This window comes from Actinoplanes sp. NPDC024001 (assembly GCF_040638955.1).
In the GTDB taxonomy this organism is placed as follows: domain Bacteria; phylum Actinomycetota; class Actinomycetes; order Mycobacteriales; family Micromonosporaceae; genus Actinoplanes.
Map to the genome: position 1 here is coordinate 1 of NZ_JBEZZB010000075.1, position 48061 is coordinate 48061.

Consider the following 48061-nt stretch of genomic DNA (forward strand, 5'->3'; position numbering starts at 1 on the left):
GACGGCGACCATCAGCGGGTCGGGTGGCTGCCAGCGCCGGGTCGCGGCGGACTCCAGCGCGGCGCCGGGGTCGGCGGCCTCGGCGATCCGGCGGGCCTCGGCGGCCGGCCAGATCTGCTCCAGCGGAACACGCTGGTCGAGCAGCTCGGAGGCGGGCACACCGAGCACGCCCGGCCCGGTGCCCGCGCCGAATCGAAGCGCGTGGTGACGGCTGCCCGGCGACGGCTCGCCGAGCTGCGCGGAGGTGTCCGGCCCGGCGACGAAGACCGAGCCGTCCTGCCAGATCAGGTCGAGGCACCCGTCCGGCAGGATCCGCCGGACGCCCGCGCCCGGCGGCGTGACGCTGCGCCAGGCGACCACGTGCGGCAGCGAAGAGGGCCATTCGGTGTACATGCCGACACTCAACCATCGGGGTACGACAATTCCCGGCCGAGTTACACCCGTGTATTTCCCGCCGCGCCCGGGCAGAGAATCGGACTATGACGGACCGCCTCGACGAGTACCGGCGCAAGCGGGACGCCCGGCGCACCCCCGAGCCCGTCCCGCCCGGCGCGCCCGCGCCCAGCGACCGGCGCCGCTTCGTCATCCAGCAGCACCACGCCCGCAGCCTGCACTGGGACGTCCGGCTGGAGCGCGACGGCGTGCTGGTCTCGTTCGCCGTGCCGCGCGGCCTGCCCCGCGACCGGGCCCGCAACAACCTGGCCAAGCACACCGAGGACCATCCGCTGGAGTACCTCGACTTCGCCGGCGAGATCCCGGCCGGTGAGTACGGCGGCGGCCGGATGACCATCCACGACCGCGGGACGTACGAGGCCGACAAGTGGCGCGACGACGAGATCGGGGTCACCTTCCACGGCGAGCGCACCAACGGCCGCTACGTCTTCTTCCAGACCGGCGGACGGGACTGGATGGTGCGCCGGATGGACCCGGCCGAACCGGGCTGGGAGGCGATGCCCGAGGCGGTGCCCCCGATGACCCCCACCAGGACCACCGGGCTCCCGGCGGACGACGCGGACTGGGGCTACGAGATGGACTGGGGCGGACGGCGCGTCACCGCGTACGTCTCAGGGGGAAGAGTGCGGCTCGCCGACGCCGACGGCGACGATGTGACCTCGTGGTATCCGGAGATCCGGCCGCTCGGTCCGGCGCTCGCGCCGATCGAGGCCGTGCTGGACGGCGAGATCGTCGCGTTCGACGGCTCCCGGCCGGCGCCGGAACTGCTGGCCCGGCGCAAGGCGCCGAAGGATTCGGCGGCGGCACGCCGCGCCGCCGAGCGCACGCCGGCGCACTTGCTGGTGTACGACCTGCTGTGGTTGGAGGGGCATTCCACGGTGGAGCTGGTCCGCTACGCCGAGCGCCGGGAGCTGCTGGACGGGCTGGCCCTGGCCGGCGATCACTGGCAGACGCCGCCCTATTTCCCCGGCGGCGGCGAGTTCGCCCTGGAGGCCGCCCGCGCGCAGGGGCTCGGCGGCATCGTGGCGAAACGGCTGGACTCGCCCTATCTCCCCGGGCGGCGCAGCCGGCTGTGGTTGTCAGTTCCCGTCGGGTGAGTCCAGCAGCGCCTCGGCCACCCGGGTCAGCTGGCGCATCTGGGCGGGGCTCAACCGGTCGAAGATCAGCTGCTGGACGGCCTCGACGTGCCCGGGCGCCGTCGCGACCACCTTGTCCCAGCCGGCGTCGGTCAGGACGGCGATCTGCACCCGCCCGTCCTCCGGATCACGCTCGCGGCGCACCCAGCCCTTCTCCTCGAGACGGGCCACCACATGCGACAGCCGGGACAGTGACGCGCAGGCGCGTTTCGCCAGCCTGCTCATGGACAGGCGGCGGTCCGGGCGCTCGGACAGAGTCATCAGCACGAGGTAACCCATATGGGTCAGGCCGGCGTCACGCTGAAGCTGTGCTTCCAGGGCCGCGGGCACCCTGACCAGCACCTCGATCAGCCGCCGCCAGGCGTGTTGCTGCTCCTCGGTCAACCAGCGCGGCTCGTCCATGCAGGAAGGTTAGTGGCGACCGGCTCTGATCCGAATGTGCCGACTGTCGATCAGTCGTCGATTCGATCGACTTACGTGAACCTGGCCGGGTACTCTGTCCGGGGACTTTCACCCCGAACACGGCGCCGGAACCGGCTGGCTGGGGGGCCTCGGCCGGTTCCGGCGTCGTGTGCCTCAGGACAAAAGTCGTGTGCCTCAGGACAAAAGAGTCGCGTGCCTCAGGACGACGGCGGCTCGTCCTTGCCGGCTTCTTCAAGAGCGTCGGCCTCTTCCTTGGTCTTGTGCACGGCACCGTCGGCGTGCTCCGGCGGGCCGTAAACCGTGTAGAGAACCAGCGGGTTGGGGCCGTCGTTGAGGAAGTTGTGCTTGCGGCCGGCGGGCACGACGACCAGGTCACCCTGCTGGACCTTGCGGGTCTGGCCGGAGACGATCGCCTGGCCGACACCGCTGACGAAGGTGAGGATCTGGTCCACCTCGTGGACCTCCTCGCCGATCTCGCCGCCCGGCGGAATGGTCATGATCACGAGTTGGGTGTGCTTACCGGTCCACAGCACCCGGCGGAAGTCCTTGCTCTGCTCCGCGACGGTGGCAATCGTGAAGTGCTCCATGCACCGCACGTTACCCGGGTCAGGCGCTTCGCAACCGGCCCGGCGGAACAGGTGACGGCCGTCCTATCAGATAGCCCTGGACGTAGTCGACGCCGAGCTCACGCAGCATCCGCAGGGTCGCCTCGTCCTGGACGAATTCGGCCACGGTGTGGATCCCGTACGCCTGGCACACCTGCACCAGCGCCCGCACCAGCACCTGGTCCTGGGGGCTGTCGACGAGATCCACCACGTACTCGCCGTCGATCTTGACCAGGTCGATCGGGAAGAGCCGCAGGTAGCGGAAGGACGCGTAGCCGGAGCCGAAGTCGTCCAGCGCCAGCCCGCAGCCCAGGTCACGGACCCGGTCGGCGAACCGGCGGGCCTCGCTGAGGTTGCCGATCAGCGCGGTCTCGGTGATCTCGAAGGTGAGCTGCGCCGGGTCGACCCCGTAGCGGTCGAGCAGCTTCTCCACCTCGGTGGTCAGCCGCGGGTCGCCGACCGAGCGGCCGGAGAGGTTGACCTGCAGACAGAGGCCGGGCTCCTCGGCGGCGAGCCGCATGGCCCGCTCGACCACCCAGAGGTCGATGTCGAAGACCGCGTCCAGGCGCTCCGCGGCGTCCAGCACCTGGATCGGCGACTGCGGGCCGTCCGCCTCGTCCAGGACCCGCAGCAGCAGCTCGTGCCGGGTGACCTTGTTGGTCTGCAACTCCAGGATCGGCTGCGAGTAGAGGGTGAACCGGTCGGTGCCGAGCGCGTCGGCCACCCGGCTGCGGTACGAGCCCTGCCGGTCCCGTACCGGGACGGGGTTGGCCAGTCGGGTGAGCGGGCGATCCTGCTCGCGCGACTGCCGCCAGGCCTGCTCGGCGTCGATCAGCAGGCCGTGGCTGCCGGCCTCGGCGTCGCGCTCGAAGCGCACCAGCCCGCCCCAGGCCATGGTCTGCTCCCGCAGCGCCGCCATCAGCGCGCGGGCCTCTTCCCGGGCGTCCCGCCAGGACGTCTCGGCATAGAGCACCGCGACCTCGTTGGGCCCGACCCGGCCGAGCAGGTGTTCCGGCCGCACGTGCTCCTCCAGCAGCCGCGCGACGCGGTGCAGCAGGTCGGCGGTGTGCTCCGGGCGCGCGCCCTCGGCGGGGTCCAGGCTCTGCACCCGGGCGACCAGCAGCGCGCCGCCGGAGCCGCGCAGCGCCCGGTCGATCTCGTCGGCGAACCGCGCCCGGATCAGCAGGCCGGTGGCCGGGTCCGGCTCCACCAGCGACGCCTGCACCGTTTCGCCGCGCCGGGTGAGCCGCGCCGACTCCCGGCGGGCCCGCTCGCGCGAGGAGACGTCGCGGACCGTGCCGCGGATGCCGCGAACCGTCCCGTCGGGGCTCATCATCGGTTCGAGGCGGCAGTCCACGTCGAACCAGCCACCATCGGTACGCATCAGCCGCACCGTCGTGTACACGGTGTTGCGGCTGGTCCACGCGTCCGTGATCGAGCCGAGCGCCTTCGCGTGGTCGTCGCGGTGCACGTAACGCGACAGGATCTGCCGGGTCATCTCCTTCTCCGCCGGCGGCCGGCCGATCATCGCGGAGAGCGCCGCGGACCAGACGATCTGATCGCCCGCCGCGGTGTAGGTGAACCAGGCGGCCCGGTCGTCGATGGGCTGGCGGGGCTCGGGCAGCGCGGCTGGTGGCGCCGGCGTCCAACGCTCCCGTTCTTCGGGCACCGTCATACGCCGTCACCTCCCCCCTTGCACACGGCTGCTCCCCCTGCCACTTTTCCCCTCACCTATTACGACCTGTCACCAGGCCGCAGTAACAGTGGATGCAGGCGTCAAAGTTTTGACGTTTTCGCCGGCAAGGCCAGGAGCAGGGAATTATCGCCCATCCAGAGTAACGAAACAACCGAATGGATGACCTCGTTCCCCCGCAATTACGCCGAAATGCCTCCACGCCTCCATGACAGACAGTTACTGCACGTATCGCCTCTGGAACCTTGCGCAGTTTCCTACCCGGAAGCACCCGCGGGCATGCACGCCCCGCAGTCGAAGGCGTGCACGCAGTGATCAGGCCGCGGCGATCTCCAGCTCAGCGATCCGTTGCCAGACCGGTCGCATCGCCGCCTCCGGCTCCCGGGCGAAGACGCTGCCCCGGATCCGGACGAAGACACAGTTGCCCACCCGCTCCAGCACCGACTGCCGGCGCATGTCGCTCTCCCACTGCTCCGGACCGTGGTAGGCGTCCCCGTCGCACTCGATCGCGAGCCGCCGGCCGTCCGGCGCGTTCAGCACGAAGTCGATCCGGTAGCCACCGATCCGGAACTGGGGAATCGGCCGGAAACCCCGGCCCACCAACAGCTTCAGCACATCTTTCTCGAAGTCGCTCTCGCAGCGCGCGGCCAGGTCCGCCGCGGCGGCCTCGGCAGGCAGATCGAGAGCGTACGAAAGAAGCAGTGCTCTCGCGTCGTCGGCGAGCAGCACGGTGGGCCGGACCGAGTGGAAGATCCAGAGCTGGTCCCGGGCCCGGGAGGCGGCCACATTGATCCGACGGTGGTAGTCCCGCTTCGTGAAAGCCGCGATCCGCGGATCGTTCTCGGACACCACGGTCGAGATCAGCACCACGTCCCGCTCGTCGCCCTGGAACGTGTAGGCGTCGCCGACCCGCAGCCGCCGCGCCTGGATCTCGTCCTCTCCGATCGCCTCCCGCAACTGGGTGAGCAGGTAGTTCGCCTGCCCGCTGCTGCTCAGCAGGCTGATCACGCCGAGCGTCTTCCCGTCGTAGCGCGGGTCGGCGACGATCTTCGTGACCCGCTCGACCAGCGCGGTCGCCTCCTCCAGATTGACGTCGCCGAGACCCGGCAGCGGCTGGCGCACACCGGCCGGGGTGTGCACGGTCTGGATCGGCGGCAGCGCCGGCCGGTCCGCCCGCAACGGCATGATCTTGCCGTCGTAGTAGTGCCGCGACGAGAACTCGATGATCTGCGGCACGCAGCGGAAATGCTCGGTGAGCAGGATCCGCTCCGGGGAGCGGCGCACCGCGTGATCGTAGAGAGAGGACTCCGGGTCGAAATGCTCCGCCGACGGCACCCCGTCCAGGTGCCGCTGGATCAGCCCGGAGACCGAGCCGACGAAACCGAGCTGCGGACCGATCTGCTGGTCGTCACCGACCACCACGGCCCGCTCGGCCAGGGCCAGCACCGGCAACGCGAACAGATCGGCCTGGGACGCCTCGTCGACGATCACCACGTCGAACTTCGCCCCGCCGGCGAACTGCTCGATCGCCCGGTCCACCGACATGACCCAGACCGGGACCGCGGTCACCGCCGACTCCATCGCCCGCTGCGCGTGCGCCTGCCAGGCGGCGGCGCCCCGGCCGGTGCCTTTGCCGATCTTGCGCAGCGCGGTGGTCCAGTCGGCCAGCGCCGCCCGCCGCCGGTCGTCCAGCGCCCGGGCCACCTCCAGCCACGCCGAGGTGACCACCAGCTCGCCGGTCAGTCGCCGGATCTTGGCGCGGGCCCGCTCCGCCCGGCGCGACAGCACCGCCGGATCCACCTCGCCGACCACGCCGTCGAACCAGGTCTGCGCCCGCCGCCACTCCCAGGCCTCCAGACAGGCCTGACCGGAGACCACCGGATGATCGCCGGAGGCGATCCGGGCCGCCCACTCCGGCGCCACCGTCGCCAGCCGGTCGTGCGCGGCGTGGAAACGCATCACGTCCGGCTGCAACAGCACCAGCCGGCGCACCTCGCCGATCGCCTCGTCCCAGCCGTCCAGGCTCTTCCAGGCCTCGACCAGATCCGGCCAGAGCGCCAGCCGCTCGGCCACCGCACGCTCGACCGCCTGCGCCTTGTCCAGCGCGAACACCTCGGTGGCGCCGGCCAGCAGCTCGGCGACCTCGGTCAGGCCGGCCGCGTCCGGCGTCAGCTCCCGCTGCGGTACGAGCACCGCGATCCGCTCGGCCAGCGGCGGCCACCGGTGCAGATCGAAGTCGAGCGACTGGGTCGCGTCGGCGAGCAGCGCACCCGCCCACACCTCCGGATCACCCCACCCGCTCGCCGGCGCCGGAATCGACAGCCGCTCCACCCACTCCGCCCAGACGTCCCCGAGCCGGCGCCGGGCCTGCGTGCGCCGCACCCCGGCGATCACCAGGTCCACGTCGTCGACGCTGCGCACCGGCTCGTCGTCGACCCGGATCTCCTCGGCCAGCCGGAACAGCCCGGCCTGCAGCAGCCGGCTCAGCCCCTTGCCCGAGGCGAACCGCTGGCGGATCTCGCCCAGCCGGGTCAGCAGCAGTTTCGGCTCGGCGAGAATCGGGTCCGGCACCACGATCCGGTGCCCGGTGACCTCGCGCGCCAGCCCGGCCAGCTCCCGGTAGAGCGCCTCGGTGACGGCCACGTGATCCGACCAGATGGTGCGCCAGTGCGGGTCGTCGAGCAGGCGGCCGAGACGGTCGGTCCAGGTGCCCTCCCGCCGGCGCAGCCAGGACACCGCCTCCCGCAGGTCACCCACGAGTTCGGCCATCCCGGCGCGGCGCTCCGAGCGTACGGCTGCGAGATCGACGCCCCGGTCCGCCAAGAGTGACAGGCGCGCCTCGATCTCCGCGCTCTTCTGCCGTTGCGCCGCCGTCTCGGCGGCGTCCGGCAGATCCTGGATCTCCGGCAACGGCCGCATCGCGGCCACCCGGTCCTCCGGCGTCAGCCGCGCGGCGAGCTTGAGCAGCGTGCCGAAATCCTCGATGGTCAGCGGCGGCGGCCCGGAAACCGGGTCCGGGATGCCGCCGTGCGCGGCGGCGCGCTCCCGCAGCCACGCGCCGACCTCGGCGGGCAGCAGAGAAACACCACCGATCTGGTACGAAACGGCCTCGCTCTCGGCGATCAACCGCAGGCCGGCGAGCGCGGCGGCGAGTTCCCGCTCAGCCTCCTCGAGGGTACGGGTGAGCCGATCCACCCGGCGCGCCTCGGCCTCGGAGTCCAGCGTCGCCGCCCGGTCGGACAGCTCCCGGGCGGCCAGCTGCAGCTGCACCAGCTGATCCGTGGTCCGGCCCAGCACCGCCAGGCAGAGCGCCTGCACCTCCTCCGGCAGGCCGTCCCGGAGCACACGCAGCGGCTCCTCCTTCTGCGCGACCACCAGAACCCGCTTGCCGTTCGCCATCAGATGGCAGATCAGGTTGCGGATGGTGTGGGTCTTGCCGGTGCCGGGCGGGCCCTGCACGGCCACGTTGCGGTGGTGGGCGAGCCGGCGGGCGATCGACTCCTGCGCCTCGTTCGTGGGCAGCGGCATGAGCAGCCGCTCGCCCACCCGCTGCCAGCGTTCCGGCTGGTCGTCGGGCATCGACAGGCGGCTCGGCTCGTGCGCCACCACGGCCGCGAGCGAACCGACCGCGCCGAGGTCGCCGCTGGTCAGCCGGTCCCGCAGGTTCTCCAGGAAGCCGCGCAGGTGACGCTGGCGGGGCCGGGCGAACAGCACGGCGGTGTCGCGGATCGCGGCCTCGGCGTCGGACTTCTCGGCGGGGTCGAGGATGACCCGGTCGTGGCCGAGCCGGGTGAGGGCCCGTTCGAAGAACTCGCGGCGCTCGAAGTCGTTCCACAGGTCCACCTCGACGACGCCGCCCGGGCCGGCGAGGGCGACCAGCTGATTGAGGTAGCGCTCGTCGAGGCCGCTGAGGACCTCGGCCTGCAGGCGGGAGGGGCCGGCCGGGGAGACGCTGATCAGGGCGCGGTCCGGGTCGTACTCGATCAGCACCGGAGTGGCGATCAAGGGGTAGCGGACACGGTTGCCGCCGATGACGGTCTCCAGGATGCCGTGGCCCCAGACCAGCTCGGTGGTGGCGACGGACATGTCGAGCTGGTGCATCCGGTCGAAGAGCCGGCGGTGCAGATCGCGGGTCTGCTCGGCGGCGGCGGTCGCCTGCGACCAGGGGCGCCAGATCTCTTCGCGCCAGCGTTCGAAATCGTCGGTGGTTCCCTCGCTGCCGGCGTTCCGGCTGGGGCGACTTTCCGCACCGCGTGCGCGGTTGGTGGGCGGACTTTCCTCGGGGCCTGGGCTCTGCTGGGCGGCACTTTCCGCGCTGCCTGCGCTCCTGGCGTCGCTGCTTTCCGCACGGCTGGCGATCTGCCCGGCGTCGCTTCTGTCGCCATCGACGTGCCTGCCGGCACCGCTTCGGTCGCCGTCGATGCGCTTGTCGGCGCCCCCCGTGTCGCCTCTCGCGCCGTCGACAGGCCTGCCGGTGCCGCTTCTCGCGCCGTCGACAGGCCCGCCGGTGCCGCTTCTCGCGCCGTCGACAGGCCCGCCGGTGCCGCTTCTCGCGCCGTCGACAGGCCTGCCGGTGTCGGCGACGGGTTCGTCGGAAGCGGTGATCTCGCCGCGCAGGCGGCGACGCAGCGCGGCCGGCACCGACGCCGGAGGCGGAAGGTCGGGGCGGCCGACGCGAAGCCAGGAGGTGCCGTCGGCTCCCGGACCGGCCTGGCAGTCCGGGTGCTGCGGCAGCGCGTCGAGCCAGTGGGCGTCGGAGGGGACGGTGCGTGCCGGGCGGTCCATCTGCGCCCGCACGGCCAGCAGATAGTCGGCCACCGCCACGGCCCGATCCCGGATCGTCGTGGGCGACTCCCGCTGCTCAGCCATCTCAAGAAGTCTAGGGCGTCCCGTCGATCGCGCGCGTGCGCGAACCGGCCTGTGGTCGCCCCTGTCATGCCTTCGCTGGTCGCGCCCTCCTGCTCTGTCCCGGCCTCCGCCTTGATTAGCCATGACTTCGGCCTGCCTCAGCTTGAGCCACCAGCCTCTTGGCCTGGACCAGCTTGCGCATCACCCGGTACCCGGCTTCGGCTATCCGGGACGGCTCACATGGGTGTGGTGCCTTCCTTGATCGTGGTCGGCGGGGTCAGGCTTCCTCGGGGTCGCGGCCGAGGGCGGCACGGCCGCCGTCCACCGGGATGACGGCGCCGTTGACGAAGCTCGCCGCGCTGGAGAGCAGGAAGGCCACCACCTCGGCGACCTCGTCGGGGCGGCCCATCCGGCCGAGTGGCTGCAAGCGGCGGATCTCCTCGGTGAATCGCTGCCTCCCGTCTTCGGGGAGTCCGGCCAGGTGCGCATCCGAACGTTCCGTGGCGATCGAGCCCAGTGCCAGGGCGTTCACCCGTACCCCGTGGGGTCCGTAGTCGACCGCGAGCGCCCGGGTCAGCCCTTCGACGGCGGCCTTGGCGGTGGAGTAAGGAAGAGCCCCACGCACCGCACGCTGCGCCTGGTGCGAGGAGATGTTGACGATGGCATACCCGGCCGAGGCGCCCTCTCCGTCGGCCAGGAAGTGCCGCAGCGCCACCGCACAGCCGGTCAGGACCGGGTCGAGGTTGCTTCGGATCAGCGCGCCGGCCTCGTCCGGTGCCGCATGCAACCGGGCATCGCGAAAGACCGCGGCGTTGTTGACCCAGCCACGCAACGGCGCGGCCGCCGCGGCTGCCTGGGCGGCCTGCTCAGCGACCTTCTCGTCAGCGGCGTCGCCGGCCACCGGGATGAGACGTGCCGCGGCCGGGTGGTGCTCCAACCAGTCGAGCGCGGCGGGATCGAACTCCAGGACCGCCACAACCGCGCCAGTGGCGGCCAGTCGCTCCACGATGGCTCGGCCGATGCCGCGGCCGCCGCCCGTCACGACGAATGAGGCATGTCCCGCTCCTGCCGAACCGCTGGCAGCCGCGCCCTCGGAGGAGCCGGCCACATTGAGGGTTCGGGCTATATCCCCGCCGGGGACGGCGTTCCCACCCGGCTTCGGGGAGTCCCCGCCATCGGCCCGGTGTGCCGGTGCGTCTCGACGATCACTTGCACCCGGACGCGGTGTGGCGCTAGGTGCAGGGATGTCCGAGCCGAGGCTGGAAGCGCCACCGCCACCGAACCCGGTGGTGACGCTGACGTCGGTCTTGCGGCTACCGGCTGCCCCGATGGGATCGGTCGTCTCGGCAGCTCGGGATGCCTGGCCGTGGGCGACACCGCCGAAGTCCTCGACCTGAGAACCACCCAGGATTCGGCCCTGGCGGCCGACCTGTTCGCCCTCGTCCATGACGGTGTTGACCACGTCGGCACCGCCTGCGGAAGCGCTGACGGCCATGCCGGAAGCCTGGCCGCCTGCGGCTCGATCGAGGGCGACACCCTTGCTCGATCCGAGGAGCCGGTCGGCGCCGGCCCCAGCGGAGGACGTGTTGTCGGTCATTCCGGTCCCCTACCCCGTGCGGTTCGCCGTTGACCATCAACTGTGCCGCAGCAGCGGATGGAGCAACGGGGAGCTGCGGCCGGCACGACACGGCGAGCCGGAACGAGGGGATCTCGGGGCGGGGCGCTCACCCCGTACCGACAGGGAGCTCGGGGCGGGGTGCTCACCCCGTACCGACAGGGAGCTCGGGGCGGGGCGCTCACCCGTACCGACAGGGAGCTCGGGGCGGGGTGCTCGCCCCGTACCGAAAGGGAGCTCGGGGCGGGGCGCTCACCCCGTACCGAAAAGGGAGCGCAAGAGATAAGGAAAGCTTGCGTCAGGGGAACTGCATGCGGCGCGGGCGCGGGATCACCGGCGGCGGCAGCGGCAGGTCGTCCAGGTGGCTCCAGTTGAGCGTGCCGTTGTCGGTCGACTTGACCTCGCCGAGGCAGGCGCGGAGCAGGCCGAGGTTGGGGGCGCCGGCATAGCCGGCGATGACGACCTCGGGTTTCGGTGCGATCTGGGCGATCGCGGCGCAGATCTTGGCGACCTCGCGCTCGTCGACAGCATCCAGCGGCAGCGGGGCCTCGACCGGGGAGCGGCGCCACGGCGGGCCGAAGCGGCGCAGCAGCTCGCGGGCGAGCCGGCCGAAGGAGCGGCCGACCTCGGCATCGCGCATCGAGATCCGGGCGGACTGGCCGTAGCACCACGGCACGACCACATGCCCGTTGATCAGGACCAACTGGTAGACCGAGCGGGGAACGCTGATGATCTCCGCGCCCGGGAGGGTGCCGAGGAACAGGACAAGTTCCTCATACGGCAGGGGCCACCGGGGATTCGCAAGGACACGTTCCATGGTCTGGGTCATGACCGGATGGGCGTGAACCTCGCGATCTATCGCGGTGCTCAAGGCCTCGGGCACCCGGGTCCACAGCTCGTCGGCAACCTTGTCGCCGAACTGCTCGATCAGCCAATCACTCGGACCAACGAGAACGTCTGGGCGCATTCCCTACCACCACCGTCCGTGTTACTGACGTCACTGCTGGCTAGAAGAGTTGCACTTCCAATGATCGACTGGAAGGGGGATGTTCCGAGATCATTAAAAACATCCGTGAATGAAAGTGCGTGCGTCGATCAATGGTTAGCCACGACGACGGAGCCACTGGGCGCAGAGCGACGAAACCTGCAACTTGCGCGGCGAACCGCACGCGCAAGTTGCAGATCGGTTTCGCTTTTCACCCGTACCCGATATTGAAGCCGAGAGTTATTTCCGGGCAGTGACATCGAAGCAAACATCGTTTCACGCAGCTTGATCAAATGAGGCATCACCTGCGCTGCTGGGCCAGCAGTGATCGTTTATACCGAGGCGGCGGTGACGGGTGGCGGTGTTCCGAAGCGGTTGCATGCGCCCGGAAGGCTTGCAGCATGATCAGGGCCATGGGGGCGGAGTTCCGCCGGGGCCATGATCACCACATCCGTACCGACAGGGCAACTGTCGGATAGTTGTCAGTTCCCACCCAGCGGGCCGGTCGTCGCGTGCAAACGCTCTCCGCGCGGGGGACGCCTTGGCTTGATCGAGATGGTTGCGGCGACTGCCTCCGTTGCCGGGCCGCCGCCCGCAGCAATGCGGCCCGCTGCCGGGGGCACGGCGTCCAATCCTCGGCACTGACCCGCAACATTCACCCTCACCGACACGGCCGCTTGCGCTGATCGGCCGGATCCGCCTCACCGGCACCGCTGCCCGCGCTGCTCGGCGGAACCCGCCCGACACCGGCACCGCGACCCCACCCCCGAGCGGCGAGATTCGCCCCATAGCACCGCTACCAGTACTGACCGGCGGAATCCGCCCCACACCGGCACCGCCACCCATCCCGAGCGGCGAGATTCGCCCACCAGCACCGCTACTAGTACTGACTGGCCGGATTCGCCGCACACCGGCGCCGCTGCCTACTTTGACCGGCGATTTCGCCCCGACACCGGCACTGCCGCCCGCGCTGATCAGCGACTTCGCGCACACCGACACCACCGCCCCGCACTGATCGGCCGCCTCGCCTACTCACTGGTCGGCATACCCTTCAAAGACGGCGGCGATGATGCAACGGCTTGCCGTCCACACCTATATAGAGGCGGTGTTCTTATCGTGCGGCCAAACGGCCACTGCGGGCACGGTTCAGCTCCAAAGGTTTCTTCGCCAGAAACAGCTTGGCTACGCATCAATCACCTTGGCGAATAAAGAGCCGCGAGCCTATAGGCCCGGTATTCGATTGCGGGTCGGGTTGGGTCGCGACATCGTTGAAGAATGTCGCGTACTCACGCAGCGCGCACATTAGACATTCGAGCTGATCAGTGATCGATGCGGTCCGGGCAGGCCAGGTCCGCCTCCGCGAGCTCAGGGCCGGCTCGTGTTCGCCGTTTCGGTCGGCAGGGAAACATGAGTGGTCACAGCTCACCGCCCTCGGATTTCCGCCATTGTGTGGATCAGGCCAGATGTGCGGTCAATGGCAGCCAGACGTCACGATCCTCAGCGTAGGGAGTGATGCCTTCCGGCAACCAGATGAGGCCGGTCGACGGGCTGGTGAAGCCGATGAGGAAGTCGTGACCACGCACGAGTGCGGCCGCCACCAGGTTGCTCTCGCTCAAATCGGTGAACAGCTTGCGAGCCTCGGCGATCTGCTGATCCCGGTCGCCGCCGGTGACGCCGACGTCGAGGACCAAGGCGAACGCTCCGGCGAACGAGTCGGGGTCGGCCAGGTCGTTGCGGTGCAATTCGCCGCCGACGTCGCCGGAGCCGTCAGGCAGTGGTCGGCTCAGGAATGTCTCACCGCGTTCACCGTCCACGATCCGCATCTTGATCGTGGACGCCAGTTCGCCGGCCAGCTCCGCGGGCTTGCGCGGCGAGTAGAGGTAGACGTGCTCTTGAGTGGACAACGGTGTTGGCCCTCTCGGTTACGGGAACTCGAGGATCGTTCCATCGCTCAGGATCACACGGACACGCTCCGGCATCGCCGAACCGTGCTCGCGGGCATGCCCGGCTGCCCGGGCATAGCCCTGCCGTGCCGTTTCCTCGCTCAGCCCGGCAGCCCGCCCGTCGATCACCACGTCGCCGCCGCCGTGCGAGGCGACCTGCTTGCCGGCCGCGAGGATGTTCGCGCGGACGCTGCCGCTGCTGGAACTCTCCGGCGTCTTAAACTCGGTCACCGTCCCGGCGTCGTCGGCCGCGATCCGCACCATGGCGTCCGGGTTCGTCAGCCCGCGCACGTCGTCGATGCGCTGCCGCGGATGAACCATCGCTCCGTCGCCGGCCAGGCGGTCGGCGATGGCCCGTTCCTTCGGCTCGAAGCGCTGCTCAGGGTCGTGGACGACACCGGGCTGGAACCCGTCACCCAGCGTCGCCCGGTCCCGGCCGGGGTCAAAGTCGGGGCTGTCCGGAGGCCGGCCCGCGAGACCGGGGCCGGACGGTTCGCCGGATCCGGCATCAGCCGCCATCCCAACGTCACCGCCCACAGCGCGTTCCCCGGCGGCGCGCACATCTGCCGCGCCGGCAGGAGCCGTGCCAGCTGCGGCGTTCTCAGGCGGACCACCGACTGCAGCCGCAGGCGAGCCGTCCGCCGCAGCCACAGGCGAGCCGTCTGCCGCAGCCGCAGGCGAGCCACCAGCCGCAGCCACAGGTGAGCCACCGGCCGCAGCCGCAGGCGCGCCACCGATAGCAGCCGAAGGAGAGCCACCGGCCGCAGCCGCGGGCGAGCCACCGGTAGCCGTCGCGGGCGAGCCGCCGCTAGCAGCCGCAGGCGAAGCACCGGCAGCAGCCGCGGGCGAACTACCGGCCGCAGCGGCGGGCGGGTCGGCGGCAGTTGTCGCGGGCGTGCCGCCGCCGCTGGGCGTCTCGTCGGTGCCGGCCTTGGCCGCCGGGCGCAGGTGGTCACTGAGTGAGCCGACCAGCCCACCGAGGTGCTCGCTCTCGTCGAGCAGCCGCCGCAGGCTGGCAAGCAAACCCCGCAGCCATCCCGCGATCTTGGCCGACCAGGAGGCGCACAGCGCGGCCACCTGCCCGACCACCAGCGGGGTGGCAACGCCCGCCGTGATGATCAGCTCGCCCGCATAGACGATCAGGCGAGCAACCACGGCGGCCACCGCATCGCGCACCATGATCCGGACCGCGCCGATCAGGCCCCCGCTGCCCTCGGTGATCGCGGCCATCGCGCCCGAGCCGGTCCCGAGGGCTCGCAGTGCCTGCTCCTGTCGCCCCGCCCAGAGCCGGTAGGCGTCGCCGGCCGGCCCGCTCCACCCGGAGACGTCTCCGACGGCGGCCCGGCCCAGGCTCTCCGCCTCGGTAACCAGATCAGCGGCCGCGGTCCGCCAGATCTGGGCCTGCGCGGCGATCACGGCAGCGTCACCGGCCAGTTTGTCGAGACTGTCAGCCAGCGGCTCGACATGCTCGATCAGCCAGGCGATCCCGTACTGAAGCAGGCCTCCGACCGGATCCATCGCCAGGGACATCCCGTCGAGGGCGGCGCCGGCGCCGCTGATCGTCCCGTCGATCCAGCTCCGGCTGCTGACCGCGGCCGCGACCGCATCGATCTCCTCCGCGATCCCGATCCCGGCCCAGTCACTGACCGGGGCTGTCATCGCCGGCCCGGGACGGTGTGGAAGGCCGTGGCACGACGGTGGTCGGCCGACTCGTACGCCTCGGCGGTCGCCCGCAACCGGCCGCCGGTGTCGTGCATCGCCGCCGCGGCTGACCGGATACCGCCGACCAGCAGATCCTGCAGCACGCCGAGCGCGGCCGGCACGATCGTGCAGAGCCGCCCGAACGCCTCCGGCCCGGCCCGCACCGCCTGACCGGCCCGGGCCACCGCGGTGATCTGATCGCTGATCCCCTCCACCGCGCCGGCGTGCGCCAGCAGGTCGGTGTGGCGGACCCGGACCTGCTGCTGGTGATCAGCCACGGCTCGCTCCCGGCGCCCGGTAACGCGCGGCGAACGACTCGACGACGGCCCGCCCGGTCGCTGTGCCAGCGCCCAGCGTCGCCTCGGTCTCCGCCGCGACCGCGTCGGTGAGCGCGGCACGGGCGGCGCTCAGCGTGGTCAGGATCTCCCGCGCGGTGGTCGTGGCCGGCCGCTGCCGGATGCCCTCGCCGAGCTCCAGCCCGAGCAGGTCGCCGGTGGCCCCGACGCTCACGGTCACCAGCCCGTCAGGACTCCGCGCGGTCCGCGTCAGCTGCTCCAACCGGGCCGACAGCTCCCGCGCCCGCCCAGCCCGGACCTCGATGGCGTTCTGCCAGTTGTCGATCCAGCGCTCGGCCTCGTCCAGGTCCCGCGCGTCGAACATGACCGCCTCCATTCACCGTCGCGAGTACGCGCGCCTCACGCTAGTGACATCCACAAGATCACGGAGAGGCCTGTGGATAACTCGCTCAGACCGGGCCGACGGCGTCCCAGGAACAGCGGAATCCGGTCGGCGGGAGTCGCCATTCGCGCAGCACAGCGAGGAGTTCGGCCTCGTCAGCGGCTTCCGCGTGGCGCACCCGGACGTGGCCGAGATCGTGGTCGTACCCCTCCAGCCGGTCGGCCTCGAACTCCCAGTGCACCACCCGGAAGCTGCGGCCGGTGTCGCTGTGCACCCGGCCCGCGCGGATCGCCGCCTCGTCGTCGGGACCGACGCTGGGAACGATGTGCACGAACGACCAGCGGTGCGGCTGCGATGCCGGAACGGGGACGCCGAGCCGCCGCCCGAGCCGCAGTGCGGCCAACTCGACGGCCGGCCACATCCATTCCACGTGATCCATGATGGAGGGCAGCCTACCCACTGGACGTGTCGCAAACGTGACGCTGCGTTTCTGTCGGGGGTGGGCGCTACGGTGCCCGGGTGAGTTCGAACGCGCTCGTCAGCCCGGCCGAGGAGGCCGCCTCCGTCATCTCCGCGGTGCTCAGCGATCTCGGCTCCGGCCGGCATCGCGGCGTGGTGGTGGATTCGCCACCCGGGGCCGGCAAGTCGACGCTGGTCGTGCGGGCGGCCGGCGAGGTGGCCGCCTCCGGCGAGCCGTTGATGATCGTGGCGCAGACCAACGAGCAGGTGGACGACCTGATCGACCGGCTCGGCACGCGCTCACCCGAGGTCACGGTGGGCCGGCTGTCAGCGGTCGACTACGAGCCGTCCGCCCGGGTCCGGGCGCATCCGGCCTGCCGGGTGGCGGCCAAGGTCGCCGATCTCGGCTCCCCCGCGGTCACGATCGGCACGGCCGCCAAGTGGGCCACGGTCAGCGAGGGCACCTGGCCGTGGGCGATCGTCGACGAGGCGTACCAGATGCGGTCCGACGCGCTGCTGCGCGTCGCGCCGCGCTTCGAGCGCGCGCTCTTCGTCGGCGACCCCGGTCAGCTCGACCCGTTCTCCACCGTCGAGGTCGACCGGTGGACCGGCCTGTCCTGGGATCCGATGCAGAGCGCGGTCGCGGTGCTGCTGCGGCACAATCCCGAGTTGCCCGTGCACCGGCTGCCGGTCTCCTGGCGTCTGCCCGCCTCGGCGGCACCGGTCGTCGCCGAGGCGTTCTACCCGTTCACCGGGTTCCGCTCCGGCACCGGCCCGGCCGACCGCACGCTCGCCTTCCACCGGAAGGCGGAGCACGCGCTGGACGAGGTGCTGGACACCGCAGCCGCGACCGGGTGGGGGCTGCACGAGCTGCCGGCCCGCTTCACCCTGCGGACCGACGCCGAGGCCGCAGCCGCCTGCGCCGCCCTGGCCGGCCGCGCCCTGGCCCGGGCCGGAGAGGCGTCGTCCGAGGCCGGGTCCGGTCCACTCACTGCCGACCGGATCGCCATCGGCGCCGCCCACCGTGACCAGGTCGCGACGATCCGCGCGCTGCTGCCACCGGAGGCGGCCGACGTCACCGTCGACACCGCCAACCGGCTGCAGGGCCGGGAGTACGACTTGACCGTCGTGCTGCACCCACTCTCCGGGCGGCGCGACGCCACCGCCTTCCACCTGGAGTCCGGGCGGCTCTGCGTGCTCACCTCCCGGCACCGGCACTCCTGCGTGGTGGTGGCCCGCGCCGGGATCGCCGAACTGCTGGACGCCCACCCCTCCACCGAGCCGATGCACATCAACGTGCCGGTCAAGTTCCCGGACGGATGGGAGGCAAATCAATCGATACTTGCGCATTTATACCGTGCGTAACATTGTTGAACAATGGAGCGTGACCGGGTCTATCGCCCGATTCTGCGGCCGCGTCGCGGCGAGCTGGCCGCGCTGGCCCATCTGTCCGACGACGACGCCTGCCGGGTCGCACCCATCCTCGAGCTGGAGCCGGGCGACAGCGCTCTTCCGCTGCTCCGAGAGCTGCGGCCCCGTGCCGCCGCGATCGCGCTGGACTTCGGCAATCTGCCCGAGCCGAGGCCACTGTCGTTCGCCGAGCAGCTGACCAACCTCGGCATCGCGATGGTTCCGGTGCTCCGGCCGCACGAGAGCCGCCGACAGCTGGTCGCGCACGGGCTGGCGGCCCGCATGCACCTGCGGGGTGCGGTTCTCCGGTTCCAGCCGCACGCCGACGCCGGCAACCCGGCCGAGGCCAACGCCGTCGTCGATCGGGTGCTGGGCGCCACCGCGCTCGACCCGGACGAGATCGACCTGCTGATCGACCTGGCCGAGACGGCGTGCGCCGCGCACGCCGACGCCGTGGTGGAACGCGCCCGGCGGGTGATCCGCTGGGCGAAGAGCTCACCGTGGCGGTCGGTGAGCGTGGCGTCCGGCGCCATGCCACCGAACCTCGACGATCTGCCCACCGACCGCCCGGTGCCGGTGGGCCGGCTGGACGCCCGGGTCTGGGCACAGCTGCGCGAACCGGATCTGGAGTACGCCGACTACGGCGTGACGTCCCCGGTGCGGCGACACGGCGTGCAGCACCACCGGCAGCTGCCCACGCTGCGATACACCGCGGAGCAGGAGTGGTGGATCTACCGGTGGGCGCGGCGGGGCGGGCGCAGCGACGACCGATGCCACGACCTCTGCCGCACGCTGGTGGGGTCGCCGCAGTGGCCGGCGGACGGTGCCCGCTTCTCGTGGGGTGACGCCGAGATCGCCCGCCGGGCCCGCACCGCGCGGGGCGGCGGCAGCTCGGCGAGCTGGATCGCCTGGAGCACGTCACACCACATCTCGCATGTCCTGCGGACGCTGCCGGGACCGTAAAAGTGTCGTACGGTTGTTCTAATGTCGCTCACGGCTGCCCTCGCGTACGCCCGGCACGGCATCCCGGTCCTGCCGGTGCACACGCCTGACCAGGGTGGCGTTTGTTCCTGCGTCCGAGGAGCCCGATGCGACCGTCCCGGCAAACATCCCCGTCTCCGGCACGGGCTGACCGAGGCCACCACCGACCCCCGTCAGATCAGGCTCTGGTGGTTCCACTGGCCCCGGGCGAATGTCGGCCTGCGCACCGGCGTCGTGATGGATGTGGCCGACATCGACTCCGCGGAGGGCTGGCACGGGCTGCGCCACCTGCTCGGCGACGACGTGCCGCCCGGTCCGCAGGTGCGCACCGGCGGGGGCGGCCGCCACCTCTGGTTCCACCCCACCGGTTTCGGCAACCGGGTCGGCCTGCTGCCCGGTCTCGACTGGCGCGGCTCCGGCGGCTATGTGCTGGCGCCGCCGTCGAGGCACGCGACGGGGGCCGACTATGTCTGGCTGCGGCGCCCCACGGGCGGCCTGCCGGCCAGCCCGGCGCCGCTGCGGGCGCTGATCGAAGGCCCGCCGCCGGCTCTGCGGGACCATCCCGTCGCCCACCCCGATCGGTACGCGGAGGCAGCGCTCGACGCCGAGGCCGACCGAGTGGCCCGCGCCGTGGTGGGCACCCGCAACGACACGCTGAACCGGGCGGCGTTCGCTCTCGGCCGGTTCGTCGGGGCCGGGCTGCTGGACGCGGCGACCGTGCGCTGGGAACTGACGGCCGCGGCCCGCCATGCCGGGCTGGGCACTGCGGAGATCCGCGGCACGATCCGTTCCGGGTTGACCGCGGGCCGCCGCCAGCCCTTCGACCGCCTGCCACGCGACGCCGCATAGCCGCCGGCCACGGCCACGGCGACAAGCCGCTGGCGGCAAGGCTGCTGACCGCAGACGACAAGGCCGCAGGCGATAAGGCCGCAAGCGGCAGGTGGCAAGTGACAAGACCGCAGGCGGCAGGGCCGCAGGCGACAAGCTGTGGGAGGCAGGCTGTAAGGCCGCGGGCGGCACGCCGCTGACCGCCGAGCGGCCTTCGGGAACGGGGAGTGAGCCGAAACCGCAGGTCACCGCCGCAGGCACTGTGGACTAGGCCGTTCGGCCGGTCGGAAACGGATGATCGGTCACGCCGGCAGGTGACCGGCTCTCGCATCTCGCCGGTAACCTGGCGGACGAGGCGGCCAGGGGGCGATGGTGCTGCGAGGCGACGTGATCGGTGACACCGGCCGGGGCGTGCTCGCCGATCCCGCCCGCCTGCGGTCGGTGCGCCGCATCGCCGGCGGGCCGGTGCCGGACGAGGCGTTCGATCGGCTGGCCATGCTCGTGCGCAAGCTGGTGGACGCGCCGATGTGCGTGGTCTGCCTGGTCGACGAGGAGAAACAGTTCCTCGCCGGCCGGGCCGGGCCGGCCGGCACCGAGCGGGAGATGCCGCTGACCCACTCGTTCAGCCGGCACGTCGTGGTCGACGGTGAGCTGCTCGCCGTCCCGGACGTGCGGGTCGATCCGCGGATGCGGGACAACCCGGCGATCGAGGAGCGGGGCGCGATCGCCTACGCGGGCGCGCCGATCACCGACCCGGACGGGCTGGTCGTCGGGGCGCTGTGCGCGGTCGACACCGAGCCGCGGGTCTGGACGCCCAGCGAGGTGGCCCTGCTCAGCGAGCTGGCCGAGGCCTGCTCGTCGGAGGTGTGCCTGCGGATCGCGCGGGCCGCGGCCGAGGAGGCCCGGCAGGCCGCCGAGTCGGCGCATCAGCAGCTGGAGTTGTTCGCCGAGCTGACCGAGTCGCTGGCCGCGACGATGGATGTGGACGAGGCGATGCGCCGGCTCGGCCGGATCGTCACGGCCCGGCTGGCCGACTGGTGTGTGGTGGCGATCGCCGACGACCCGGCCGGTCCGGCGCGGGTGTCGGCCACGCACCGCGATCCGGCCCGGGCTGACGACATGGCCCGGCTGCCGGAGCTGACCACCCGGTCCCGGACCGATCTGCGGGCGATCCTGCTGGCCGTGCGCGGCAGCGAGCGCACCGTGCGGGCCGACCTGGCGAGCCGGGTGCACGACGTCGAGCTGGCCGAGATCACCGAGCGGGCCGGGTTCGGCTCGTCGCTGATCGTGCCGATCACGTCGCCGGTGCGGCGCCGGGTGCTCGGGGCGGTGCTGCTGGTGAACCAGCCCGAGCGGGCGGCGTTCACGACGGCGGAGGAGCGGACCGCCGCCGAGGTGGGGCGCCGGGCCGGGCTGGCGATCGAGAACAGCCGGCTCTACCGGGAGCAGCGGCACGTGGCCGAGGTGCTGCAGCACAGCCTGCTCACCGAGCTGCCCGTGATTCCCGGCATGGAGCTGCACGCCCGCTATCTGCCGGCGCAGGACGGCGCCGCGGTCGGCGGCGACTGGTATGACGCGTTCGTCCAGCCGGACGGCAGCGTCGTGGTCGCGGTCGGCGACGTGGCCGGGCACGACATCGAGGCCGCCGCCACCATGGGCCAGCTGCGCAATCTGGTGCGCGGGGATGCGTACGGCCGCGACGAGGACCCCGGCACCCTGCTCACCACCCTGGACCGGACGCTGCACGGCCTGCGGGTGCCGGCCGCCGCGACCGCCGTGCTGGCCCGGATCCGCAGGTCCCGGTCGGGGTTCGCGGTGAGTTTCGCCAACGCCGGCCACCCGCCGCCGCTGCTGCTCCTGCCGGACGGCCGGGTGCAGGTGTGGTGGGTGCCGCCGGAGCCGCTGCTCGGCCTGCCACCCCAGGGCCCACGGTCCACCGCGCACCGCTACGTGCCGCCCGGTTCCACCCTGCTGCTCTACACCGACGGCCTGGTGGAGGACCGGCGGCAGCTGCTCGACACCGGGGTGGAGCGGCTGTCCGCGGTGTTGCGGCAGTACGCCGGCCGGCCCGGCGACGAGTTGTGTTCCCGGCTGCTGCGGGTGGCGCCGACCCGCACCGACGACATCGCGTTACTGCTGGTCCGGCTCGGTTGACGGCGGCCCGCCGTGGGTCCACGGCGTGTCGGCCGGCTCCGGGAACGCGCCGCCGGGGCGGTACGCCTCGCTGAGCGTGGTCAGCACCAGCCGCTCCCCCACCGCGGGCACGCTGCGCGGTTCGGCGACCAGTTTGCGGCCCATCCCGCCGGAGAGTTCCAGCAGCACGTCACCGTCCGGGCTCACCGAGATGACCTTGGCTTTCTGCGCCGGCCGCGCCGGTGAGGTCAGTGAGGTGCCCGGCTCGACCCGGACCTCCTCGGTGGTGTGCACCATGATCCGTGGCCGCAGGACCGGCCGTTTGCCGCTGTCGTCGATCCGGTCCGGGTTGGCGAGGGTGACCGTGCCGGCGAAGGCCGCCCCGGCGAGCCGGTACTCGGCCAGCACCAGCGGGTCGTCGAAGGCGCGCTGCACCGCGTACCGGGCGGCGGCGCTCTCCAGGCGCTGGAGCCGGGCGGCCGCGGCCACCGCCCCGTCGCGGCGGGGCTGCGGTGCGCCACCCTCGGCCACGTGTTGCGCGAACGCCGTGTAGGCGTCCCGGTCGGAGTCCCATCGGGAGGCCACCCGTTCTCCGGCCGGCAGGCGCCGCAGCAGGTCGAGCACCCGCCACATCCGTTCCCAGGTGGGCAGCAGCAGGTCCCGCAGCACGTCCGGGAGTTCCGGAGCGGACCGTTCGATGAGTGGTGCCAGCACCCGGTTGTCGAAGTCCGGGTCGGTGGCCGGGCCGGCGACCGGGCCTTTCTCGGCTTCCCGGGCCGCTTCCGCGCCGGATTCGATCCAGGCCAGCTGGGCGCCGAGCTGGGCGTCCTCGGCGGCGCTCTGCCCGGTCGCCCAGTGCAGCCCGAGCGCCTGCACCGCGTTGAGCAGCAGGCACGACCCGGGCATCTCGGCGGTGTTGGCGAAGAACGTCAGCCAGCGGCCGAGCAGTGGCACGCCGGCCGGCACCGGGTAATCGCCGTCGGTGGTGCGGAACCGGGTGGACCGGCCGAGCAGCCGGAGGAAGTCGACACCGGCCGGGTTCGGCACCCACAGCTGCGGCGCGTCCCGATATCGCTGGCGCACGTCCCGGCCGCGGTCCACCGGCACGTCCTCGGTCTCGGTGGCGAACGAGTCCAGGTACGGCACGACCTGCTCGGCCAGCGCGGCGAAGAAGGCGAACCGGTCGTCGCGGTTGCGCGGCTGGGTCACGACCAGCAGGTGCGGATCGGAGCGGCCGGTGCCGACCATCGCGGCCAGCGGGGCGTTCGCCTCCCCGGCCATCGCGAGCGGGATCAGCACCAGCGGGTGCTCGTGCACGTGCAGGTGCCGGACCGTGGCGATCGGCTGGGCGCGGCCGGAAACCACCGCCTGGGCTCGCGCCAGCGCGGTGAGGGTGCTCAAGACAGGGCCTCGGCCCGCAATCGCAGGGCGTTGCGCAGCAGGGCGGCCGCCTCGGTCTGCTCCTCGGTCGGCTGCCGGCTGCCGTCGGCCAGGGCCAGCACCTCGTCGACGGTGTCGACGCCGCCGAGCGCTTCCCGGACGGTCCGGCCCAGCGCCGCGGTGCTGCCGGCCGCCTCGTCCCGGCAGTAGACCGAGAGCTCGCAGGCGGACAGGCACTCCGGCGCGTACCGCGGCTGGATGTGACCGAGGGCGACGGTCAGTTCCTCGGCCGGCAACGTCAGGTCGAAGCTGATCCCGGCCGGGAGGGCGTCGATCAGCGAGGACACCGAGGCGAGCCGGGACAGCTGGCGGCGCAGGGTGGACAGCTGCTTGCGGACGTCCAGCCGCACCGCGACCGGGCTGAGCGAGAAGTTCTCCGGGCAGACCAGCACCACCTCGTGGTCGACCAGCGAGGGGTCCTGGCCCAGGCTCTCCAGCAGCGAGCGCAGGGCGAGCACGTAGACGGCCGCCTGCACGGCGGCGGCGGAGACCTTGGCGCTGTCCGCCTGCCCGTCCACGATCGCGAACGATTTGATCTCGACCACCTGCAGGCGGCCCCGATGCGCGTACGCGATCAGGTCGGGCTCCAGGTAGACCGTCTGCCCGGCCACGTCGAGCGTGAGCAGCGGGTGGTCGATCAACGCGGCTTCGGCGCCGGCCAGCAGTGTGACCGTACGGTCGTGCCGGGCCCCGAGAGTGTCGTCGGAGTCGGCCCCCAGGTCCTGATAACTCTCCGAGGCCGCACCGAGCACCGACCGCAGCAGCGCGCAGTCGTCGGCCTTGAGCATCGCCTCGAACGCGTTGCCCCGGGAGAGCGCGAAACGGGACTGCCCGAAGCTGCCCGGGAAGCCGACCCGCTCGGCGAGCTTGACCTTGTCGATCCCGGCCGCGTCGAGCACCGCGCGGCGGTCGCAGCCCGGGTTGCCGGTCAGCGCGGCGATCGTGCGCGCGTTGTGCCGTTTGGCCCGCCCGGGGCCACGCAGCTGGTCGAGCCGGTTGCTCTGCATGGAAGCCGTTCTCGTGGGGGAAGCGAAAACCACTGTAGATCTTCATACAGCCTCGAGCCAGTGCGCCGGGGCTACTGTCCGCGTTTCACCCACGAGAGGTGAATAAAGCGCACGTATCAGACACAAACGCCGCAGCGCGCTACGTTCGAAGGCATGCCGAAGGCCATCTGGAACGACGAAGTGATCGCCGAAAGCGACGACACGGTGATTGTCGAGGGCAACACCTACTTCCCCCGCACGAGTGTGCGCGACGACGTCCTCGTGCCGTCCGAGACGCACACCGTCTGCCCCTGGAAAGGCAAGGCGTCCTATTACTCGCTGCGCGCCGACGGGCACACCGCCGCGGACGCCGCCTGGTACTACCCCGACCCGAAGCCGGACGCCTCCGCGGTGCGCGACCGGGTCGCCTTCCGCAGAGACGTCCGCGTCGAAGCCTGATCACCAGCTGGGGGCCCGCTCACGTGATGCGCGGGTGGGCCTCCTCGATCGCACCGACCTCCAGGTAGTCCAGCATGTCCTGCTGCTCGCTCGGGTCGAGGGCGCGGAACGCCGCGTACGCCTCCTCGCGCGCGGCCGCCGTCTCGGCCGCCAGCAGCGCGATGATCGCCGACCAGGCCAGCGACACCCGGTCGAACAGCCGGGCCCGGCGCAGTGACGGCAACCGGGACAGCATGCCGACCTTGGTGACCGCGTCGTCGTCGGTCGACAGCCGGTCGCAGAGCTCGAAGAGCGCCTTCCCCCGGTACGGATGCTCGGCCTCGACCATGCGGGCCAGCTCCGTGTTGCTCATCCGGTCCACCGGCGGCGCCGGACCGCGCCGCGGCAGTGAGGGACTCGGTTCACCGTGCACGACTGTCCCGCCCGCTCTCGTAACCGTTGCCCGGCGCCTGGTGTGGCAGCGTGGGAGTGTTCTGGAAGGTCGGGAACGGCGGCGCGGGCATCACCGGCTCATCCGGCTCCTCCCCCGCTCCGGCCGTCACGGCCACCGAGGCCTCCATCACGCCGTCACCGGCGCCTGGCTCTCCACCCAGCACTATTTGCCCTCCGTTACCGACTTGCGGCGGTCAAGTCCCATCAGATCACGCCTACGCAACTGTGTGCGAACACCCACCGTCGAGACTCCCGCCGGTCACCCGACCCGACGACCGCCGTAACCTGCAGGCAACGCATCGACCGATACCGTGCCGGCACTGGAGGGGGTCCCGTGGACGCAGGCCACGACGGTGTGGAGAAGCCGACGGAGTGGCGATCCGTGATGATCGATCTTGCCGACGCCTCCCTCGCTGAACTCGTGGACCGCGACGACTCGACCCTGTCCCGCGCCCTGCGCCGGCTCACCGACGACCTGACCCGGCCCGGCGAACCGATCGCCGGGTTCAACTCCGCGGTCTGACCGCCCGGAGCCGCCCCTGATGTCCCCGCGTACCTTCCGGCTCACCGACAGCGCCCTCGCCGCACTCGGCGCCGGCCGTCCCGACGCCGACACGCTCGGCACACTGCGCCGGGCCCAGCTCAGCCGCCACCTGCTGCTGCTTCGCGAGATCCGGCGCGCGCAGCCCGAGGCCCCGGCCTGGTTCGCGCGGCTCACCGCCGCGGACCCCGACGAGGCCCGCCGGCTGATCGCCGACCCGATGACCGGCCTGTGGGCCGCGCACACCCTGCGCGACGGCGCGAGCGCCGACGGACCCCGGCCCGGTGGTCACTCTCTGCACACCACCTGCGCTGATCTCACTCTGACCGTACGGGTGGACGACGCCGATCCGCTGCGCCACCTGCTCGGCCTCACTCCGGCCGGCCCGCTCTCCGGCAGCGAGCTCGCCCACTGGCAGCGCTGCCTGGACGACGCCTGGCGCATCCTGGTGACCCGCCACCGCCCCGCGGCGGAGACGATGGCCGCCGTCCTTCGGGTGATCGTCCCGGTGCGCCCCGATCCCGCAGCCGAGGGGATCAGCGCCACCTCGGCCGAAGCCTTCGGCGCGGTGGCCATGTCCCCACCCGCGGACGGCACCGCGCTGGCCGTGGGCCTGCTGCACGAGGTCCAGCACAGCGTCCTCAACGCCGTCCATCAGCTCTTCGACCTGGTCCAGCCCGGCGGGGCCCCCGGTTACTCCCCGTGGCGCGACGATCCGCGCCCGCCTCTCGGCATCCTCCACGGCGCCTACGCCTACCTCGCCGTAACCCGCTTCTGGCGTGCCGAAGCCCCGGACGCCCGCGTGGCCGGCGCGGTGGGTGGGGTGGCGGGGTTCGAGTTCGCCAGGTGGCGGGAGGCGGTGATGGCGGCCGCTGAAGGGCTGCTCGCCGGCGGGCACCTGACGGCCGCCGGGACGCGGTTCGTGACCGCGCTCGCCGACGAGGCCCGGCCGTGGCTGGCGGACGCCGTCGAACCGGAGGTCGCGCGGCTCGCCGGGCTGGCCGGCGCCGACCACCGGGTGCGCTGGCGGCTGCGGAACCTGACCGTCGCGGCCGAGGACGTGGCCGCGCTCGCGGCGGCCTGGCGGGCGGGCCAGCCGCCGGTGCGGGTGCGGTCGGTGCCGACCGCGGCGCCGGGGCGGGCACTGGAGAACAGCCCCCGGGTGCGGCTGGCGCGGACGCTGGCCAGGGGGGACGCGGGACGGGGTGAGAGTGACCCCGTGCTCACGCCCGGCGGTCGCGCTGCGGCCGCGGATCGTGCCTGCTTGCGCGGGGAGCACGGGGCCGCGGAGAACGCGTACGAGGAATGTCTTGATCGTGATCGTGGGGATGATCGGGCCTGGAGCGGTCTTGCCCTGGTCTCGCCGCACCGGGCGGTGCGTGAGCGGCCCGAGGTGGTGAAAGCGCTGGCGAGCGCGCTGCCGGAGGCAGAGATCGGCGTGCTCGCCGATTGGCTGGCCGGATAACTCATCTGGCTTCGCGCGGGACCGATGTGTCTCGCCGGAGGTGGATCGTGGGTCGCAACGCTCTGTTGGACCGGGTACGGCTCGGTGTCGAAGACGCCGCTGTGCTCGCGTCGCTGGTCCTGCTGGCCTGGCCGGTGGCTGACGCCGGGCACCCGGGTGGGATGCCCGGCCGGATCGTGCCGCTGCTCGCGGCGCTCTGTCTCGGCCTCGCGGTGCTGATGTCCGACGGCCGGCCGATGCTGCGCCATGTGGTGACCGGGGCGGCGCTCGGCGCCGCCGGCATCCGGCACCTCAACGGTGACCTGTCACCGGTCGCGACCTGGCTGGTGATGCTGGTGGCGGCCGCGGTGCTGGTCCGCCAGGCGCTCGGCGACCGGCCCGACGTGGACCTGAGCCGCCAGCAGGTGCTGCTGGCCCAGCAGGTGTTCCGCGACCCGCTGACCGGGCTCGGCAACCGGAAGATGTTCGTCGAGTACGCCGAAGAGGTGCTCGACGAGCCGAGCCGCACCCACACCGCGGTCATCCTGGTGAACCTGGACGGCTTCAAGCACGTCAACGACCACTTCGGGCACATCGTCGGCGACGACCTGCTGCGCGCCGCGGCCGACCGGCTCGCGGTGAACGTGCGCGCCAACGACACCGTGGCCCGGCTCGACAGCGACGAGTTCGCGGTGCTGCTGCCCGGCCTGGAGGACGAGCAGGCGGCGCTGGCCGTCGCCGAGCGGGTGCTGACCGAGCTGCACCGACCGCTGGAGGTGGCCGGCGTGCCGGTGACCATCCGGGCCCGGGCCGGTGTCGCGGTCGCCAAGACCGGCGAGGTGCTCGACCACGTCCTGCGCCGGGCCGACCAGGCGCTGCTGCGGGCGAAGGTGGAGGGCGGCGGTGTCGCCCGCCGGTTCGACCCGGAGCTGTTCGCCGCCGCCGAGCAGCGCCGCCTCGCCGAGGCCGACCTGCTGCGCGGCATCGAGGCCGGCGAGTTCGAGGTGCACTACCAGCCGATCGTCGACCTGGACGGCGGCCACACGGTCGGCGTCGAGGCGCTGGTCCGCTGGCAGCACCCGGAACGCGGCCTGGTCCCGCCGGCGGTCTTCCTCGACCTGGCCGAGTCGCTCGGGCTGCTCCCGCGCCTCGGCGGCTGGGTGCTCGAGGAGGCCTGCCGCCAGGCGATCGACTGGCAGAACCGGTTCCCCGGTTTCGAGCTCAACGTCAACCTGTCCGCCTCCCAGCTGGGCAACCCGAAGCTGATCGACGAGGTGCGCACGATCCTGGAGCGCACCGGCCTGCCCCCGCAGGACCTGGTGCTGGAGCTGACCGAGTCGGTGGCGCTCACCGACCTGGTCGAGTCGGCCCGGGTGCTGAGCGCGCTCAAGTCGCTCGGGGTGCGGATCGCCCTGGACGACTTCGGCACCGGCTTCTCCTCGCTGAGCCACCTCAGCAGCCTGCCGGTCGACGTGATCAAGATCGACCGCTCGTTCGTGCAGGCGATGCCGGAGAGCGGCGACGCATCGGTGGCCGAGGCGGTCATGCACATCGCCCGCACCTTCAACCTGTCACCGGTCGCCGAGGGCATCGAGAACGCCGAGCAGGCGTCCCGGCTGCGGGAGCTGGCCTGCGGCCGGGCCCAGGGTTACCACTTCGCCCGGCCGATGCCGGCCGGCAGCGTGACCGAACTGCTCGACAAGCAGGGGGTGCCGATCCGGGCGCTATAGCGGCGGGAGATCGATATCGGTCTCCAGCCGCAGACCGGCGGCGGTCGTCCGGAACACCGGATGGCCGTCGCCGAACGCTTTGGCCAGGGCGGTCAGGGCCTGCTGCCGGGCGGTCTCGTCGCCGTCGGCGAGAGCGAGGTTCCACGCGCAGGCCACCGTGTCCGGATGGTCCAGGCCGCGCACGGCCCGGGACCGGCGCAGCGTGTCCGCGGCGAGTTCCCGGCTCTTCTGCACCTCGCCCGCCGCGGCGAGATCGGCGGCCAGCCCGTTGGCGCAGCTCAGCGCGAACGGGTGGTCGGCGCCGACGCTGCGCCGCAGGCCGCTGAGCACCTCCTCGTCGATGGTGCGGGCCTCGGCGTACCGGCCGGCGGCGCGGACCACCCCGGCCAGGCCGGCCGACGCGGCTAGCGTGAACGGGTGCTCGTCGCCGAGCACCGCGTGGTAGCGGATGACGGCTCGTTCCAGCAGCTCGTGCGCGTCGTCCAGGGCACCGTCGGCGCGGGCGCAGTTGGCCAGCGACACCGCCGAGGCGAGCGTGTCGACGCTGAGGTCACCGAACTTCTGCCGGCAGGCCGCCAGGTTCGCCTCGGCGAGTTCCCGGGCCTGCGGTTCGCCGCGGCGCCGGGCGGCCATCGCGGCGAACCGGCCGGCCCACAGCGCGAACGGGTGGTCGGCCGGCACCTTCTCGATGTGCGTGGCGGTCAGCAGCGCGGCCGCACCGGCGTAGTCGCCGAGCCCGAACAGGTCGTAGGCCAGACCGGTGCGCGACGACAGCGTCTCCGGATGCCCCGGCACGAAGATCGCCTGCCGGTGCCGCAGCACCTGCTCGTCGAGCGCCCGGGCGCCCCGGAAGTCGCCCAGCAGCCGCAGGTCGGCGGCGAGGTTGTTGGCGCACCGCAGGGCGGTCGGGAAACTCTCGCCGAACAGCCGTCGATAGCGCACCAGGTTGTCCGCGTCGAGCTGCCGGGCCTGCCCGAAGTGCCCCTGCATCCGCAGGTCACCGCCGACGCTGTTGGCGGTCGCCAGGGTCGCCTCGTCGTCGGCGCCGAAAACCTCGCGCTGGGTGCGCAGGGTCTGCAGGTTCAGGTTGCGGGCGTCGACCGTACGCCCGACCGCCCGCAACGCGTTGGCCAGGTGGAACGCGGCGAGCAGGGTCTGCTCGGCGGATTCACCGAGCGCGTCGCGCCAGCGGGCCACCGCGGAGGCGGCCAGATCCCGGCTGGAGTCGTAGTCGCCGCGGGCGAAGTGGTACCGGATGCAGTTGATCACCAGCTGCCGGATCTCCTCGGCGTCGCCGCCGAGCAGGTCGGAGTGGATCAGGTGCGGGGCCAGCTCGGCGTAGCGGTACCAGCCGGCCGGGTTGTCCGGGTCACCGGGATCGGCGGCGGCCAGCATGCCCCGCACGGTCCGCAGCAGCGCCGCGTGCCGCTCGGAGCTGAGCTCCTGGCCGAACATCCCGCGCACCAGCGGGTGCACGGTCAGCTGTTCGCCGGCCGGGTCCAGCTCGGCCAGCCCGTACCGGCTGATCCGGCGCATCGCCGCGCGCAGCCGCCGCTCGACCCGCACGGTCCGGGCCAGGTCCGCGTCGAGCGGGAGGGTGCGCGCCGCCCACAGCAGCCGCCACGAGATCGGCGCGCTGGCCAGGAAGGTGCAGAGTTCCAGCAGCACCCGGTCGGCCGGGGCGGCGGTGCCGAGCGCCTCGGCGGCCAGGCCCCAGGCGACCCGGATCGGGGTGGGGAAGGCCAGCTCGGCGGCGCGCTGCTCGTAGCGCTCCAGGTAGTCGCTGACCGAACAGCCGACCGCGTCGCGGACCGCGGCGGCCAGGTCGAGCGCCATCGGCACGTCGTCGAGCCGCTCGGCGAGCCGGTCCGCGTCCGCCGTGGAGAGATCGCCGGAGCGCCCGCGGAGCAGGTCCACGCTGTCCGCCCGGTCGAAGACCGGCACCGGCAGGGCCTGCGCCACCTCGGCGGTCCAGCGCGGGTTGCGGCTGGTCACCAGCACGTGCCCGGCCCCGCTCGGCAGGTACGGCATGATGTCCTCGGGCCGGTTGGCGTTCTCGAAGACGACCAGCCAGTTCCGGTACGGCTCGCCCCGGCTCAGCGCGTCCCGGACCGCGCCGAGCGTCCGGTTGAGGTCGCGCGCCTCGGGCACGCCCAGTTCGTGGGCCAGCCCGGCGAGCGCGGCCCGCATCCCGGCGTTCTGCTCCGCCGGAATCCACCAGACCAGGTCGTACGACTCAGCATGGCGGTAGGCATACTCAACGGCGAGTTGGGTACGTCCGGTACCACCGAGCTGGTGGTCCGGGCTCGGTAGCAGCACCACTGGACCGTTGCCCAGCATCCCGCGCACCCGGGTCAGTAGGTTCTCCCGACCCACGAAGCGGGGGTTGCGCGGCGGCAGACCGCCACGGATCGGCACACTGTGCTCCTCACGTGTTGGTGATGCCGATTACCGTACGTGGAAGCCCCGCCAACGCAAAGCGGGCACGCGCCCGAGACGGAAGGTCCCCCCGTGGCCGATGAGAGCGTGACGAGTTTGGATACCACCGACGGCACGACGACCGTGTCGTTGCAGGGCGAAATCGACATTCTCACCGTGGAACAGGTGCGGGTGGTTCTGGGCGAGGCGGTCGCCGCCGGCCCCGAGCGGATCGTGGTGGACATGGCCGAGGTGTCGTTCATCGACTCCACCGGCCTGGGCGCGTTGATCTCCGGTTTTCAGCGGGCCCGGGACCGGGGCATCCCGTTCCGGCTGGCCCGGCCCAGCCACAACGTGCGGCAGATCCTGGTGCTGAGCGGACTGCTGGAGGTCGTCGAGCTCACCGGCTGAGTCGAGCTCACCGGCTGAGCGGTCACCGGCCGGTCGGCACCGCCAGGCCGATGCCCGGGGCGACCGGCTTGAGGCGCTTGCCGGCGAAGAGCATCAGGCTCAGGATCGAGGCGAGGATCGCCAGCGCGCCGGCGCCGTACCAGGCGAACGTGTACTCGCCGAGCCGGTCGCGGACCAGGCCGGCGGCGGTGGCGGCGACGGCCGCGCCGAACTGGTGCGAGGCGAAGACCCAGCCGAAGACCACCGCGCCACGCTCACCGAAGTACTCCCGGCACAGCGTGACGGTCGGCGGCACGGTGGCCACCCAGTCCAGGCCGTAGAAGAGGATGAAGACCAGCATGCTCGGATGCGCGGTGGCGGCGAACAGCGACGGCAGGACCAGCAGGGAGAGCCCGCGCAGCGCGTAGTAGGCGCCGAGCAGGATCCGGCTGTCCACCCGGTCGGTCAGCCAGCCGGACGCGATGGTGCCGGCGATGTCGAAGATCCCCACCAGGGCGAGCAGGCCCGCAGCCGTGGTCTGCGGCATCCCGTGGTCGTGCGCGGCCGGGATGAAATGGGTCCCGACCAGGCCGTTCGTCGTCGCCCCACAGATCGCGAAGCCGCCGGCGAGCAGCCAGAACGGCCGGGTGCGCGCGGCGTCGCGCAGCGCGCTCAGGGCGTTGCGCGCCGCGCCTCCGGCCGGCTTCGCCGGCCTCTCCGCGGCGATCGTGCCCCCGAAAGCAGTCACCCCCAGGTCCGCCGGGTGGTCACGCAGGCGCCACCAGATCAGGGGTACGACGGCCAGCGCCGCCACGGACACGGTGAGGGCGGCCGTGCGCCACCCGTGCGACTGGGTGAGCTGCGCCAGCACCGGCAGGAAGATCAGGTTGCCGGTCGCGCCGCCGGCCGTGAGCACCCCGGTGACCAGGCCCCGGTGCCGCACGAACCAGCGCCCGGTGATGGTGGCGACGAAGCCCAGCGCGAGCGAGCCGGTGCCGAGGCCGACCAGCACGCCCCAGCAGAGCATCAGCTGCCAGCTCTGGCTCATCCACAGGGTCAGCCCGGAGCCGGCCGAGACCAGCAGCAGCGCGCCCATCGCGACCCGGCGGATGCCGAACTTGTCCATCAGCGCCGCGGCGAACGGCGCGGTCAGACCGTAGAGCAGCAGGTTCACCGAGACGGCGGCCGAGATCGTGCCCAGTGACCAGCCGAACTCCTCGTTCAGCGGCTGGATCAGCACGGACGGGGTGGCCCGGAAGCCGGCCGCGCCGATCAGGGCGACGAAGGCGGCGACGGCCACGAACCAGGCGGGATGGATGCGCGACTTCACGTGCTTGATTCTGATCAGCCCGGGCCGGACGGGCGAGTGGCCGGGAGGCCATCATGCGCAAGAATCAGGCCATGCCTCCACGTCATCGCATCGTTCTGCTCGCTCTCGACGCGGTGGTCCCGTTCGACCTGGGTGTGCCGCCGCAGGTGTTCGGCGCGGCCCGCGACGCCGACCGCAACCGCCTCTACGACCTGCGCGTCTGCGGTCCCGGCCCGATCCGCACCGAGGCCGGTTTCACGGTCGTCCCCGATCACGGGCTGGAGGCCCTCGCCACGGCCGACACCGTCCTCGTGCCCGGCATCCACGCCGGTGGCCCGGTCACCGATGGAACGCTCACCCCGGAGGTCGGGGCCGCGCTGCGTGCCGCCGCGGCCCGGGGCGCCCGGATCGTGTCGATCTGCACCGGCGCCTCGGTGCTGGCCGCGGCCGGCCTGCTGGACGGGCGCCCGGCGGCCACCCACTGGGCCTGGGCCCGCCGGATCGGCGGGCTCTACCCGCAGGTCAGGTGGGACTTCGACGTGCTGTTCGTGGACGACGGCGACGTGCTGACCTCGGCCGGGGTGGGTGCCGGGGTGGACCTCTGCCTGCACATCATCCGCGCCGACCACGGCGCCGACGTGGCGAACCGGGCGGCCCGGCGGTGCGTCGTGCCGCCCTGGCGCGACGGCGGGCAGGCGCAGTACATCGAGCGGCCGGTGCCGGCCGCCGACGGCGCCGGCACCGAGCCGACCCGGGCCTGGGTGCTGCGACGGCTCGCCGAGCCGGTCACCCTGGAGGAGATGGCCGGGCACGCCCGGATGAGCGTACGGACGTTCACCCGCCGGTTCCGTGACGAGACCGGGCTCAGCCCGCGGCAGTGGTTGCTCCGCCAGCGCGTCGAGCACGCCCGGATCCTGCTGGAGTCGACCGACCTCGCGGTCGAGGCGGTGGCCCGCCGCGCCGGGCTGGGCAGTGCCACCGCGCTGCGACAGCACCTGCACGCGACGATCGGGGTGGCCCCCTCGGCCTATCGCCGAACCTTCCGCCACTCCTAACCCGCTCAGCTCGCGGGTGAAATGTCCGATGGGGTGGGTGTATACCCTGTCCGGCCGCGCCTGAGGACCCCATGGATCAGACCTTCCGCCCGCTGCTTGACGCCCTGAAGCAGATCGGCGTCGACCCGCGCGCGGTCGACGCGGCGGCCGAGGAGGCGCAGCGCAGCGGCCGGCCGGTGCGGGCGGTTCTGATCAACGACCAGGTCGTCACCGAGGAGCAGTTGACCGAGGCGGCCGCCAAGGCGTTCGGCATCAACACGCTGGACCTGGTGGGATACACCCCGGACCCGATCGCGCTCAAGCGCATCCCGCTGCCGGTGGTGCTCCGGCACCGGGTGCTCGGCCTGGCGATCAACGACGGCGAGCTGGTGGTCGGCGTGACCGACCCGGCCGACGTGGTGGCGCTCGACGACGTGCGCGCGGCGACCGGCATGACCATCCGCCCGGTGGTGGTGGCCCGCAGCGAGGTCCGCCGGATCATCGAACGCCTCCAGCGCGAGGGCGCGGACCTCGGCGAGATCGCCGACACCGCGGACGACGCGACCGGCATGGCCGCCCAGGCGACCAGCACCGAGGACGCCCCGATCGTCCGGTACGTGAACAGCCTGATCGAGCAGGCCGTCATGAACCGCGCCTCCGACCTGCACCTGGAGCCGACCGAGGACGACATGCGGGTGCGGTACCGGATCGACGGCGTGCTGCACGAGGTGGACGTGGTGCCGCGCGGCGTGATGGCGGCGCTCACCTCCCGCATCAAGATCATGTCGGGCGTCGACATCACCGAGAAGCGGATCCCGCAGAACGGCCGGATCACCGCGATGGTCCGGGACCGCTCGATCGACCTGCGGACCGCCACCCTGCCGACGGTCTGGGGCGAGAAGATCGTGCTCCGCGTCCTGGACACCGGCGGCATCGACCTGGACCTGGCGAAACTCGGCTTCACCCAGCACAACCTGGAGCGCTTCAGCGCCTCGTTCAGCAAGCCGCACGGGATGGTGCTGGTCACCGGCCCGACCGGGTCCGGCAAGTCGACCACGCTCTACGCCACCCTCGGCAAGATCAGCCGGCCGGAGGTCAACGTGATCACGGTCGAGGACCCGGTCGAGTACCGGCTGCGCGGCATCAACCAGGTGCAGGTCAACGCGAAGGCGGGGCTGACGTTCGCGGCGGTGCTGCCGGCGATCCTGCGTACCGACCCGGACGTGGTGCTGATCGGTGAGATCCGCGACGGCAACACCGCCCAGATCGCGGTCGAGGCCGCGCTCACCGGCCACCTGCTGCTCTCCACGCTGCACACCAACGACGCGCCCGGCGCGGTGACCCGGCTCACCGAGATGGGCATCGAACCGTTCCTGGTCGGCTCGTCCCTGGACTGCGTGCTCGCCCAGCGGCTCGCCCGGCGCATCTGCGACTGGTGCAAGGAGGCCTACGCGCCGACCGAGGAGGAAGTGCTCGGCGCCCGCTGGCCGCTGGAGGACCTGGCCTTCCCGCAGGTGCTGTACCGGCCGGTCGGCTGCCGCAACTGCGCGAACACCGGGTACAAGGGCCGGATCGCGATCCACGAGGTGATGCCGGTGTCCCCCGAGATCGAATCGCTGACCATCCGCCGGGCCCCCGCCGGCGAGATCCGCGAGGTGGCGCTCGCCCAGGGCATGTACGACCTGCGCGCCGACGGCCTGGCAAAGGCCGCCGGTGGGCTCACCTCGATCCGCGAGGTGTCCCGAGTAGCTGTCTGACCGCACCGGAGCGGCTACTAAACCCGGTCCCCGCGGTGCCGATTCAACAGGCGTCGGAACGTGAGAGAGGGCCGGAACACCAGATGGACACGATCGAGCGCGAGGCACGGCAGTCGGCGGCGGGGTCCGCGGACGACCTGGACGTGCTCGACCAGCTGCTCATCACGCTGGTCGAATCCCGCGGCTCCGACCTGCACCTGACGGTCGGCTCCCCGCCGATGATGCGGGTGGACGGCTCGCTGCGCCCGGTCCCCGGGTACGGCAAGCTCAACGCCGCCGACACCGAGCTGCTCGCCCGCGCGGCGGTCACCCCGGCACAGTGGGAGACCTTCCTGGAAGTGCAGGAGATGGACTTCGCGCACAGCATCGTGGGCGTCTCCCGCTTCCGGGGCAACCTCTACCGGCAGCGAACCTCCTGCGGCGCGGTCTTCCGGGCCATCCCGCACAAGATCAAGCCGCTGGACGAGCTGGGCATGCCCGAGTCGGTGGCCCGCTTCGCCCACCTGCCGCGCGGCCTGGTGCTGGTCACCGGCCCGACCGGCTCCGGCAAGACCACCACCCTGGCCTCCCTGCTCGACCTGGCCAACCGCAGCCGCGCCGACCACATCATCACCATCGAGGACCCGATCGAGTTCCTCCACCCGCACAAGCGCAGCGTGGTGAACCAGCGGGAGGTCGGCGCCGACACCGAGAACTTCGCCAGCGCGCTCAAGCACGCGCTGCGGCAGGACCCGGACATCATCCTGGTCGGCGAGCTGCGTGACCTGGAGACCACCGCCACCGCGCTCACCGCCGCGGAGACCGGCCACCTGGTGCTGGCCACCCTGCACACGCAGAGCGCCACCCAGACGATCGACCGGGTCATCGACATCTTCCCCCCGCACCAGCAGCTGCAGATCCGCGCCCAGCTGGCCGCCAGCCTCCAGGGTGTGATCACCCAGGCGCTGGCGCCGAAGGCCGACGGCAAGGGACGTGTGGTGATCGCCGAGATCCTCAGCTGCACCCCGGCCATCCGCAGCCTGATCCGGGAGGGCAAGACGCACCAGATCCCGTCCTTCATGCAGGCCGGCGCCACCGAGGGCATGCTCGCCTTCGACCAGCACCTGGCCGAGAAGATCCGTGACGGGCTGGTCAGCATGCAGACCGCCCTGGAGATGTGCCACTCGGCCGAGGAGCTCAAGCGCCTCGTGGGACGGGAGTGATCCGGTGGCGACCACCAAGACTTTTCACTACGAGGCCATCGACGCCACCGGCAAGAAGGCCAAGGGGACCATCGAGGCCCCCACCGAGGCAGCCGCGACTCACATGCTGCGCCAGCGCGGCGAGGTGCCGCTCGGCGTCACCGAGGCCGGGCAGGGCCTTCAGCGCGACCTGAAGATCCCCGGGCTGGGCAATCGGCTCAAGCTCAAGGACCTCGCGGTCTTCGCCCGGCAGTTCGCCACGATGACCGCGTCCGGCATGTCGCTGCTGCGATCGCTGTCGATCCTGGAGGAGCAGACCTCGGCGCCGCCGCTGAAGAAGGCGATCGGCGAGGTACGCACCGACGTGGCGGGCGGAGGCGGGCTCTCTGCCTCGATGGCGAAACACGACCGGGTCTTCCCGCGCTTGATGATCGCCATGATCCGGGCCGGTGAGGCCGGCGGCATGATCGACAAGGCGCTCGAACAGATCGCCGACAGCCTGGAGAAGGACACCGCGCTCCGCGGCAAGATCAAGAGTGCGCTGACCTATCCGGCGATCGTGCTGGGCTTCACCTTCGTACTGATCGCGGCGATGTTGATCTTCATCGTCCCGGTCTTCGAGGGCATGTTCAAGAACCTCGGCGGCGAACTGCCGGCGATCACCCAGGTCCTGGTTACGACCAGCCACAACATGGGCTGGATCGGACCGCTGGTGATCGGGATTCTGGTTGCCGTCACCGTCACCTACAAACGGCAGCACCGCACCAGCGCCGAGTTCCGGCTGAAGGTGGACCAATTCAAGCTCCGCATGCCGGTCTTCGGTTCGCTCTTCCGCAAGCTCGCGATGAGCCGGTTCGCCCGCAACCTCGGCCTGCTGCTGAACGTCGGCGTGCCGGTCATGCAGGCACTCGCCGTGGTCGGCGAGACCACCGGCAACGAGGTCATCAACGCCGCGATGAAGGACGTCCAGGCCACCGTCCGTGACGGTCAGCCGATGTCCACGGCGCTGCGCCATCACAAGATCTTCCCGCAGATGGTCACCCAGATGATCGAAGTGGGTGAAGAAAGCGGCCAGATCAGTCAGATGCTCGACAAGGTTGCCGACTTCTACGACAGGGAAGTCGATTCCGCCGCCGAGTCCCTGGCCGCGTCGATCGAACCGATCATGGTGCTCGTGATGGGCGCTGTGGTCGGCGGCATGGTCGTCTGCCTCTACCTGCCGATGTTCACGATCTACCAGAACATCGGCGCCTGAGCTGACCCGGCGCGCAACGAAGCGCGTGCCGCACCCCCCGACCGCTCCCGACGGTCGGTTCGCACCACCGGGCACCCGAGCCCGTTCACCCCACCCTGAAAACGCCCCTGGAGGCACCCCACCATGCAGGACGCAATCAACCGTCTCCGCAACAAGAAGGACGACGAAGGCTTCACCCTGATCGAGCTCCTGGTCGTCGTGGTCATCATCGGCGTCCTGGTCGCGATCGCCGTCCCGGTCTACCTGAACTACCGCAAGGGTGCCGCTGACAAGTCGGCCCAGTCGGACGTGCGTGGCGCGATCAGCGCGATCGAGCAGTTCTACACCAGCAACAGCAACACCTACCCGGACAGCGCGAAGTCGGCCGACGACAAGGGCGCGGCGCTCAAGCTCACCTCGACCGACGTCACCACCCCGCAGGAGGGCACCATCACCGTCTCCGACGGCACCCTGCTGGGCTACAAGTTCGACAAGGCCAAGGGCACCTACCTGGTCTGCGCCCGCAACACCGGCGGCACCGACTCGAAGGCCTTCATCTACGACAGCGCGGCCGGCGGCTCGGTCGGCGAGAAGACCGGCACGCTGAACGTCGAGACCTGCGTCGTGTCCTGACGCGGTAGACGTCGAAACACCGAAGGGTGGTGGCGCCGTCGGCACCACCACCCTTCACCCGCACCGACCACCATCGACCGGCCCGAGGAGGATCGACCATGCCCCAGCCTCTGCTGCTCAGCTTCGTCGCCCTGCTCGGGCTGGCCATCGGCTCGTTCCTGAACGTCGTGATCCACCGGGTGCCCCGCGACGAGTCGCTGGTCAGCCCCGGGTCACACTGCCCGAACTGCGGCAACCCGGTCCGGGCCCGGCACAACGTGCCGGTGCTCGGCTGGCTGCTGCTGCGCGGCCGGTGCGCCGACTGCGGCACCCGGATCAGTGCCCGCTACCCGCTGGTCGAGGCCGGCACCGCGGTCCTGTTCGTGGCGGTGGCGGCCCGGTTCGGCTGGTCCTGGGAACTGCCCGCCTACCTCTACCTGGCCGCCGTCGCGATCGCGTTGGCTCTCATCGACCTCGACGTCATGCGGCTTCCCGACAAGATCGTCCTGCCCTCGTACGCGGTGGCGGCGGCTCTGCTCGTACCGGTCTCGCTGGCCGAGGGTGATCTGGCCGCGCCGCTGCGCGGCCTGCTGGCCGCCGCGCTGCTCTACGTGCTCTACCGCGTCCTGGCCGTCTGGGGCATGGGTGGCGGCGACGTGAAGCTCGCCCCGCTGCTCGGCTTCTACCTCGGCTGGCTCGGCTGGAGTGCGGTCGCCTTCGGCGCCTTCGCCGGCTTCGTGCTCGGCGGCGTCGTCGGCGCCGCGCTGCTCGCCCTGAAGCTGGCCAGCCGCAAGAGCCGGATCCCGTTCGGCCCCTACATGCTGGCCGGCGCCTTCCTCGCGGTCTTCGCCGCGGCACCGGTCGCCGACTGGTACACCACCCTGCTCATCCCCACCTCGTAAGGAAGGAAGACCGATGGCTGGCACACCGCCGATCGGGCTGGACATCGGCTCGTCCTCCATTCGAGCCGTAGAGGTCCGCCGCAGCAAGGACGACTACACCCTGATCAACTTCGGCCAGTTCCCGCTGGTCCCCGGCACCGTCACGGCCGGCGTGGTGCACGACCCGGGCGCGGTGACCGCCGCGCTCAAGCAGCTCTGGGCCTCCTCCAAGTTCGGCAGCAAGCGGGTCACGCTCGGCGTCACCAACCCGCAGCTGGTGGTCCGCGAGATGTCGGTCGCCAACCTGCCGGCCAACCAGATGCGCCAGGCGCTGCCGTTCCAGGTCAAGGAGCAACTGCCGCTCGCGGTGGAGAAGTCGCTGCTGGACTTCTACCCGCTGGAGCAGCCCGGTGAGAACCCGACCGTGCGCGGCCTGCTGGTCGCGATGCCGAAGGAGGCCGTGATCGGCCTGGTACAGGCGGTCGAGAAGGCCGGGCTGCACGTCGCCGGCGTCGACCTCGCCTCGTTCGCCCTGCTGCGCGCCGCCTCCCGGCTGGACGCCCAGGTCGAGGCGATCGTCGACATCGGCGCCAACATCACCAGCGTGGTGGTGCACGCCGACGGCGAGCCGCTCTTCGTGCGGACCCTGCCCCGCGGCGGCTCGGAGATCACCGAGAGCATCGCCACCCGGCTCGGCATCAGCACCATCGAGGCGGAGACGCTGAAGTGCCGGTTCGGCCTGCACGGCGACGGCAACCCGGACACCGTCGCCGCGCTCACCGACGCGGTCCGCCCGCTCGCCGCCGAGCTGCGCAGCTCGTTCACCTACCTCGCCTCCGGCGAGCGGCAGAAGCAGGTCACCCGGGTCTCGCTCTGCGGCGGCAGCGCGCTCATGCCCGGCCTCGCCCAGCACCTGCAGGCCGAACTCGGCGTCGCGGTGATGTACGCGGACAACTCGGTCCGCCTGCGCGAGACCCGGCGCGCCCGGGAACGCGGATTCGACAGTTTCGTGCCGTCGGCCGCGGTGTCGATCGGCCTCACCCTGGGAGCGTCCCGATGACCACGGCTCTGATGCCCCTGGACCCGACGGTCTCGCCGCAGCAGGCGGCCCGGGTGCTCACCATCCGCGCCGACCTGCTGCCGCCGGAGATCCGGGACGGCCGGCGGGCCCGCCGGACCCGCAGCTTCGTGCTGATCAGCCTGGTGCTGGTGCTGGCCGGGCTCGGAAGCTGGTACGCGATGGCCACCGCCGCCAAGAACGACGCCGAGAAGGCCTACAACCAGACCCTCGAACAGCTCGCCACGGTGCAGAACCAGCAGAAGAAGGACAAGAACGTCCAGAAGATGGTCGCGGTGAAGCAGGGCAACACCGCGCTCGAGAAGGAGCTGAAGGCGCTGCTCGGCCAGGACATGTCCTGGGCGAACCTGCTGGACCTGGTTCGCAAGACCGGCACCGACGCGAGCGTGACGGTCAACGAGATCAGCGGCGGCCTGACCGCGGACTCCACGGGCGCGAACGCCACGTCCGGGGCGATCGGCTCCCTGAACGTCTCCGGGACCGCGGACAACAAGAAGGAGGTCGCCGAGTACGTCGAGGCGCTCGGCAAGCTGACCTTCCTGTCCGACCCGTTCGTGAACAGCGTGACCGACGGTGACGACGGCAAGGTCACCTTCGCCCTCACCGTGACCATCACGGACGAGGGACTGTGCGGCCGCTTCACCGCCGAGTGCGAGAGCGAGGGCAAGTGATGACCGCACGCCGTATCGACCAGATCTGGCTCTTCGGCGGGCTCGCCCTGATCGCGCTGCTCATCGCCGGCGGCTGGTTCATGCTGATCAGCCCGCAGTACGCCGCCGAGGCCAAGGCCCAGACGGACACCGAGGACACCACGATCCAGCTGACCAAGGCGAAGAACGGCTTCCAGGCGCTCCAGAAGGAGACCGCGAAGCTCGACGAGTACACCGCGCAGCTCGCCGAATACCAGGCGGCGCTGCCGGTGGCCAGCAAGACCAACGGCATCCCGGACTTCCTGAAGCAGCTGCAGAGCATGGGCGTCAAGCTGGACGTCGAGGTCAGCGGCTACAGCGCCTCCGCGGCGGAGACCTCCAAGGAGGTGAGCGCGGTGAGCACGCTGCCGATCACCCTGAACGTCGAGGGCAACGTGGAGAAGGTCAGCAAGTTCGTCAGGCAGCTGCAGACCGTCCAGCCCCGGGCCGTGCTGATCGACACCGGCAACCTCTCGGTCAACGCGGACGACGTGGCCAGCCTGTCGCTGTCGCTCAACGCGTACGTCACCTCCACCGAGACCGAGAAGATCAGCTGAACCACCGCACGCGGCCGGGCCCGGAAAGGGCCCGGCCGCTGCCGTTGGCGCTCCCCCGCCGCAACCGAACGACAATGTTCGGGCGCACGCCGGTGCCGATCAGTCGGGTGACCCCGCAAAGGAGAGCACCCGATGAACCAGAACCTGATCCTCATCGCTGACGACGACAGCGACGTCCGCGACATGCTCTCGGTCACGCTCGAAGCAGCCGGCTACCGGGCGGTCGGGGTGAAGGACGGCCAGAGCGCCGCCCGCATCCTCACCGTCGCCAAGCCGGTCGGGCTGATCACCGACGTCCGCATGCCGGCGATGAACGGCATGGAGCTGTGCCAGCTGGCCCGCAACACCCCGGCCACCCGCGACATGGCGATCCTGATGGTCTCCGGCAACAGCCACGCCTACGACGTCGACGCCGGTCTGATCTCCGGGGCGGACGGTTACCTGTCCAAGCCGCTGTCGCCGCGCCGCCTGGTCGCCGAGCTGGAGTCGCTGATCAGCCGCCGCGCGGCTGCTCCTTCCTGACGGTTCCGCCGGGTGATGTGCAGATCACCCGGCCCACGGGCTGAATCGTCTGTCCAAGATGGCATGATGCCGAAACGATCTTGGACGACGAGGAGTTTCGATGCAACTGTTCAAACGGGCCGCGGTCGCCGCGGCCACCATGCTGCTGGCTGTGGGCGCCGCCGCCGTACCGGGCGCTCCGGCCTCAGCGGCGGTGAACGCCACCTACAAGATCTGGGTGTGGAACATCGCCGGGGCGAAGATGCACTTCGGCAGCACGACCAACGGCCTGATCGACGCGGCGGCTTCGTCGATCATGAACCGGGACGCGGACTTCGTCGCCCTCAACGAGATCTGTGAAGGGCAGTACCACGCCCTGATCGCCCGGCTGCGGGAACTCAACTACCCGGCCGACGAGAGCAACTTCGCCCGTTTCACCGCGAGCAACAACGCGGTGGACCGCTGCGCACCCGGCGACGCCACCCAGCCCGGCGGCAACGCCGTCTTCAGCCGGTTCCCGCTGAACGGCGCTCAGCGCTGGACTCTGCCCAGCGACACCAGCGCCGAGCAGCGCAACCTCACCTGCGTCTCGCCGACGGCCCAGCCGAAAGCGCACTTCTGCACCACGCACATCACCACGAACAACAACACGGCGCCGAACGGCAACAAGTACAACGCGAACCAGCTCGACTTCGTGCTCGGCAAGATGGAGGCCTTCCACAGCGCCGGCGACACCGCCATCATCGGCGGCGACTTCAACGCCCAGCCGCACTACCCCCGCCTCAACAACTGGTACTCGTCGAGCCTGAACGTGGCGAACAACAACGCCAACACCGGCGCCTACCGCGAGCTGGACGACAACGACTCCGGCAACTGCCTCGGCTACGGCGAGTGGACCGCCACCGGCACCCCCGGCGCACCCCCGCCCTGCGGCGGCTCCGCCAAGATCGACCTCATTTTCGCCCGCCAGAGCCGCCTGGTCGGCGCCTACAGCGGCGACTCGCTGAGCATCTCCACCGCCTGCTCCGGCATCCCCGCGACCGCGGACTACCCGGCCGGCTCCTGCTCCGACCACCGCATCGTCATCGGCCAGGCCACCGTCTCCATCGGCTGACCTCTCGCTGAGCGCGGCCACCCGGCCGCGCTCAGCAAGCCCAGACGCGAAGCCGCCAGGCGCGCCCAGACGCGAAGCCGCCACCGGGCCGCCAGGCGCGCCCACCGTAACGCGGCGTCTCCGGGGGCTCGGCCCCCGGAGCAAAATGACGAGGGCGACCGGCGTCCGCGCTTTCCGCGGACACAGGTCGCCCATTCGTACTCGTGGAGCTGAGGGGACTCGAACCCCTGACCCCCACACTGCCAGTGTGGTGCGCTACCAGCTGCGCCACAGCCCCTTGCCTGCGTCCCCGGCGGTTTCCCCCCGGGCACGCTGGAAATATTACACACCCTCCGGAGGGCGCCTGCGGGGGCCCCTCAGTTGAGCGAGACGTCCGGCGGGAAGTGGGCGACAGCAGCCAGGATGTCGCCCTGGCGGCGCAGCACCATGGCCCACAGGTCGTCGGGCCGCTCCACGAACGGGTCGCCGGGCAGGGCGTCGAAGACGAACCAGGAGCCGGCCGCTATCTCCTCCTCCAACTGGCCGGCCGACCAGCCGGAGTAACCGGCGAAGACCCGGATGCCAGCCACGTTGTCGCGCATGCGGTCCGGGTCGACGGACAGGTCCAGGGTGCCGAGCGACCCGCTGACCGGATGAAAACCGGACAGCCGCTTTTTCACCTCGGGCCGGGTCCGGGCCAGGCAGATCGCCGACTCGGGCTGCACCGGGCCGCCTTCGAAGAGGACGGCCGGATCACCGGCGAGTTCCCCCCCAGTTGCCGAGCACCTCGGAGACCGGAACCTCGGTCGCCCGGTTGAGGACGACGCCGAGGGCGCCGCCGGTCTCGTGGGCGACCAGCAACACGACCGTACGGTCGAAGTTCGGATCTTTGAGGGTGGGCGTGGCAACGAGCAGCTGACCGGTCATCGACTCCACCGACCGGCCTCCGATCCGCTGCCCCTCACCGAACACGTGCATACCGCCGTCCGCTCGACGTAGCCATGCCTCGCACATTAGCCTGCGTTTCCGGCCACCGATAAGGTCTGGACATGAACCCGCCACCTACGGCAGCAGAGATCGGCGTCATCGGCGGGTCGGGGCTGTACGCGCTCCTCGACCACGCCACGGAACTCGAGGTGGACACGCCCTACGGCGCCCCCTCAGACAAGATCACCGTTGCCGACGTGGGCGGCCGCCGGGTGGCTTTCCTGCCCCGGCACGGGCGCGATCATCGCTTCCCGCCGCACAAGATCCCGTACCGTGCCAACCTTTGGGCGTTGCGCTCGCTCGGGGTACGCCAGATCCTCGCCCCGTGCGCGGTCGGCGGGCTCCGTCCCGAGCTGGGCCCCGGCACCTTCGTGGTGCCGGACCAGTTGATCGATCGCACCAGCGGCCGGGTGCAGACGTTCTACGACTCGGGCGCCGTGCACGTCTCCTTCGCCGACCCCTACTGCCCGGTGGGCCGGGCCGCGGTGCTGGATTCCGCCACCCGGGTGAACGCGGTCGACGGCGGCACCATGGTCGTCGTCGAGGGCCCGCGCTTCTCCACCCGCGCCGAATCCCGCTGGTTCACCGCGATCGGCGGCACGATCGTCAACATGACCGGCCACCCCGAGGCCGTGCTGGCCCGCGAGCTGGCCCTCTGCTACACCGCGATCGCCCTGGTGACCGACTTGGACGCCGGCGTCGAGGGCGACCACGGCGTCACCCAGGAGGAGGTCTTCAAGGTCTTCGCCGAAAACACCGAACGCCTCCGCGGCGTCCTCCTCGACGCGGTGACCAAACTCCCCACCGACCGCCCCTGCCCGTGCGGCGACGCCCTGGCCGGCATCAAACTCCCCTTCGACCTGCCGTAGCCACACGACCACGAGGCCTCGCAACAGTCTCCTTATCGGAGGAGGCTCATCACCTCGAGCACACTTCGAGAGCCCTCACCGGAGCCAGCCGATGCGGACAGCGAGCCCTGAGGTGTCCACGGCACCAGGACGCGTTGAAGCTGGGGCCCGGCCGGGTCTGGTCAGCGCGCGCACCGCACCGTGGGGTTTCCGGGGGCTCGGCCCCCGGAGCAGACATGACGAGGGGCCCCGGTCCGCGCTTTCCGCGGACACGGGGCCCCTGCCTCTCGTGGAGGTGCCGGGAATCGAACCCGGGTCCTTCGTTGCTTCGTCAGGGCTTCTCCGAGCGCAGCTCACTGTGCCTCTACTCGGCCCTACCAATCACGTGAGCGAGTTGGTATGACAGGCCCAGTCGTGTTTGATCTCGCCGCACGGTCCTCACGACTAGGACCGCTTGGCCAGCCTTCTAGCTGATGCCGACAGACCGGGTCGAAGGCGACCCCGGGTCGACAGACTTGCTACTTACCTCAGGCGGCAAGAGCGAAGTCAGCGCGGGAGTTATCCTTGGCGCTTATAAGTTTCCGACGACCGATTCTCGAGACGACGTCGGCTTCCTCGGCTCGCTTCCCCTGTCTCCACCTACGAAGTCGAAACCAGTCACCCCCTGGTATGTGTCACAGCCCGGCAATCTTATCCCACCGAGCAGGTGCCGCCCACCACGGTACAACCGGTCGCCCGCGAGCTGTCGTCGTCGTCCTTGGCGGCCTGGAAGCCGGCGGTGATCGACGAGCCGGGGGCGAGGCTGCCGCCGCGGATGGTGACCTGGTTGCCGCCGGCGCTGACCTCGGCGTTCCAGTCGCCGCGGATCTCCAGGTCGGTGCCGGAGGCGTAGGTGATGGTCACGGTGAAGCTCTGCGCCACCGAGCCTTTGTTGACGACCCGCACGCCGGCGGTGAAGCCGTCCCGCCAGGACGAGCCGGTCGCGTAGGTGGCCTGCAGACCGGCCGGCGTCGCCGAGGTCCGCGACGGACTCGGCGACGTGGGAGCGGGCACCGAGACGGACGGCTGCGGCGACTTCGACTTCTTCGGTTTGCGGGAGGCCGACGGCGAGGGCGACGCTGACGGGGACGCCGACGCGGATGAGGACCGCGAGGGCGACGGCGACGCCGAGCTGGGCGACGGCGTCACCGAAGTGGCTTCCGGAAGCGGGCTCTCGACGGCCTGCAGATCAGTCTCAGCGGGAGCGGGAGCGGACGGCTGGACGATCACCGGCGCGTCGTCGGCGACGGCCGGTCCCCCGGCGCGCACGGCGATCCAGCCGACGAGGACCACCAGGATCGCGGCGCCGAGGCCGAGTACGAGACGTGCCGTGGTGAACTGACGGGCGGAGTGCTTGGGCAACGGCCGGGTCTCCTCGCGACAGGATTGATCGACGGAGCGGGACGGACGACAGTAGAAAGATCTACAGCCCTGGCGGGGCAGAATACCCGTCAGTCGCGGCCCTTGGCACGGCGGCCCAGGGCCCTGTTGATCTCCCGCTGCGCGTCCCGGCTGGCCAGGTCCTGACGCTTGTCGTAGGCCTTCTTGCCCTTGGCGACGCCAAGCTCGACCTTCGCGTAACCGTTCTCGAAGTAGACCGAGAGCGGGACGAGGGTGATGCCCTCGTCGCGGAGCTTGCCCATCATCTTGTGGATCTCTTCACGGTGCAGCAGCAGTTTGCGCGGACGGCGCGGCTCGTGGTTGGTCCACGTGCCCTGCGTGTACTCCGGGATGTGCATGCCGTGCAGGTAGATCTCACCGTTCTTCTCGTGGCCGAAAGCGTCGACCAGCGAGGCGCGCCCCGCGCGCAGCGATTTCACCTCGGTGCCGGTGAGCACCATGCCCGCCTCATACGTATCGAGGATGGCGTAGTCGTGGCGTGCCTTGCGGTTGGAGGCTACGAGCTTGCGCCCCTGTTCGCGTGGCATGCCCCAAGCGTACCTGGAGACTCAGCAGAGGCAGCCGGGGAGGTAGTTGAGCGGGTTGCGCGGCACCCCGGCGAAGCGGGTCTCGAAATGCAGGTGCGCGCCGGTGGAGGCGCCGGTGTTGCCGACCCGGCCGATCACCTCGCCGCGGCGGACGTGTTCGCCGACCCGCACGTAGATCCGGGACTGGTGGCCGTAACAGCTCGTGAAGCCGTGTCCACCGAGGCGGCCGTGGTTGATGCAGGTGTAGCGGCCGTAGCCACCGTTCCAGCCGGCCTGGATGACCCGGCCGGAGGCGGCGGCCCGGATCGGGGTGCCCGAGCCGGCCGCGAAGTCGGTGCCGGCGTGCAGCTGCCAGACCCGGTAGTAGGGGTCGTAACGGTGGCCGAAGTCGCTGCTCTTCCAGCCACGGACGGGCATGGTGAGCCGCCCGCCGCCGTACTGTGTGGTGTTGCCGTTCTTGGCGTCCCAGCCGCGCAGCGTGGCCTGGACGCGCCGCTCGGCGGCGACAGCCGCCCGGTATTGCGCGAGGACCGTGCTGCGCTGGGCCTCGGCGGCCTGGAGCGCGGTGCGCCGGGCGGCGACGAGGCCGGCGAGGGCCGCGC

42 protein-coding genes, 1 tRNA gene, 1 other RNA gene and 1 pseudogene are annotated in these 48061 nt (G+C 71.4%); 22 read left to right on the plus strand and 23 right to left on the minus strand.

Features of this window, described 5'->3' with window-relative positions; all coding sequences use genetic code 11:
* On the minus strand, positions 1-393 hold a 393-nt coding region (locus AB0F81_RS27180; RefSeq protein WP_360201651.1), incomplete at its 3' end, for a DUF6597 domain-containing transcriptional factor.
* A gap of 86 nt (positions 394-479) precedes the next feature.
* Between AB0F81_RS27180 and AB0F81_RS27185 the strand changes: the two genes are divergently transcribed.
* Entirely contained in the window at positions 480-1550 is a 1071-nt protein-coding gene (locus AB0F81_RS27185) for a DNA polymerase ligase N-terminal domain-containing protein (RefSeq protein ID WP_360201653.1), read from the plus strand.
* On the opposite strand, the gene AB0F81_RS27190 is transcribed toward AB0F81_RS27185, so the two are convergent.
* The 11 genes from AB0F81_RS27190 to AB0F81_RS27240 form a co-directional block, all read right to left on the minus strand.
* Positions 1533-1991, minus strand: coding sequence for a MarR family transcriptional regulator (locus AB0F81_RS27190; protein WP_360201655.1), 459 nt, complete (start codon positions 1989-1991; stop codon positions 1533-1535). The genes AB0F81_RS27185 and AB0F81_RS27190 overlap by 18 nt on opposite strands.
* Before the next feature lie 218 nt (positions 1992-2209).
* A complete protein-coding gene (locus tag AB0F81_RS27195) occupies positions 2210-2599 on the minus strand; it encodes a cupin domain-containing protein (RefSeq protein ID WP_360201657.1) in 390 nt (129 codons plus the stop codon).
* 19 nt (positions 2600-2618) lie between these two features.
* Positions 2619-4292 (minus strand): EAL domain-containing protein, encoded by a 1674-nt coding sequence (locus AB0F81_RS27200; protein ID WP_360201659.1) that lies wholly within the window; start codon positions 4290-4292, stop codon positions 2619-2621.
* A 333-nt stretch (positions 4293-4625) separates the two neighbouring features.
* A complete protein-coding gene (locus AB0F81_RS27205) occupies positions 4626-9179 on the minus strand; it encodes an AAA domain-containing protein (protein ID WP_360201661.1) in 4554 nt (1517 codons plus the stop codon).
* Between the two features lie 256 nt (positions 9180-9435).
* Positions 9436-10653, minus strand: a complete 1218-nt coding sequence (locus tag AB0F81_RS27210) for an SDR family oxidoreductase (protein WP_360201663.1) — start codon at positions 10651-10653, stop codon at positions 9436-9438.
* A 418-nt stretch (positions 10654-11071) separates the two neighbouring features.
* Complete coding sequence (locus AB0F81_RS27215; protein WP_360201664.1) at positions 11072-11740, minus strand: hypothetical protein; 669 nt, start codon at positions 11738-11740, stop codon at positions 11072-11074.
* A gap of 1472 nt (positions 11741-13212) precedes the next feature.
* A complete protein-coding gene (locus AB0F81_RS27220; RefSeq protein WP_360201666.1) occupies positions 13213-13662 on the minus strand; it encodes a hypothetical protein in 450 nt (149 codons plus the stop codon).
* An 18-nt stretch (positions 13663-13680) separates the two neighbouring features.
* Positions 13681-15360: a hypothetical protein gene (locus tag AB0F81_RS27225; protein ID WP_360201667.1), complete on the minus strand. Its 1680-nt coding sequence runs from the start codon at positions 15358-15360 to the stop codon at positions 13681-13683.
* Entirely contained in the window at positions 15357-15680 is a 324-nt protein-coding gene (locus AB0F81_RS27230; protein WP_360201669.1) for a type VII secretion target, read from the minus strand. Before AB0F81_RS27230 ends, AB0F81_RS27225 begins: the two co-directional genes overlap by 4 nt.
* Positions 15673-16062, minus strand: coding sequence for a YbaB/EbfC family nucleoid-associated protein (locus tag AB0F81_RS27235; RefSeq protein ID WP_360201671.1), 390 nt, complete (start codon positions 16060-16062; stop codon positions 15673-15675). The genes AB0F81_RS27230 and AB0F81_RS27235 overlap by 8 nt, the downstream gene beginning before the upstream one ends.
* Before the next feature lie 85 nt (positions 16063-16147).
* Positions 16148-16519 (minus strand): hypothetical protein, encoded by a 372-nt coding sequence (locus AB0F81_RS27240; protein WP_360201673.1) that lies wholly within the window; start codon positions 16517-16519, stop codon positions 16148-16150.
* Positions 16520-16599: 80 nt separating this feature from the next.
* Here AB0F81_RS27240 and AB0F81_RS27245 point away from each other — a divergent pair, with 80 nt between their 5' ends.
* From AB0F81_RS27245 to AB0F81_RS27260, 4 genes are all read left to right on the plus strand, one after another.
* Positions 16600-17904 carry an AAA family ATPase gene (locus AB0F81_RS27245; RefSeq protein ID WP_360201675.1) on the plus strand — a complete coding sequence of 435 codons (1305 nt, stop codon included), beginning with the start codon at positions 16600-16602 and terminating at the stop codon, positions 17902-17904.
* A 12-nt stretch (positions 17905-17916) separates the two neighbouring features.
* Positions 17917-18912 carry a beta family protein gene (locus AB0F81_RS27250; RefSeq protein WP_360201677.1) on the plus strand — a complete coding sequence of 332 codons (996 nt, stop codon included), beginning with the start codon at positions 17917-17919 and terminating at the stop codon, positions 18910-18912.
* A gap of 21 nt (positions 18913-18933) precedes the next feature.
* Positions 18934-19779 (plus strand): bifunctional DNA primase/polymerase, encoded by an 846-nt coding sequence (locus AB0F81_RS27255; protein ID WP_360201679.1) that lies wholly within the window; start codon positions 18934-18936, stop codon positions 19777-19779.
* Between the two features lie 348 nt (positions 19780-20127).
* A complete protein-coding gene (locus AB0F81_RS27260) occupies positions 20128-21912 on the plus strand; it encodes a SpoIIE family protein phosphatase (protein WP_360201680.1) in 1785 nt (594 codons plus the stop codon).
* On the opposite strand, the gene AB0F81_RS27265 is transcribed toward AB0F81_RS27260, so the two are convergent.
* Both AB0F81_RS27265 and AB0F81_RS27270 read right to left on the minus strand, forming a co-directional pair.
* The gene (locus tag AB0F81_RS27265) at positions 21889-23292 is read right to left on the minus strand and encodes a hypothetical protein (protein ID WP_360201682.1); all 1404 of its coding nucleotides are present in this window, start codon (positions 23290-23292) and stop codon (positions 21889-21891) included. The genes AB0F81_RS27260 and AB0F81_RS27265 overlap by 24 nt on opposite strands.
* Positions 23289-24338 (minus strand): hypothetical protein, encoded by a 1050-nt coding sequence (locus AB0F81_RS27270; protein ID WP_360201683.1) that lies wholly within the window; start codon positions 24336-24338, stop codon positions 23289-23291. Before AB0F81_RS27270 ends, AB0F81_RS27265 begins: the two co-directional genes overlap by 4 nt.
* Before the next feature lie 153 nt (positions 24339-24491).
* Here AB0F81_RS27270 and AB0F81_RS27275 point away from each other — a divergent pair, with 153 nt between their 5' ends.
* Positions 24492-24776, plus strand: a complete 285-nt coding sequence (locus AB0F81_RS27275) for a DUF427 domain-containing protein (protein WP_360201685.1) — start codon at positions 24492-24494, stop codon at positions 24774-24776.
* 19 nt (positions 24777-24795) lie between these two features.
* Here the strand turns inward: AB0F81_RS27275 and AB0F81_RS27280 are convergent, their stop codons facing one another.
* Positions 24796-25128, minus strand: coding sequence for a hypothetical protein (locus AB0F81_RS27280; RefSeq protein ID WP_360201687.1), 333 nt, complete (start codon positions 25126-25128; stop codon positions 24796-24798).
* Between the two features lie 414 nt (positions 25129-25542).
* Between AB0F81_RS27280 and fxsA the strand changes: the two genes are divergently transcribed.
* Genes fxsA through AB0F81_RS27295 form a run of 3 tightly spaced genes read left to right on the plus strand, consistent with a single transcriptional unit; the run spans position 25543 to position 28923 of the window.
* A complete protein-coding gene (gene fxsA, locus AB0F81_RS27285) occupies positions 25543-25731 on the plus strand; it encodes an FxSxx-COOH cyclophane-containing RiPP peptide (protein ID WP_360201688.1) in 189 nt (62 codons plus the stop codon).
* A gap of 19 nt (positions 25732-25750) precedes the next feature.
* Complete coding sequence (locus tag AB0F81_RS27290; RefSeq protein ID WP_360201690.1) at positions 25751-27214, plus strand: HEXXH motif-containing putative peptide modification protein; 1464 nt, start codon at positions 25751-25753, stop codon at positions 27212-27214.
* 47 nt (positions 27215-27261) lie between these two features.
* Positions 27262-28923: a bifunctional diguanylate cyclase/phosphodiesterase gene (locus AB0F81_RS27295; protein ID WP_360201691.1), complete on the plus strand. Its 1662-nt coding sequence runs from the start codon at positions 27262-27264 to the stop codon at positions 28921-28923.
* Here the strand turns inward: AB0F81_RS27295 and fxsT are convergent.
* The gene (fxsT, locus tag AB0F81_RS27300; RefSeq protein ID WP_360201693.1) at positions 28918-31341 is read right to left on the minus strand and encodes an FxSxx-COOH system tetratricopeptide repeat protein; all 2424 of its coding nucleotides are present in this window, start codon (positions 31339-31341) and stop codon (positions 28918-28920) included. The two genes, AB0F81_RS27295 and fxsT, sit on opposite strands and share 6 nt — an antisense overlap.
* 108 nt (positions 31342-31449) lie before the next feature.
* On the opposite strand from fxsT, the gene AB0F81_RS27305 reads away from it, so the two are divergent.
* Positions 31450-31752, plus strand: a complete 303-nt coding sequence (locus AB0F81_RS27305; protein WP_360201694.1) for an STAS domain-containing protein — start codon at positions 31450-31452, stop codon at positions 31750-31752.
* A 22-nt stretch (positions 31753-31774) separates the two neighbouring features.
* Here the strand turns inward: AB0F81_RS27305 and AB0F81_RS27310 are convergent, their stop codons facing one another.
* Positions 31775-33061: an MFS transporter gene (locus AB0F81_RS27310; RefSeq protein ID WP_360201696.1), complete on the minus strand. Its 1287-nt coding sequence runs from the start codon at positions 33059-33061 to the stop codon at positions 31775-31777.
* Between the two features lie 53 nt (positions 33062-33114).
* Here AB0F81_RS27310 and AB0F81_RS27315 point away from each other — a divergent pair, with 53 nt between their 5' ends.
* The 11 genes from AB0F81_RS27315 to AB0F81_RS27365 all read left to right on the plus strand — a co-directional run bounded on the left by AB0F81_RS27315 (position 33115) and on the right by AB0F81_RS27365 (position 43678).
* Entirely contained in the window at positions 33115-34095 is a 981-nt protein-coding gene (locus AB0F81_RS27315) for a helix-turn-helix domain-containing protein (RefSeq protein WP_360201698.1), read from the plus strand.
* A 71-nt stretch (positions 34096-34166) separates the two neighbouring features.
* Complete coding sequence (locus AB0F81_RS27320) at positions 34167-35831, plus strand: ATPase, T2SS/T4P/T4SS family (RefSeq protein ID WP_360201699.1); 1665 nt, start codon at positions 34167-34169, stop codon at positions 35829-35831.
* 83 nt (positions 35832-35914) lie between these two features.
* Positions 35915-37033 (plus strand): type IV pilus twitching motility protein PilT, encoded by a 1119-nt coding sequence (locus AB0F81_RS27325; protein ID WP_360201700.1) that lies wholly within the window; start codon positions 35915-35917, stop codon positions 37031-37033.
* A gap of 4 nt (positions 37034-37037) precedes the next feature.
* Positions 37038-38267 carry a type II secretion system F family protein gene (locus tag AB0F81_RS27330; RefSeq protein WP_360201702.1) on the plus strand — a complete coding sequence of 410 codons (1230 nt, stop codon included), beginning with the start codon at positions 37038-37040 and terminating at the stop codon, positions 38265-38267.
* A 123-nt stretch (positions 38268-38390) separates the two neighbouring features.
* Positions 38391-38879 (plus strand): prepilin-type N-terminal cleavage/methylation domain-containing protein, encoded by a 489-nt coding sequence (locus AB0F81_RS27335; RefSeq protein WP_360201704.1) that lies wholly within the window; start codon positions 38391-38393, stop codon positions 38877-38879.
* A 98-nt stretch (positions 38880-38977) separates the two neighbouring features.
* Positions 38978-39760 (plus strand): prepilin peptidase, encoded by a 783-nt coding sequence (locus tag AB0F81_RS27340; RefSeq protein ID WP_360201706.1) that lies wholly within the window; start codon positions 38978-38980, stop codon positions 39758-39760.
* Positions 39761-39773: 13 nt separating this feature from the next.
* A complete protein-coding gene (pilM, locus tag AB0F81_RS27345; protein ID WP_360201707.1) occupies positions 39774-40799 on the plus strand; it encodes a type IV pilus assembly protein PilM in 1026 nt (341 codons plus the stop codon).
* The gene (locus AB0F81_RS27350; RefSeq protein WP_360201709.1) at positions 40796-41488 is read left to right on the plus strand and encodes a PilN domain-containing protein; all 693 of its coding nucleotides are present in this window, start codon (positions 40796-40798) and stop codon (positions 41486-41488) included. Before pilM ends, AB0F81_RS27350 begins: the two co-directional genes overlap by 4 nt.
* Entirely contained in the window at positions 41488-42063 is a 576-nt protein-coding gene (gene pilO, locus AB0F81_RS27355; protein ID WP_360201710.1) for a type 4a pilus biogenesis protein PilO, read from the plus strand. The genes AB0F81_RS27350 and pilO overlap by 1 nt, the downstream gene beginning before the upstream one ends.
* A 132-nt stretch (positions 42064-42195) precedes the next feature.
* Entirely contained in the window at positions 42196-42585 is a 390-nt protein-coding gene (locus tag AB0F81_RS27360) for a response regulator (RefSeq protein ID WP_360201712.1), read from the plus strand.
* A 100-nt stretch (positions 42586-42685) separates the two neighbouring features.
* Positions 42686-43678 (plus strand): endonuclease/exonuclease/phosphatase family protein, encoded by a 993-nt coding sequence (locus tag AB0F81_RS27365; RefSeq protein WP_360201713.1) that lies wholly within the window; start codon positions 42686-42688, stop codon positions 43676-43678.
* 204 nt (positions 43679-43882) lie between these two features.
* Here the strand turns inward: AB0F81_RS27365 and AB0F81_RS27370 are convergent.
* Both AB0F81_RS27370 and AB0F81_RS27375 read right to left on the minus strand, forming a co-directional pair.
* A tRNA-Ala gene (locus AB0F81_RS27370) sits at positions 43883-43955 on the minus strand.
* Positions 43956-44034: 79 nt separating this feature from the next.
* A pseudogene (locus tag AB0F81_RS27375) lies at positions 44035-44635 on the minus strand (YqgE/AlgH family protein).
* A gap of 71 nt (positions 44636-44706) precedes the next feature.
* On the opposite strand from AB0F81_RS27375, the gene AB0F81_RS27380 reads away from it, so the two are divergent.
* A complete protein-coding gene (locus AB0F81_RS27380; RefSeq protein WP_360201714.1) occupies positions 44707-45513 on the plus strand; it encodes an S-methyl-5'-thioadenosine phosphorylase in 807 nt (268 codons plus the stop codon).
* Positions 45514-45779: 266 nt separating this feature from the next.
* Here AB0F81_RS27380 and ssrA read toward each other — a convergent pair.
* From ssrA to AB0F81_RS27400, 4 genes are all read right to left on the minus strand, one after another.
* Positions 45780-46157: a transfer-messenger RNA gene (ssrA, locus tag AB0F81_RS27385) on the minus strand.
* Between the two features lie 25 nt (positions 46158-46182).
* A complete protein-coding gene (locus tag AB0F81_RS27390; protein WP_360201716.1) occupies positions 46183-46893 on the minus strand; it encodes a cellulose binding domain-containing protein in 711 nt (236 codons plus the stop codon).
* Positions 46894-46982: 89 nt separating this feature from the next.
* On the minus strand, positions 46983-47459 hold the full coding sequence (gene smpB / locus AB0F81_RS27395) for an SsrA-binding protein SmpB (RefSeq protein WP_360201718.1): 477 nt from the start codon (positions 47457-47459) through the stop codon (positions 46983-46985).
* Between the two features lie 21 nt (positions 47460-47480).
* On the minus strand, positions 47481-48061 hold a 581-nt coding region (locus AB0F81_RS27400; protein WP_360201719.1), incomplete at its 5' end, for a M23 family metallopeptidase.

Bases quoted from the DNA above. Each gene is read 5' to 3' on its own strand.
- AB0F81_RS27185 (WP_360201653.1), top strand. From the start codon at position 480: ATGACGGACCGCCTCGACGAGTACCGGCGCAAGCGGGACGCCCGGCGC.
- AB0F81_RS27190 (WP_360201655.1), bottom strand. From the start codon at position 1,991: ATGGACGAGCCGCGCTGGTTGACCGAGGAGCAGCAACACGCCTGGCGG.
- AB0F81_RS27195 (WP_360201657.1), bottom strand. From the start codon at position 2,599: ATGGAGCACTTCACGATTGCCACCGTCGCGGAGCAGAGCAAGGACTTC.
- AB0F81_RS27200 (WP_360201659.1), bottom strand. From the start codon at position 4,292: ATGACGGTGCCCGAAGAACGGGAGCGTTGGACGCCGGCGCCACCAGCC.
- AB0F81_RS27205 (WP_360201661.1), bottom strand. From the start codon at position 9,179: ATGGCTGAGCAGCGGGAGTCGCCCACGACGATCCGGGATCGGGCCGTG.
- AB0F81_RS27210 (WP_360201663.1), bottom strand. From the start codon at position 10,653: ATGGCCGTCAGCGCTTCCGCAGGCGGTGCCGACGTGGTCAACACCGTC.
- AB0F81_RS27215 (WP_360201664.1), bottom strand. From the start codon at position 11,740: ATGCGCCCAGACGTTCTCGTTGGTCCGAGTGATTGGCTGATCGAGCAG.
- AB0F81_RS27225 (WP_360201667.1), bottom strand. From the start codon at position 15,360: ATGACAGCCCCGGTCAGTGACTGGGCCGGGATCGGGATCGCGGAGGAG.
- AB0F81_RS27235 (WP_360201671.1), bottom strand. From the start codon at position 16,062: ATGTTCGACGCGCGGGACCTGGACGAGGCCGAGCGCTGGATCGACAAC.
- AB0F81_RS27240 (WP_360201673.1), bottom strand. From the start codon at position 16,519: ATGGATCACGTGGAATGGATGTGGCCGGCCGTCGAGTTGGCCGCACTG.
- AB0F81_RS27250 (WP_360201677.1), top strand. From the start codon at position 17,917: ATGGAGCGTGACCGGGTCTATCGCCCGATTCTGCGGCCGCGTCGCGGC.
- AB0F81_RS27255 (WP_360201679.1), top strand. From the start codon at position 18,934: ATGTCGCTCACGGCTGCCCTCGCGTACGCCCGGCACGGCATCCCGGTC.
- AB0F81_RS27260 (WP_360201680.1), top strand. From the start codon at position 20,128: ATGGTGCTGCGAGGCGACGTGATCGGTGACACCGGCCGGGGCGTGCTC.
- AB0F81_RS27270 (WP_360201683.1), bottom strand. From the start codon at position 24,338: ATGCAGAGCAACCGGCTCGACCAGCTGCGTGGCCCCGGGCGGGCCAAA.
- AB0F81_RS27275 (WP_360201685.1), top strand. From the start codon at position 24,492: ATGCCGAAGGCCATCTGGAACGACGAAGTGATCGCCGAAAGCGACGAC.
- AB0F81_RS27280 (WP_360201687.1), bottom strand. From the start codon at position 25,128: ATGAGCAACACGGAGCTGGCCCGCATGGTCGAGGCCGAGCATCCGTAC.
- AB0F81_RS27290 (WP_360201690.1), top strand. From the start codon at position 25,751: ATGTCCCCGCGTACCTTCCGGCTCACCGACAGCGCCCTCGCCGCACTC.
- AB0F81_RS27315 (WP_360201698.1), top strand. From the start codon at position 33,115: ATGCGCAAGAATCAGGCCATGCCTCCACGTCATCGCATCGTTCTGCTC.
- AB0F81_RS27320 (WP_360201699.1), top strand. From the start codon at position 34,167: ATGGATCAGACCTTCCGCCCGCTGCTTGACGCCCTGAAGCAGATCGGC.
- AB0F81_RS27325 (WP_360201700.1), top strand. From the start codon at position 35,915: ATGGACACGATCGAGCGCGAGGCACGGCAGTCGGCGGCGGGGTCCGCG.
- AB0F81_RS27335 (WP_360201704.1), top strand. From the start codon at position 38,391: ATGCAGGACGCAATCAACCGTCTCCGCAACAAGAAGGACGACGAAGGC.
- AB0F81_RS27340 (WP_360201706.1), top strand. From the start codon at position 38,978: ATGCCCCAGCCTCTGCTGCTCAGCTTCGTCGCCCTGCTCGGGCTGGCC.
- pilM (WP_360201707.1), top strand. From the start codon at position 39,774: ATGGCTGGCACACCGCCGATCGGGCTGGACATCGGCTCGTCCTCCATT.
- AB0F81_RS27350 (WP_360201709.1), top strand. From the start codon at position 40,796: ATGACCACGGCTCTGATGCCCCTGGACCCGACGGTCTCGCCGCAGCAG.
- pilO (WP_360201710.1), top strand. From the start codon at position 41,488: ATGACCGCACGCCGTATCGACCAGATCTGGCTCTTCGGCGGGCTCGCC.
- AB0F81_RS27360 (WP_360201712.1), top strand. From the start codon at position 42,196: ATGAACCAGAACCTGATCCTCATCGCTGACGACGACAGCGACGTCCGC.
- AB0F81_RS27365 (WP_360201713.1), top strand. From the start codon at position 42,686: ATGCAACTGTTCAAACGGGCCGCGGTCGCCGCGGCCACCATGCTGCTG.
- AB0F81_RS27380 (WP_360201714.1), top strand. From the start codon at position 44,707: ATGAACCCGCCACCTACGGCAGCAGAGATCGGCGTCATCGGCGGGTCG.
- smpB (WP_360201718.1), bottom strand. From the start codon at position 47,459: ATGCCACGCGAACAGGGGCGCAAGCTCGTAGCCTCCAACCGCAAGGCA.